This window comes from Mesorhizobium sp. WSM4844 (genome assembly GCF_055811775.1).
The window spans coordinates 1-57,207 of the sequence record NZ_JBVVQB010000028.1 but is presented as its reverse complement, the minus strand read 5'-3'; the positions used below and the strand labels follow the sequence as shown (position 1 = coordinate 57,207).

General features: G+C 63.1%; 48 protein-coding genes, 1 pseudogene and 1 riboswitch (1 of these 50 only partly in view). Of the genes and pseudogenes, 24 read left to right on the top strand and 25 right to left on the bottom strand.

Annotation, left to right across the window (positions count from 1 at the left end):
• The 3 genes in view from AC0L2A_RS21340 to AC0L2A_RS21330 are tightly spaced (each overlapping or abutting the next) and all read left to right on the top strand, a layout consistent with a single transcriptional unit that may run on beyond the window.
• A protein-coding gene (locus tag AC0L2A_RS21340; RefSeq protein WP_473610503.1) for a hypothetical protein crosses the window boundary here: on the top strand, positions 1–310 show its end. It extends 335 nt beyond the left edge of the window; 310 of the gene's 645 nt are visible here — the last part of the coding sequence; the start codon falls outside the window, past its left edge; its stop codon occupies positions 308–310.
• Positions 307–702: a phage holin family protein gene (locus AC0L2A_RS21335; RefSeq protein ID WP_095493499.1), complete on the top strand. Its 396-nt coding sequence runs from the start codon at positions 307–309 to the stop codon at positions 700–702. Before AC0L2A_RS21340 ends, AC0L2A_RS21335 begins: the two co-directional genes overlap by 4 nt.
• On the top strand, positions 699–1,574 hold the full coding sequence (locus AC0L2A_RS21330) for a hypothetical protein (RefSeq protein WP_473610502.1): 876 nt from the start codon (positions 699–701) through the stop codon (positions 1,572–1,574). Before AC0L2A_RS21335 ends, AC0L2A_RS21330 begins: the two co-directional genes overlap by 4 nt.
• Here the strand turns inward: AC0L2A_RS21330 and AC0L2A_RS21325 are convergent.
• A complete protein-coding gene (locus AC0L2A_RS21325) occupies positions 1,561–2,688 on the bottom strand; it encodes a L,D-transpeptidase family protein (RefSeq protein WP_473610500.1) in 1,128 nt (375 codons plus the stop codon). The two genes, AC0L2A_RS21330 and AC0L2A_RS21325, sit on opposite strands and share 14 nt — an antisense overlap.
• Before the next feature lie 154 nt (positions 2,689–2,842).
• The gene (locus AC0L2A_RS21320) at positions 2,843–3,832 is read right to left on the bottom strand and encodes a LysR family transcriptional regulator (protein ID WP_091600229.1); all 990 of its coding nucleotides are present in this window, start codon (positions 3,830–3,832) and stop codon (positions 2,843–2,845) included.
• Between the two features lie 336 nt (positions 3,833–4,168).
• On the opposite strand from AC0L2A_RS21320, the gene chvE reads away from it, so the two are divergent.
• From chvE to araD1, 4 genes are all read left to right on the top strand, one after another.
• The gene (gene chvE / locus AC0L2A_RS21315) at positions 4,169–5,233 is read left to right on the top strand and encodes a multiple monosaccharide ABC transporter substrate-binding protein (RefSeq protein WP_091600228.1); all 1,065 of its coding nucleotides are present in this window, start codon (positions 4,169–4,171) and stop codon (positions 5,231–5,233) included.
• Positions 5,234–5,332: 99 nt separating this feature from the next.
• On the top strand, positions 5,333–6,865 hold the full coding sequence (mmsA, locus tag AC0L2A_RS21310; protein ID WP_091600227.1) for a multiple monosaccharide ABC transporter ATP-binding protein: 1,533 nt from the start codon (positions 5,333–5,335) through the stop codon (positions 6,863–6,865).
• Positions 6,862–8,154, top strand: coding sequence for a multiple monosaccharide ABC transporter permease (gene mmsB, locus AC0L2A_RS21305; protein WP_473517452.1), 1,293 nt, complete (start codon positions 6,862–6,864; stop codon positions 8,152–8,154). Before mmsA ends, mmsB begins: the two co-directional genes overlap by 4 nt.
• Positions 8,155–8,443: 289 nt before the next feature.
• A complete protein-coding gene (araD1, locus tag AC0L2A_RS21300; RefSeq protein WP_023802192.1) occupies positions 8,444–9,436 on the top strand; it encodes an AraD1 family protein in 993 nt (330 codons plus the stop codon).
• 61 nt (positions 9,437–9,497) lie between these two features.
• On the opposite strand, the gene AC0L2A_RS21295 is transcribed toward araD1, so the two are convergent.
• Positions 9,498–10,271, bottom strand: coding sequence for an ABC transporter substrate-binding protein (locus AC0L2A_RS21295; protein ID WP_091600343.1), 774 nt, complete (start codon positions 10,269–10,271; stop codon positions 9,498–9,500).
• A 93-nt stretch (positions 10,272–10,364) separates the two neighbouring features.
• Complete coding sequence (locus AC0L2A_RS21290; protein WP_023802190.1) at positions 10,365–11,459, bottom strand: 2'-deoxycytidine 5'-triphosphate deaminase; 1,095 nt, start codon at positions 11,457–11,459, stop codon at positions 10,365–10,367.
• Between the two features lie 125 nt (positions 11,460–11,584).
• Positions 11,585–11,662, top strand: a riboswitch (SAM riboswitch).
• Between the two features lie 73 nt (positions 11,663–11,735).
• On the opposite strand from AC0L2A_RS21290, the gene AC0L2A_RS21285 reads away from it, so the two are divergent.
• Entirely contained in the window at positions 11,736–12,926 is a 1,191-nt protein-coding gene (locus AC0L2A_RS21285; protein WP_473610499.1) for an O-succinylhomoserine sulfhydrylase, read from the top strand.
• Positions 12,927–12,972: 46 nt separating this feature from the next.
• Here AC0L2A_RS21285 and AC0L2A_RS21280 read toward each other — a convergent pair whose 3' ends face one another.
• Complete coding sequence (locus AC0L2A_RS21280; protein ID WP_473610497.1) at positions 12,973–14,127, bottom strand: glycosyltransferase; 1,155 nt, start codon at positions 14,125–14,127, stop codon at positions 12,973–12,975.
• Positions 14,128–14,385: 258 nt separating this feature from the next.
• Between AC0L2A_RS21280 and apaG the strand changes: the two genes are divergently transcribed.
• Positions 14,386–14,778, top strand: a complete 393-nt coding sequence (gene apaG, locus AC0L2A_RS21275; RefSeq protein WP_023802187.1) for a Co2+/Mg2+ efflux protein ApaG — start codon at positions 14,386–14,388, stop codon at positions 14,776–14,778.
• Between the two features lie 80 nt (positions 14,779–14,858).
• Here apaG and AC0L2A_RS21270 read toward each other — a convergent pair whose 3' ends face one another.
• The 3 genes from AC0L2A_RS21270 to AC0L2A_RS21260 all read right to left on the bottom strand — a co-directional run bounded on the left by AC0L2A_RS21270 (position 14,859) and on the right by AC0L2A_RS21260 (position 18,144).
• Positions 14,859–15,869: an Hsp33 family molecular chaperone gene (locus tag AC0L2A_RS21270; RefSeq protein ID WP_023802186.1), complete on the bottom strand. Its 1,011-nt coding sequence runs from the start codon at positions 15,867–15,869 to the stop codon at positions 14,859–14,861.
• Positions 15,870–16,016: 147 nt separating this feature from the next.
• A complete protein-coding gene (gene argF, locus AC0L2A_RS21265; RefSeq protein ID WP_473610496.1) occupies positions 16,017–16,928 on the bottom strand; it encodes an ornithine carbamoyltransferase in 912 nt (303 codons plus the stop codon).
• A 16-nt stretch (positions 16,929–16,944) separates the two neighbouring features.
• On the bottom strand, positions 16,945–18,144 hold the full coding sequence (locus tag AC0L2A_RS21260) for an aspartate aminotransferase family protein (protein WP_023802184.1): 1,200 nt from the start codon (positions 18,142–18,144) through the stop codon (positions 16,945–16,947).
• Positions 18,145–18,499: 355 nt separating this feature from the next.
• Between AC0L2A_RS21260 and AC0L2A_RS21255 the strand changes: the two genes are divergently transcribed.
• The gene (locus tag AC0L2A_RS21255; protein WP_027155176.1) at positions 18,500–19,018 is read left to right on the top strand and encodes a GcrA family cell cycle regulator; all 519 of its coding nucleotides are present in this window, start codon (positions 18,500–18,502) and stop codon (positions 19,016–19,018) included.
• Positions 19,019–19,137: 119 nt separating this feature from the next.
• Here the strand turns inward: AC0L2A_RS21255 and AC0L2A_RS21250 are convergent, their stop codons facing one another.
• The 3 genes from AC0L2A_RS21250 to AC0L2A_RS21240 all read right to left on the bottom strand — a co-directional run bounded on the left by AC0L2A_RS21250 (position 19,138) and on the right by AC0L2A_RS21240 (position 22,435).
• A complete protein-coding gene (locus AC0L2A_RS21250; protein ID WP_023802182.1) occupies positions 19,138–20,145 on the bottom strand; it encodes a magnesium and cobalt transport protein CorA in 1,008 nt (335 codons plus the stop codon).
• Positions 20,146–20,236: 91 nt separating this feature from the next.
• On the bottom strand, positions 20,237–20,962 hold the full coding sequence (gene phoU / locus AC0L2A_RS21245) for a phosphate signaling complex protein PhoU (RefSeq protein WP_027155174.1): 726 nt from the start codon (positions 20,960–20,962) through the stop codon (positions 20,237–20,239).
• 201 nt (positions 20,963–21,163) lie between these two features.
• Complete coding sequence (locus AC0L2A_RS21240; RefSeq protein WP_473610495.1) at positions 21,164–22,435, bottom strand: sensor histidine kinase; 1,272 nt, start codon at positions 22,433–22,435, stop codon at positions 21,164–21,166.
• 193 nt (positions 22,436–22,628) lie between these two features.
• On the opposite strand from AC0L2A_RS21240, the gene ppk2 reads away from it, so the two are divergent.
• On the top strand, positions 22,629–23,537 hold the full coding sequence (gene ppk2, locus AC0L2A_RS21235; protein WP_473610493.1) for a polyphosphate kinase 2: 909 nt from the start codon (positions 22,629–22,631) through the stop codon (positions 23,535–23,537).
• A 71-nt stretch (positions 23,538–23,608) separates the two neighbouring features.
• On the opposite strand, the gene AC0L2A_RS21230 is transcribed toward ppk2, so the two are convergent.
• The 3 genes from AC0L2A_RS21230 to AC0L2A_RS21220 all read right to left on the bottom strand — a co-directional run bounded on the left by AC0L2A_RS21230 (position 23,609) and on the right by AC0L2A_RS21220 (position 25,841).
• A complete protein-coding gene (locus AC0L2A_RS21230) occupies positions 23,609–24,355 on the bottom strand; it encodes an enoyl-CoA hydratase-related protein (protein WP_084646899.1) in 747 nt (248 codons plus the stop codon).
• A 15-nt stretch (positions 24,356–24,370) separates the two neighbouring features.
• Entirely contained in the window at positions 24,371–25,009 is a 639-nt protein-coding gene (locus AC0L2A_RS21225; RefSeq protein ID WP_027155170.1) for an acyl-homoserine-lactone synthase, read from the bottom strand.
• A 97-nt stretch (positions 25,010–25,106) separates the two neighbouring features.
• Positions 25,107–25,841, bottom strand: a complete 735-nt coding sequence (locus AC0L2A_RS21220) for a helix-turn-helix transcriptional regulator (RefSeq protein WP_091600335.1) — start codon at positions 25,839–25,841, stop codon at positions 25,107–25,109.
• Between the two features lie 287 nt (positions 25,842–26,128).
• Between AC0L2A_RS21220 and AC0L2A_RS21215 the strand changes: the two genes are divergently transcribed.
• From AC0L2A_RS21215 to AC0L2A_RS21195, 5 genes and pseudogenes are all read left to right on the top strand, one after another.
• Positions 26,129–26,947: a transporter substrate-binding domain-containing protein gene (locus AC0L2A_RS21215; protein ID WP_236379274.1), complete on the top strand. Its 819-nt coding sequence runs from the start codon at positions 26,129–26,131 to the stop codon at positions 26,945–26,947.
• Positions 26,948–27,198: 251 nt separating this feature from the next.
• Positions 27,199–27,519, top strand: a complete 321-nt coding sequence (locus AC0L2A_RS21210; protein WP_473610492.1) for a hypothetical protein — start codon at positions 27,199–27,201, stop codon at positions 27,517–27,519.
• A 251-nt stretch (positions 27,520–27,770) separates the two neighbouring features.
• On the top strand, positions 27,771–28,022 hold the full coding sequence (locus tag AC0L2A_RS21205) for a type II toxin-antitoxin system Phd/YefM family antitoxin (RefSeq protein ID WP_254019631.1): 252 nt from the start codon (positions 27,771–27,773) through the stop codon (positions 28,020–28,022).
• Positions 28,015–28,410, top strand: a complete 396-nt coding sequence (locus tag AC0L2A_RS21200; RefSeq protein WP_473610491.1) for a hypothetical protein — start codon at positions 28,015–28,017, stop codon at positions 28,408–28,410. Before AC0L2A_RS21205 ends, AC0L2A_RS21200 begins: the two co-directional genes overlap by 8 nt.
• A 205-nt stretch (positions 28,411–28,615) precedes the next feature.
• A pseudogene (locus AC0L2A_RS21195) lies at positions 28,616–28,816 on the top strand (hypothetical protein); the annotation flags it as partial.
• Between the two features lie 254 nt (positions 28,817–29,070).
• Here the strand turns inward: AC0L2A_RS21195 and AC0L2A_RS21190 are convergent.
• Positions 29,071–29,481, bottom strand: coding sequence for a tellurite resistance TerB family protein (locus AC0L2A_RS21190; protein WP_473610489.1), 411 nt, complete (start codon positions 29,479–29,481; stop codon positions 29,071–29,073).
• Between the two features lie 168 nt (positions 29,482–29,649).
• Between AC0L2A_RS21190 and AC0L2A_RS21185 the strand changes: the two genes are divergently transcribed.
• On the top strand, positions 29,650–31,299 hold the full coding sequence (locus AC0L2A_RS21185; RefSeq protein WP_473610488.1) for a lysine--tRNA ligase: 1,650 nt from the start codon (positions 29,650–29,652) through the stop codon (positions 31,297–31,299).
• Here the strand turns inward: AC0L2A_RS21185 and AC0L2A_RS21180 are convergent.
• From AC0L2A_RS21180 to AC0L2A_RS21150, 7 genes are all read right to left on the bottom strand, one after another.
• The gene (locus AC0L2A_RS21180) at positions 31,262–32,122 is read right to left on the bottom strand and encodes a thermonuclease family protein (RefSeq protein WP_473610486.1); all 861 of its coding nucleotides are present in this window, start codon (positions 32,120–32,122) and stop codon (positions 31,262–31,264) included. The two genes, AC0L2A_RS21185 and AC0L2A_RS21180, sit on opposite strands and share 38 nt — an antisense overlap.
• 9 nt (positions 32,123–32,131) lie before the next feature.
• On the bottom strand, positions 32,132–32,782 hold the full coding sequence (locus AC0L2A_RS21175; RefSeq protein WP_473610485.1) for a S24 family peptidase: 651 nt from the start codon (positions 32,780–32,782) through the stop codon (positions 32,132–32,134).
• Positions 32,783–32,864: 82 nt separating this feature from the next.
• Positions 32,865–35,084, bottom strand: a complete 2,220-nt coding sequence (locus AC0L2A_RS21170) for a 3-hydroxyacyl-CoA dehydrogenase NAD-binding domain-containing protein (RefSeq protein ID WP_473610484.1) — start codon at positions 35,082–35,084, stop codon at positions 32,865–32,867.
• Between the two features lie 14 nt (positions 35,085–35,098).
• The gene (locus AC0L2A_RS21165) at positions 35,099–36,307 is read right to left on the bottom strand and encodes an acetyl-CoA C-acetyltransferase (RefSeq protein ID WP_473490486.1); all 1,209 of its coding nucleotides are present in this window, start codon (positions 36,305–36,307) and stop codon (positions 35,099–35,101) included.
• Between the two features lie 30 nt (positions 36,308–36,337).
• Entirely contained in the window at positions 36,338–37,507 is a 1,170-nt protein-coding gene (locus tag AC0L2A_RS21160) for an acyl-CoA dehydrogenase family protein (RefSeq protein WP_473610482.1), read from the bottom strand.
• A 231-nt stretch (positions 37,508–37,738) separates the two neighbouring features.
• Positions 37,739–39,535, bottom strand: coding sequence for an acyl-CoA dehydrogenase (locus tag AC0L2A_RS21155; RefSeq protein WP_473610480.1), 1,797 nt, complete (start codon positions 39,533–39,535; stop codon positions 37,739–37,741).
• Positions 39,536–39,823: 288 nt separating this feature from the next.
• Entirely contained in the window at positions 39,824–40,285 is a 462-nt protein-coding gene (locus tag AC0L2A_RS21150; protein ID WP_473610534.1) for a MerR family transcriptional regulator, read from the bottom strand.
• Positions 40,286–40,731: 446 nt separating this feature from the next.
• Here AC0L2A_RS21150 and AC0L2A_RS21145 point away from each other — a divergent pair, with 446 nt between their 5' ends.
• The 4 genes from AC0L2A_RS21145 (at position 40,732) to AC0L2A_RS21130 (ending at position 47,961) form a co-directional block, all read left to right on the top strand.
• Positions 40,732–44,691, top strand: coding sequence for a peptidoglycan-binding protein (locus AC0L2A_RS21145; RefSeq protein ID WP_473610479.1), 3,960 nt, complete (start codon positions 40,732–40,734; stop codon positions 44,689–44,691).
• Between the two features lie 189 nt (positions 44,692–44,880).
• Positions 44,881–45,804: a sulfite exporter TauE/SafE family protein gene (locus tag AC0L2A_RS21140; RefSeq protein ID WP_473610477.1), complete on the top strand. Its 924-nt coding sequence runs from the start codon at positions 44,881–44,883 to the stop codon at positions 45,802–45,804.
• On the top strand, positions 45,804–46,595 hold the full coding sequence (locus AC0L2A_RS21135) for a TIGR02186 family protein (RefSeq protein ID WP_473490491.1): 792 nt from the start codon (positions 45,804–45,806) through the stop codon (positions 46,593–46,595). Before AC0L2A_RS21140 ends, AC0L2A_RS21135 begins: the two co-directional genes overlap by 1 nt.
• Positions 46,596–46,704: 109 nt before the next feature.
• Positions 46,705–47,961, top strand: a complete 1,257-nt coding sequence (locus AC0L2A_RS21130) for an Hsp70 family protein (RefSeq protein WP_473610476.1) — start codon at positions 46,705–46,707, stop codon at positions 47,959–47,961.
• Positions 47,962–47,967: 6 nt separating this feature from the next.
• On the opposite strand, the gene AC0L2A_RS21125 is transcribed toward AC0L2A_RS21130, so the two are convergent.
• Positions 47,968–48,870: a LysR substrate-binding domain-containing protein gene (locus tag AC0L2A_RS21125; RefSeq protein ID WP_473610475.1), complete on the bottom strand. Its 903-nt coding sequence runs from the start codon at positions 48,868–48,870 to the stop codon at positions 47,968–47,970.
• A 279-nt stretch (positions 48,871–49,149) separates the two neighbouring features.
• On the opposite strand from AC0L2A_RS21125, the gene AC0L2A_RS21120 reads away from it, so the two are divergent.
• Genes AC0L2A_RS21120 through AC0L2A_RS21110 form a run of 3 tightly spaced genes read left to right on the top strand, consistent with a single transcriptional unit; the run spans position 49,150 to position 53,759 of the window.
• A complete protein-coding gene (locus AC0L2A_RS21120) occupies positions 49,150–52,083 on the top strand; it encodes a molybdopterin oxidoreductase family protein (protein ID WP_473610473.1) in 2,934 nt (977 codons plus the stop codon).
• Positions 52,080–52,814 (top strand): 4Fe-4S dicluster domain-containing protein, encoded by a 735-nt coding sequence (locus AC0L2A_RS21115; protein ID WP_027155154.1) that lies wholly within the window; start codon positions 52,080–52,082, stop codon positions 52,812–52,814. The genes AC0L2A_RS21120 and AC0L2A_RS21115 overlap by 4 nt, the downstream gene beginning before the upstream one ends.
• Positions 52,815–52,823: 9 nt before the next feature.
• Entirely contained in the window at positions 52,824–53,759 is a 936-nt protein-coding gene (locus AC0L2A_RS21110) for a dimethyl sulfoxide reductase anchor subunit family protein (protein WP_287248520.1), read from the top strand.
• A 6-nt stretch (positions 53,760–53,765) separates the two neighbouring features.
• Here AC0L2A_RS21110 and pdeM read toward each other — a convergent pair whose 3' ends face one another.
• Both pdeM and AC0L2A_RS21100 read right to left on the bottom strand, forming a co-directional pair.
• On the bottom strand, positions 53,766–54,482 hold the full coding sequence (gene pdeM / locus AC0L2A_RS21105) for a ligase-associated DNA damage response endonuclease PdeM (protein WP_027155152.1): 717 nt from the start codon (positions 54,480–54,482) through the stop codon (positions 53,766–53,768).
• Positions 54,479–57,001: a ligase-associated DNA damage response DEXH box helicase gene (locus tag AC0L2A_RS21100; RefSeq protein ID WP_473610471.1), complete on the bottom strand. Its 2,523-nt coding sequence runs from the start codon at positions 56,999–57,001 to the stop codon at positions 54,479–54,481. The genes pdeM and AC0L2A_RS21100 overlap by 4 nt, the downstream gene beginning before the upstream one ends.
• Positions 57,002–57,207: the final 206 nt, after the last annotated feature.

Sequence of the window (57,207 nt, the reverse complement as noted above, 5' to 3'; positions counted from 1 at the left end):
GTTGAAGGACAAACCATTCGAAGATGTTCTTGGCGAGATGCGGTCTTTCGGCCGCGAAAACTCAGGGGCGCTGATAGCCGGCTCAGTATTGGCAGGCTTGGCGCTGGGGCGGTTTATCAAGAGCACGCCGCCATCTGCCCGGACCGAGACACCGAGTCGATCGCAAACAGACGGGGGTTCAGAAACGGTTTCGAACTCGGATCAGTCCGCTACGCGATCGGCAGAGGCACCTGACACTACGCCGCCCCCCTTCAATCAGCCTAGAGACGACAGGGATTTGGCAGGCGCAAGCCTGGGGCAGAACCCATGACCAACAATCAGGAAAGTCGCGGCCTCGCAACCCTCGTCAGCGATCTGGCACAGCAGGTCACAACCCTGCTTCAAACCGAAAGTAGGCTGTTGCGGGCCGAAATGTCGGAGAAAATCAGCAAGGCCGGCGCAGGCGCCGCCGAGGTTCTGGCCGGCGCCATATGCCTTCTCGCGGCCTTGATGGTGCTTTTGCAAGCACTCGTAATCGCCCTAGCGAGTGCCGGCCTGGGAGCGGGATGGTCCTCGCTGCTGGTTGGAATCGTCGTCGCGATACTGGGGATCATTCTCTTGCGCTCCGGCACGAAAAGCATGGCTCCTTCCGAGCTGACGCCTGATCGCACACAAGACCAACTCAAGCGCGACGCGCGCGTGATCAAGGATCAAATAAGATGAGCGAAAAATCCGCAGCCGAGCTCGAGCGCGATGCCGACATCGCCCGTGCTAAAGTAGCAGACACCGCCGATTCGATCCGCAGCAAGATGACACCGGGTCAATTGATCGACGAATTTACCGGGATGTTCGCCGGTGGCGAGGGATCCGCCATGCTTGGCAATCTCAAGTTGCAAGTCAGGGACAACCCGTTGCCATTGACGTTGATTGGAGCCGGCCTGGCCTGGCTGATGCTGGGCGACGGCACGTGGGCAACCAACTCAGCTGCCGCCGCCTATCGGACAGGCACAGCTCCTGACGCTTTCTCTAACTTGCGCGGCGATGATTTCAGCCAGGGCAGCGAAGGGTCCGGAATCGGGGCGATGCTCTCCGATACCGCCGGTTCGGTTACATCAGCAGCAAGCGACGCGGCCGAAGCTGCAGCAAACGCTGCAACGGGCGCCAAGGAGAGGATGACAAAAACCGCCGGACAGCTCGGCTCAAGCGCCAGCGAGATAGCGGCTCGGACGCGCCAATCGGCACAAGACCTCTTCGAGCGCGAACCGCTGGCTATCGCCGCTGTCGGCCTTGCGCTGGGCACTGCCATCGGGGTGATGCTGCCCCACACAGCCACAGAGGACGAGCAACTTGGCGCCTACCGCGACAAAATTCGCGACAGTGCGGAGGAGGTTTTCGAAACGGGCCTGGAGCAAGCAAAGCAAGTTGCCGCCGAGGCCTACGAAACGGTCAAGGAAGAGGCCGACCGGCAAGGCTCGGGTGCAGGCACCCTAGCAGGCAAGGTCGGCAAAGTTGTGGAATCGACCGCAAACAGAACTGAGGAAGCCATTCGCGATCGTTTGCCGGGGTCGTCGGACGAGTCTTCTACCACCACATAGCGTCGCCACCAGCCTGAATGACGCGCTTGGTCCATAGGACGTCATCCGGCATCGTCTCCGGCGCGCGCCCGGGCCTTGCGAGAGCAGGTGGCGGGCCAGTCCGCTTTGCTACGGAGCAAGCTCGTCGACGAAGGGGGGCGATCTCGTCCTTGAACTCGACTTTCGTGCCCGGCTGCACCATGGAGCCGAGATCTTCGACATCCCAATTGGTCAATCGGATGCAGCCATGCGAGAAGGTTGTGCCGATCTTGCCAGGTTCGGGCGAGCCGTGGATGCCGTAGCTTTCGATGGAGAGATCGATCCACACCGATCCCACGGGATTGTTCGGCCCGGCAGCGATGGTGAAGGGACGCTTGGTCTTGACTCCCTTGAAGGCAAAATCCGGATCGTAGTGATAGGTCGGATTGCGCACCACGCGCTTGACCTGCGCCGTGCCGCTTGGCGCCGGCTTTTCATCGCTGCCGATCGAGGCGGGGTAGGCTGCGAGCCATTTGCCGGCAGCATCGAGCACGCGCACCAGGCGAGCGCCCTTGTCGACCTCGATGCCGGCTACGCCGGCGGGAGGATCGCCGCGGCCAACATCAGGCACGATCAAGGTCTTGCCGGGCTTCCTGAAGCCGGCGCCCGGATTGAGCATCCTGAGCAATTTTTCGCTGACATGGAAGCGCTCCGCCAGCTTCTCCAACGCGTTGCGATAGGCGAGCCGCCGCAGACGGGCCATCCTCTCCATGCGAGCCGGAATACGCCTGGTGAAAGGTCCGCGCAAATCCTTGCGCGTCACCTCATGGGTGACCAGCACCGGGTCGGCGGAGGTCGCCGTGAGCTTGCGCCAGGTCTCGGCAGTGAGCTTGCCATCGGATCGGAGTCCGTTCGCCTGCTGAAAGGCGGCGAGTGCCTTGGCGAAGTTCTCTGAGAGGCGACCGTCGATCAGCCCCGGCGAGAAGCGGGCGCGATCCAAAAGAATCTGCGCCTTGAGCAGCGTCGGATCGACCTCCTTCGGTTCGCCAGCGCTGAATTGGGCCTGATTGACGGTCGCCAGGTCCAGCGTGGCCGAACGCGCCCCGCCGCACGCGACGGCAAGCATCGCGGCGAAGACGAGGAGAAGCCTGATCATCGATAGCTCCCTGGGCCCTGCAACAGGAGCCCGCTTCTATGACGCAGCACGGCCCGGTGTGGTTCCTTCGCTCGAGCGATATTCTGATTGAAGCGACCCGGGATTGAAGCGACATGGCCGAAGAGTGGATTGGCAATGGATCGATTCAACGCCGTCAGCCCACCTCGCGCAAAATGAAGTCGTGCAGCATCTTGGCCGCCGGCGAAAGCACGCGATTTTTTACGGTGATCAGACTGTATGGCCTGACCTCGATGTCGAATTCGGTCTGGACGACGTCGATGGCGCCGGCCAGCCCCTCGGGGTTCTGGATGAACTTCGCCACCTGGATCGACACCGGCGCGATGGCGTCCGACTGCGCGACCATGACCAGGGTGAGCAGCAGCGAGCTGGTGTTGAGAATGCGGTCCGGCAGCGCGATGTTGCGGTTCAGGAAATTGCTCTCCATCGCCTGGCGCAGCGGCGAGCCGCCCGACTGGAAAACCCAGTCATAGGCGGCGGTCTCCTCCAGCCGCACCGCCTTGCCCTTGGCCAGCGGGTGGCCGCGGCGCACGATGAGGCAGGCTTTCTCGACGCCGATGACGCGGGCCTCGAACAGCCGCGGATTGAGGTCCTCGGGGATGCGCGCGATGATGAAATCGTGACGTGTGGCGATCAGTTCGCGCGCCAGCACATTGGAGGTCTCGACCTGCATGGTGATCTCGATACGCGGATAGATGCGCCGGATCTCGCGGATCGCCGGCACGGCGAGCTCGATTGCAGGGGCCGTCACCGCGCCCAGGAACACCGAGCCGCCCTTGCCCGCCTTGAGCTCGGATATCTCGCGGTCGACCTCGCGCATCTCAAGCAGGATCGAACGTGCGCGCCTCGCCAACGCCTTGCCATAGGGCGTCAGCGTGATCCCGCGCGGCAGCCTCTCGCACAGCTTGACGTCGAGCACCGCCTCCATCTCGGCGATCATGCGCGAGGCGGCGGGCTGGGAGATGTTCATGACCTGGGCTGCCGCGCTGACCCGGCCATGGTCGTCGAGGGCTGCGATCATGCGCATGTGGCGCAGACTGAGGCCGCTGCGCAGCAAGGTCTCACTCTTGCCGGGACGTTCCCCATAACCCTCTGAAAGTCCGTGAAAATCCCGGAGCGCCGCCATGATGTCCGTTTGCTCCTCGCTGGTGGCCGGCCGGCAATCCCGGCCCGATCTTTTTGGCTACTTTCAAGTCTTTTGGCCACTTTCAGTATACCAGTTTGGGTATAGCAACTACCAAAGATCGCATTTGACAGTTATGGCAAAGCGCCACACCTTTGCGCGTCCTGAAACCTGACCGTCGCCAGCGAGAAAAATCGCATCGACCGGAACCAGAGTCTCAGGGCCGATTGGGAGGATACCGGAGATCGATATGGCGGCAGCGGCGCGTTTTGGCGCTCCTGCACGATCGCGCGGCCCACGAAACCCAGGGTGCGCGTCCATCAACCAGGGAGAGTTAATGTGAAGATCATCAAGACACTGGCCGCCGTCGCGGCCCTTAGCATCGCGGCCATGACGGTCCCGGCGCAGGCAGGCGAAGGCCTCATCGGCGTGCTGATGCCGACCAAGACCTCGCAGCGCTGGATCAACGACGGCGACGCCGTCAAGTCCCAGCTCGAGGCTCTGGGCTACACTGTCGACCTGCAATATGCGCAGGACGATATCCCCAATCAGCTCAGCCAGCTCGAAAACGAAATCACCAAGGGCCCAAAGGCACTGATCATCGCCTCGATCGACGGCACCACCTTGTCGGACGCGCTGCAGAAGGCGGCTGACGCCGGCGTCGTCGTCGTCGCCTATGACCGGCTGATCAAGAAAACCCCGAATGTCGACTACTACACCACGTTCGACAATTTCGGCGTCGGCGTCATCCAGGCGAAATCGCTGCTCAAGGGCCTCGGCTATCCCGAGAACAAGGGTCCGTTCAACGTCGAACTGTTCGGCGGCTCGCCTGACGACAACAACGCCTTCTTCTTCTACGACGGCGCCATGTCCGTTCTGCAGCCGCTGATCGACGACAAGACCCTCGTCGTGAAGTCCGGCCAGATGGGCATGGACAAGGTCGGCACGCTCCGCTGGCTGGCAGCCACCGCCCAGGCCCGCATGGACAATCTGCTCTCCGCCCACTACTCGGATGGCAGCCGCGTCGATGGCGTGCTCTCGCCATATGACGGCCTGTCGCGCGGCATCATCGCCTCGCTGCGCGCCGTTGGTTACGGCACGGCCGATCAGCCATGGCCAATCGTCACCGGCCAGGATGCCGAAACCGCTTCGGTCAAGGCGATCATCGCCGGCGAGCAGTACTCGACCGTGTTCAAGGACACCCGCGAACTCGCCAAGGCGACGGTCGAGCTCGTCGACAAGGTGCTCTCGGGCGGCAAGCCGGAGGGCCTCGACACAAAGACCTACAACAACGACGTCAAGGTCGTCCCCTCGATCCTGCTGACGCCGCATGAGGTCGACAAGTCGAACTACCAGGCCCTGGTGGTCGATTCCGGCTACATCAAGGCCGAAGAACTGAAGTAACCGCAGACGTAAAACCGGGGGTCCTGCGCAACGCAGGGCCCCTTTTCGTCAGTGAACGACCCCGGTATGTTTCGGGATCTCGCAGGAGTGGTATTGCCGATGGCCTCGACGATTTTGGAGATGCGTGACATCACCAAGACGTTTCCCGGCGTCAAGGCGCTTTCGAATGTCAACCTCAGCGTCGAGGAAGGCGAGATCCACGCCGTTGTCGGCGAGAACGGCGCCGGCAAGTCGACACTGATGAAGGTGCTGTCGGGTGTATATCCCGCCGGCACCTATGACGGCGAAATCGTCTATCGCGGCGATGAGTGCCAATTCAAGGGCATCCACGACAGCGAGCGCCGCGGCATCGTCATCATTCACCAGGAACTCGCACTGGTGCCGATGCTGTCGATCGCCGAAAACATCTTCCTCGGCAACGAACACGCCAGCTACGGCATCATCGACTGGAACGCCAACGAGACGCGCACCAGCGCCCTGCTCAAGAAGGTGGGCCTTAAGGAAGACCCCAAGACGCTGATTACCAATATCGGCGTCGGCAAGCAGCAACTGGTCGAGATCGCCAAGGCGCTCAGCAAGGAAGTGCAGTTGCTGATCCTCGACGAGCCGACGGCGAGCCTGTCCGAAAAGGACAGCCAGGCGCTGCTCGACCTGCTGCTCGAATTCAAGCGGCAGGGCATCACCTCGATCCTGATCTCGCACAAGCTCAACGAGATCAACCGGGTCGCCGACAAGGTCACGATCATCCGCGACGGGCGGACGATCGAGACGCTGGCGAAGAAGGACATCTCGGAAGACCGCATCATCACCTCGATGGTCGGCCGCTCGCTGGACGACCGTTATCCGTCGCGCGAGCCTGATATCGGTGAGGTCGTGCTGCAGGTGAAGAACTGGTCGGTCTATCATCCGATCCATGCCGAGCGGCAAGTGATCAAGGGTATCGATATCGACGTCCGCAAGGGCGAGGTGGTGGGTATCGCCGGGCTGATGGGCGCCGGACGCACCGAATTCGCGATGAGCCTGTTCGGCCGCTCCTATGGCCGCCACATCACCGGCGAGGTGCTGCTCAAGGGCAAGCCCATCGATGTCTCCTCTGTCAGCAAGGCAGTCGAACACGGCATTGCTTACGTCACCGAAGACCGCAAGACCTACGGTCTCAACCTGATTGATCATATCAAGCACAACATCACGCTGGCCAATCTTCCCGGCGTGTCGCGCCATAGCGTGATCGACGACATGCGGGAACTCGCCGTCGCCAACGACTACAAGGCCAAGACCAACATCCGCTCGTCCAGCGTTTATCAGATGACCGGCAATCTGTCGGGCGGCAATCAACAGAAGGTGGTGCTGTCGAAGTGGCTGTTCGCCAATCCGGAGGTGCTGATCCTCGACGAGCCGACGCGCGGCATCGACGTTGGCGCCAAGTATGAAATCTACACGATCATCGCGCGTCTTGCCTCGGAGGGTAAGGCGATCATCGTCATCTCGTCCGAGATGCCCGAACTGCTCGGCATCACCGACCGTATCTATGTCATGAACGAAGGACGTATCGTCGGCGAAATGGCGGCGAGTGATGCCAGCCAGGAAAAGATCATGCGCGCCATCGTTCGCGGAGAAGGAAAAGCATCATGAGCACCGAAAGCGGTCCCGTCCCGAAAAGCGGCGTCGCCGAAGATGTGCAGCAAGGGCCGCGCATTGCCGTCTCGGCGCTGGTCACCAACCTGCGCGAATACGGTCTGATCCTGGCGCTTATCGCCATCATGGTGTTCTTCCAGTACACGACGTCCGGAACGTTGTTCAAGCCGGTGAACTTGAGCAACCTGGTGCAGCAGAACAGCTTTATCATCGTGATGGCGCTGGGCATGCTGCTGGTGATCGTCTCCGGCCATATCGATCTCAGCGTCGGCTCCGTCGCCGGTTTCATCGGCGCGCTGGCGGCGATGATGATGGTCATCTGGCCCCTCGGCCCGTTCAGCAATCCGCTGGTGGTGTCGATCATCTGCCTGATCGTCGGTGGTGCCATCGGCGCGGCACAAGGCTACTGGATTGCCTATCACCGAATACCGAGCTTCATCGTCACGCTGGCGGGGATGCTGATCTTTCGAGGCATCTGCCAGGCGCTGCTGGGTGGCGGATCTTCCGTGGGGCCGCTTCCAGTCGGCTTCAAGGCGCTCAGTTCCGGCTTCATTCCCGACGTGATCGGCTCATTGACGCTGATACCGCCGGTGGTGAACGCCGCCGGCAAGACAATCGTCGGCAGCGGCCTGACGCTGCACATGACGACGATCGTGCTCGGCCTCATTGCCGTGGTCGCCTATGCTTATTTCGGGCTCAGGGCACGGCGCAGCCGCGAGCGGCACGGCTACGAAGCCGAGCCGTTCTCGCTGTTCGTCGTCAAGACCCTGGTGACCAGCGCCCTGGCGCTGTTTCTGGTCTACCAATTCGCCACCTACAGGGGTCTGCCAATCGTTCTCGTGGTGATGGGCGTGCTGATCGCGCTGTTCGTCTTCGTCACCAAACGCATGACGGTCGGCCGCCGTATCTACGCAATGGGCGGCAATGCCAAGGCGGCGCAGCTATCGGGTATCAAGACCGAGCGGCTGACCCTGATGGTGTTCATCAATATGGGCGTGCTCTCGGCGCTCGGCGGGCTGATTATTGCGGCGCGCCTTGGCCAGGCGGTGCCGGCGGCCGGCCTCGGCAGCGAGCTCGACGTCATCGCCGCTGTGTTCATCGGCGGCGCTTCGGCGATGGGCGGCGTCGGTCAGGTTGTTGGCGCGGTGGTCGGCGGTTTCATCATGGGCGTCATGAACAACGGCATGTCGATCATGGGCGTCAATGTCGATTGGCAACAGGTGGTCAAAGGCCTTGTGCTGCTCGGCGCCGTGGTCTTCGACGTCTACAACAAGAACAAGGCTTGAGGGCGAGGGAACTCATGCATGTCGCCAAAAATGTGCAGCGTGTTGGGACAACGGCACGCATGAAAGCAAGGATTAAAGCGGGCCCGTTTTCAAACGCGGCGCGCTTTTAGGAGGCACGGGTCACATCGCGGCGCTGCCGGGCGACGCAAGGAAGTCCCCCCAGGGGACCGGGCCCGCGAGCGCAATCCGGACGAAGAATTTCACCCGTGGCGCGGACACCGTCCGAGCTGCGCCAGGAAAAGCTTGCCAGACCGGCAGGCCGGCCAAGGCAATTGAGAGAGGGTACGTCATGCTGATTTCCCAGATCCTCGACGAGGCGGAGACCATCCGCGTCGTCGCCCGCAACGGCGGCAAGACCAGAATCATCAACGGCGCCCGCAGCGTCTATTCGCTGGCGATGGAGGCCGCGCGCACCGGCACCGGGCTTGTCGCCCTCATCGAGCGCAAGGGTTTTGGTGAAGCGGTCGACCTCGATGCCGCCTACAAGAAGGGGCGGCTGTTGTCGCCGATCAACCATCCCGACCCGGCGCATCTCCACCTCACCGGTACCGGGCTGACACATCTCGGCTCCGCCGCGACCCGCGATTCCATGCACAAGAAGCTCAGCAGCGACGGCGAGGAGCAACTCACCGATTCGATGAAGATGTTCCGCATGGGGCTGGAGGGCGGCAAGCCGGCCAAGGGCCAGACCGGCGTGCAGCCGGAATGGTTCTACAAGGGCAACGGCACCATGGCAGTGGCGCCCGGTGCGGCACTTCTGTCGCCCGCCTTCGCCGAGGATGCCGGCGAGGAGCCGGAAGTCGCCGGCATCTATGTCATCGGCGACGACGGCGTCCCGTTCCGCGTCGGCTTCACGCTGTCAAACGAGTTTTCCGATCACGTCACCGAGCGCGTGAACTATCTTTTCCTCGCGCATTCCAAGCTGCGCAACGCTTCGTTCGGGCCGGAGATCCTGATCGGCGAGCTGCCGTCCGACGTCAGGGGTTCCTCGCGCATCCTCCGCGACGGCCAGTTGCTGTGGGAAAAACCGTTCCTGTCGGGCGAGGCCAACATGTCGCACACCATCGCCAATCTCGAACATCACCACTTCAAATATTCGGCCTTCCGCCAGCCGGGCGACGTGCATGTGCACATGTTCGGCACCGCGACACTGTCCTTCGCCGACGGCGTCAGGACCGAGGCCGGCGATGTCTTCGAAATCGAGGCCAAGGATTTCGGCCTGCCGCTGCGCAACCCGCTGGAAATCGAGCAGCCGGTGAAGGTGGCGGTGAAGGCGCTTTAGGCGCCAACCTTCTCCTTCTCCCCTTGTTGTGGGAGAAGGAAGAACGCGCAGCTTCAACGCCTCAATAAATATCGAAGTCGAAATATTTGGCCTGGATCTTCTTGTAGGTGCCGTCTGCGACGATCGCGTCGATCGCGGCGTTGAGCTTTTCGCGCAGCGCAGTGTCTTCCTGGCGCACGGCGATACCGGCTTCGGTCTCCGTGCCCTTGACGTCGCCGACCATCTTGCAGCAGTCGTCGCTCGACTTTTTCATCCAGTCCATCAGCACGAATTTGTCTGAAAGGACGGCATCGAGACGGCCGTTCATCAGGTCGGCGACCGCCTCCTCCTGGGTTGGATAGAGCTTCGCCTCGGCGCCGGCCTTGCCATAGACATCCTGGGCATAGTCGGCCTGGGTGGTCGAAGCCTGGGCGCCGACTGTCTTGCCGGCGAGTGCCGCCGGTTCGGTCGAGGCAATATCGCTGTCCTTCAAGGCCACCAGCGAAAGCGGCGTCGTATAGTATTTGTTGGTGAAGGAGACCTGCTTCTTGCGCTCCTCGGTAATGCTCATGGACGCGATGATGGCGTCGAATTTTTTGGCCTGGAGCGCCGGGATCATGCCGTCCCAGTCCTGCGTGACAAGTTCGCATTCGACCTTCATCTGAGCGCAAAGCGCATTGGTGATGTCGATGTCGAAGCCGACGAGCTTGCCATCCGCGGTGATGGTGTTGAACGGCGGATAGGCGCCTTCAGTGGCGATCTTCAACTTTTCCTGTGCTTGCGCCGACAGCGACCCGACTGACATCGCCAGCATGACGGCTGTTGCTGCCGATGCGATCCATCTTGAAATCTGCATTTTTTGTTCCCCTTGTTCCAACCGTATTGACGGCTAAGACAGCCAAGCACGACCCGTAAGGTCAGGCAAGCATGGTCTGATCATAGTGGGCGATCAGCGCGCGGCGCGAAAATGCTTGGACAGTTTCAGGCCCTGCGCCTGATAGTTCGAGCCGAGATCTGTGCCGTAGAGCGCCTGCGGCCGCTTCAGCATGTGCTCGTAGACCAGCCGTCCGACGATCTGGCCGTGATCGAGGATGAACGGCACTTCGTGGCTGCGCACTTCGAGCACGGCCCGGCTGCCGGTGCCGCCCGAGGCCGAATGGCCGAAACCCGGATCGAAGAAACCGGCATAGTGGACGCGGAATTCGCCGACCAGCGGATCGAAGGGCGTCATCTCGGCGGCATAGAGCGGCGGCACATGCACCGCTTCCTGGCTGACGAGGATATAAAATTCGTCCGGATCGAGCACCAGTTCGCCGGCGCCGCTCTTGTAGAGCGGGTCCCAGAAATCGACGACATCCTGCGCGGCGCGCTTGTCGACATCGACCAGGCCGGTGTGGTGCTTGCCGCGGTAGCCGACCAGCCCGTCCTTGTCGCCATCGAGGTCGATCGACAGTGCGATGCCGCCGCCGGAAATGTTCGGCGGCTCGGTGGCGACGAGCGTCTCGGCACGGTGCAATTCGTGCAGCTCGCTTTCCGACAAAAGCGCATTGCCGGTGCGGAACCGGATCTGCGACAGCCGCGAGCCGGCGCGGACGACGATCGGAAAGGTGCGCGGGCTGACTTCGAGATAGAGCGGGCCGTTGTAGCCGGCAGCGATTTTGTCGAACTCGTGGCCGCGATCGGTCATCACCCGGGTGAAGATGTCGAGCCGCCCGGTCGAGCTTTTTGGGTTGGCCGAGGCGGAAATGTTTGCCGGAAGCGCCAGGCTCTCGAGCAGCGGCACGATATAGACGCAGCCCGTCTCCAGCACCGCACCATCGGTGAGATTGATTTCGTGCAGCTTCAGGCGGTCGAGTTTTTCAGCAACCCTGTGGTTGGGGCCGGGCAGGAAGGAGGCGCGCACCCGCCAGGCCTTGTCGCCAAGCCTGAGGTCGAGGCTGGCCGGCTGGACCTGGTCGGCGTCGAGCGCGCGCGGCGACTTCAGCGCGCCCGACTGGTACAGGGCGGAAATATCCTGATCCGGAAGAATGCCTGTTTGCCGCAAAGTCTGGCTCCGCTCGAAGGCCGGGCGTGGTCTCGTCTTGTCGCAGGTTCTTGCCGTGGAACCCGCTGGTACAAACCTCTTAATCATGCCGGCAATTGACGCAAGCGCGGTGCAGGTCTAAAGGATCGTTATCCCGTGGTGATTTGGCCGGTCGGCTTGCAGCCACGTTAAACAAGTCGCTAAAGGACCGTCGGGCCGAAAGGCCGTACGACCGGTTGCGACTTTCGCGGCCGGTTTTTTTGTGTTTGGACCATTTTTTGTGTTTGGAACAAGGTGATGACGAGCAAAACGCGCAACTGGAAGCCTCAGACCGCCCTCGTGCATGCAGGAACGCTGCGTTCCGGCTTCGGCGAAACCTCCGAGGCGATGTATCTCACGCAAGGCTATGTCTACGACACGGCGCAGGCGGCGGAAGCCCGCTTCAAGGGCGAGGAACCGGGCTTCATCTATTCGCGCTATGCCAATCCGACGGTCGACATGTTCGAGAAGCGCATGTGTGCGCTGGAAGGTGCCGAAGATGCCCGCGCCACCGCATCCGGCATGGCGGCGGTGACGGCGGCGTTGCTGTGCAGTGCCCGGGCCGGCGACCACATCGTGGCGGCGCGCGCGCTGTTCGGCTCCTGTCGCTGGGTGGTCGAGACGCTGGCGCCGAAATACGGCATCGAGGCGACGCTGGTCGACGGCACCGACATCGCCAATTGGGAAAAGGCGGTCAGGCCCAACACCAAGTTGTTCTTCCTTGAAAGCCCGACCAATCCAACGCTGGAGGTCGTCGACATCGCAGCCGTAGCCTCGCTTGCCGATTCGATCGGCGCGCGGCTGATCGTCGACAACGTCTTTGCCACGCCCTTGCAGCAGAAGCCGTTGCAACTCGGCGCCCATATCGTCGTCTATTCGGCGACCAAGCACATCGACGGCCAGGGGCGCTGCCTCGGCGGCATCATCCTGTCGGACAAGAAGTGGATCGACGAGAATTTGCACGACTACTTCCGCCACACCGGTCCCAGCCTCTCGCCCTTCAATGCCTGGACGCTGCTGAAGGGCCTGGAGACGCTGCCGCTGCGCGTGCGCCAGCAGACGGAAAGTGCCGGCCGGATCGCGGACTTCCTCGCCGAGCGATCGGAAATTGTCCGCGTCATCTATCCCGGCCGCGCCGATCACCCGCAGGCGGCGATCGTCAAGAAGCAGATGTCGGGCGGCTCGACGCTGATCTGCCTCGACGTCAAGGGAGGCAAGCAGGCGGCCTTCGCCTTCCAGAACGCGCTCGATGTCGTGCTGATCTCCAACAATCTCGGTGACGCCAAGAGCCTGATCACCCATCCGGCGACGACGACACACAAGAATCTGAGCGACGAGGCGCGGGCCGAACTTGGCATCGGGCCAGGCACGCTCAGGCTGTCCGTCGGACTGGAGGACATTGACGACCTGCTCGAAGACATCGAGCAGGCCTTGAAAGCCGCGAGCTAGGGATACGCGCCGAACTGCTGCGCTCTGATCTGCAAAGCAGGCGGGGTCAGGCGCGCGACGGCGTCTCTTCCAATTCCGCAACGGCGCTGGTTTGGATGGTCATCGTGTTGCCGCGCCAGTCGACGGCACCGCTGAGCCAGCCGCGCACCCAGATGGCGGGAAGCATCACGTCGCGCGCAACCATCGCCGGGATCATGCGCAGCGACAGGTGCCAGCCCTTGGCCGAGGCGAGAGCGCATTCCGGCAGATAGGCGACTATCAGCACGGCGATGGCGGTAGCCGGCAGGCTGAAACCGGCGCCTGCTGCCGCAACCAGCGCAAGCACCAGCGGCGGTGCCGCTCCGATCAGGATCTCGGGCGCGAAAAACAGTGGGAAAGTGACGCGACGCAGGCGTGCCCAGCGGGCCTGGCGCGACCAGATTTCGCCAAATGTGCGCAAGCCGAGCGGCTGTTCGAAGGGCGCGGCAACGAGATTGACGCGCAGTCCGAGCCCGTTGACCAGCTTGGTCGCGGCGGCATCCTCGGCAATCTCGGCGGCAAGCGCACGGATGCCGCCATTGGCGTCGAGCAATGGCTTGTTCCACAGCATGCTCTTGCCCTGGGCGAAACCGAGGCCGAGCGCCTCGCCGGTATATTGCCAGCGCGCCTGCAGCGTGTTGAGGAAAGCGCATTCGACCTCCGCCCAGAACCCGTCCGGCCGCGAGCCGATCGGCGTCGAGCAGACGAGGCCGGTGTCCTGCCGCCATGCCGTCATCAGATGCTGGACATAGTCCCTCGGCATCAGGACGTTGGAATCGGCAAGGATGACCCAGTGGTGGCGCGCGGCCTCCCAGGCCTTCACGCAATTGTTGAGTTTCGGATTGCCGCTGATGCGGTCGTCGCCGACCAGCAGCCGGGCCGGCACGGCCGGAAAGCGGTCGATCGCATCGGTGATCGGCCCGACCACCGGGTCGTCGGCATGGGCGACGCAGAAAATGAGCTCATAGTGCGGCCAGTCGATCGAGAAGGCGCGCTCGAGCGTCTCCTCGGTAAACGGCTCGACGCCGCGCGACGGCACGACGATCGACACCGGCGGCGCCTCGACGGCTGGCGGCGTGATCCTGCCAGGCCGCTTCAGCTTCAACGAAGCGAGCAGGATGCTGGCGAGATTGACAACAAGCAGAGCTATGGAAAGCAAGGCGGCTGTGACTGTCAATTCCATCAATATCTGGTCGCTCCAGAAAAAACCGGCCGCATGAAAGCCGTTTTCAACAGTTCGACAGAATGCTGAGTCGCCCGGCCCTGCACACCATCCCCGGCCCTGCACACCATCATTGTCACGTGTCACTTAAATGACATTGTTGTTCGGCACCTGCGCTTAACAAATTCGGGCAACGATGGCAGACACCGAGGGGACGCACCCCGTTGACCGAACTGCGGAGAGGGTCGAATGTTCCGTCTGCATAGTGTGGAGTGATTTATGTACAGCGCCGTCACGCGCGACATCGAAGTGCAGGTCAGGCCGTTCTATCTGGAAGATCGCTCCGACCCGTCGGAGAACCGCTATGTCTGGGGCTACCAGGTGACCATCGACAACCAGTCGGATGAATTCGTGCAGCTTCTGTCGCGCTACTGGCAGATCACCGACGGCACCGGCCGGGTCGAAGAGGTGCGCGGCGCCGGCGTTGTCGGCGACCAGCCTGAACTCAATCCCGGCGATAGTTATCAGTATACGTCTGGCTGCCCACTCTCGACGCCATCCGGCATCATGGTCGGCCACTACACGATGCGCAATAAGCGGGGTGAGACGTTCGACGTCGCCATCCCCGCCTTTTCGCTCGACCTGCCGGGCACGCGGCGGACGGTGAACTGAGGCTCACTTGGGCTTCTCGCCCCAGGGCGAGGGGCGAGAAACCAAGCTCTGCGAAGGCACCGAGGCAGCACTGACGCCGGCTATTGAGCCGCAGCAAATTCCGCCGGGTCGAAGTCATATTGCTTCGAGCAGAATTCGCAGGCGACGTGAATGCCGCCATCCTCGGTGCTGTCCCTGATCTCGTCGGCGGAGAAGCCTCCGAGAATGCCGCGGATCTTCTCCCTGGAGCATGAGCACTGGTCGGCTACCGGCACGCCGCCGAAGACGCGCACGCCGTGCTCGTGGAACAGCCGGTAAAGCAACCGCTCGGCGCCGATCGTCGGGTCGATCAGTTCCGTCGGCTCGATGGTGCCAAGCAACGCGAGCAGTTCCTGCCAGGAATTGTCGGCCGGATCATGGATCTCCTCGCGCGGATCGCCGTCGCCACCCGGAAGGTCGGGCACGCGCATGCGTTCGGGCGATTGCGGCAGGAACTGCGCCAGGATGCCACCGGCGCGCCATTGCTCGCGGGCACCGCCGATGCCGGGCGTCAACAGCTTGGCCACCGAAAGCCTGAGATCGGTCGGGATCTGCTCCGACTGCCGGAAATAGGTGCGCGCGGCCTCCTCGAGCGTCTCGCCGTCGAGCTGGACGATGCCCTGATAGCGCTGCGTGTGGGCGCCCTGGTCGATGGTCAGCGCCAGGACACCGCTGCCAAGCAGCGTCCGCTGCGAGGTCTCGCCGGCAGACGTCAGTGCCTCCAGCCGGTCGGCGTCGAAGCGGGCATAGGCGCGCAGCGCATGCGGCGTGGAAAAATCCGCCACCAGCATGTCGACCGGCCCGTCGGTGCGGGTCTGCAGGATGAACTTGCCTTCGAATTTGAGCGAAGTGCCGAGCAGCACCGTCAGCACGCAAGCTTCCGCCAGCAGGCGGGCGACCGGCTCGGGATAGTCATGCCGGCCGAGGATCGCGTCGAGCATCGGCCCGAGCTGGACGGTACGGCCGCGCACGTCGAGCGGGCCGACCTCGAAGGGCACGACATGATCGTCGCCGGCGTAGCCGAATTCGCCGAGTTTGGGTTGATGTTCAGCCAATTGACGGGTTTCCAACATGACAAAGCTCCGGGGCGCGGCGATGCCGCCCTCCGGGGCGCATGCGTCGAAACGCGCTCGATTTGCGTGATGCGCCTGAGATAGGCATCACGCACTCCCGGATCAAGGCGGCCCGGATCACGGTGACCAGGATCACAGCGGCTCGGATCAAGCGCCGAGGCACCAGGCCAAAACCGCCTTCTGGGCGTGGAGCCGGTTCTCGGCCTCGTCGAACACCACCGAATGCGGGCCGTCGATGACTTCGTCGGTGACCTCCTCGCCGCGATGCGCCGGCAGGCAGTGCATGAACAACGCCTCGGGCTTTGCCTTCGCCATCAGTGCCGCATTGACCTGATAGGGCGAGAAGACATTGTGGCCGCGAGCACGGTGCTCCTGGCCCATCGACACCCAGCAATCGGTAACGACACAGTCGGCCTCGTGGACGGCCTCCTCGGGCGAGCGGGTGAAGTTCAACTTGCCGCCATGCGCCCTCGACCAGTCGACATGCTTCTGCGCCGGCTCGCTGCCTTCCGGCACGGCGACGTTGAGGTTGAAGCGGAACCGCGCCGAGGCCTCCAGCAGCGAATGCAGCACGTTGTTGCCGTCGCCGGTCCAGGCGATGGTCTTGCCGGCGACCGGGCCGCGATGCTCCTCGAAGGTCATGATGTCGGCCATCAGCTGGCAGGGATGGGTGTCGTCGGTCAACCCGTTGATGACGGGGACGGTGGCGTTCTCGGTCAGCTCCAGCAGCCGGTCATGCGACGTGGTGCGGATCATGATCGCATCGACATAGCGCGACAGCACCTTGGCCGTGTCGGCGATGGTTTCGGAGCGGCCGAGCTGCATCTCGGCGCCGGTCAGCATGATGGTCTCGCCGCCGAGCTGGCGCATGCCGACGTCGAAGGACACGCGCGTGCGCGTCGACGGCTTGTCGAAGATCATCGCCAGCACCTTGCCTTCAAGCGGTTTTGTCCGCTCGCCAGCCTTGAGCCTTGCCTTTCGCACGACGGCATCGTCCAGTATAAGGCGCAGATCGCCCTCGGAAACGGCGGAAAGATCGGTGAAATGGCGAAGGCTCATGTGGGTCTTCCGACTGTTATTTCGCCGCAGCCGCGGCGATGGCGTCCGACAGGCCCCGGGCGCCGGCGCGGATGCGGTCGAGCGCCTCATGGATCTCGGCGTCGGTGACGGTGAGCGGCGGCAGCAGGCGAAGAACGTTGTCGCCGGCCGGAACCGCCAGCAGATGCTGGTCGCGCAACGCCATGTTCACCTTGGTGTTGGGCGCGGCGCATTTCAGGCCGAGCATCAGGCCGCTGCCTCTGATGTCTTCGATGACATCGGGAAATTCGTCGGCGACACCCGCCAGCCCCTGCTTCAGCAGCAACGCCTTGCGCTGCACATCCTCCAGAAAACCGTCTTCCAGCACGACGTCGAGCACGGCGTTGCCGACCGCCATCGCCAGCGGATTGCCGCCGAAAGTGGTGCCGTGCACGCCGGCGGTCATGCCGACAGCGGCCTCGTCGGTGGCGAGGCAGGCGCCCACCGGGAAGCCGCCGCCGATGCCCTTGGCGACCGCCATGATGTCGGGCGTGACGCCAGCCCATTCATGCGCGAACAGTTTTCCGGTGCGGCCGATGCCGCACTGGACCTCGTCGAAGATCAGCAGCAGATCATGCTGTTCGCAGAGCTGCCTCAGCCGCTTCAGCGACTGCGTCGGCACCGGGCGAATACCGCCCTCGCCCTGCACCGGCTCGATCAGGATCGCGGCGGTCTCTGATGTGATCGCCTTTTCGACGGCCTCGATGTCGTCGAAGCCGACCTGGTCGAAACCTTCGACCTTGGGGCCGAAACCTTCCAGGTATTTGTACTGGCCGCCGGCGGCGATGGTCGCCAGCGTGCGGCCATGAAAAGCGCCTTCGAAGGTGACGATGCGAAAGCGCTCGGGATGGCCCTTGACGAAATGGTAGCGCCGCGCCGTCTTGATGGCGCATTCCAGCGCCTCGGCGCCGGAATTGGTGAAGAACACCTTGTCGGCGAAGGTTGCGTCGGCCAGCCGCTCGCCCAGACGGCTCTGCCCCGGAATCTCGTAGAGGTTGGAGACATGCCAGAGCTTGGCCGCCTGCTCGGTGAGTGCCGAGACCAGATGCGGATGGCTGTGGCCCAGCGAATTCACGGCAACGCCGCCGCCAAAATCGAGATATCGCTCGCCCTTGTCGGTGACCAGCCAGGTGCCTTCCCCATGGTCGAAGGCCAGGGGCGCGCGGGTAAAGGTCTCGAAAAGCGCCGAACCGCTCATTATATGCGTCTCCGGAACCGGAAAATCAAAAAGCCGCCAAAGCGGCGGCCTTTGCGGCTTATCGTGTTTTTCGGCCATGAAGTCAACGAAAACGTCGCGCAAGGAAGCGCGGCAAGCTTTCCAGTGAGACGCCGGCTCATCAGCGACCGGGCAAGTTGGGGAAAACCGAAAAAACCGATTCGTGTTGGCCCTCGGACTCTTGTCACCGAGTCAGCGCATAAGGTAATTGTAGGTCGAGAAATAACTAGATTTCGTGCGGCGGACCTAATCACCCGATATATGTGGTGTCTGCCCGGCGGAAGCCGGATCGTGGAAGGATTCCGATCGCCGCACATTTCAGCAGGAGCGCGGTCTCATGAACTGGACTGACGAGCGGGTAGAACTTCTTAGAAAATTGTGGTCGGAGGGGCTGAGCGCCAGCCAGATCGCCGCACAGCTTGGGGGTGTCAGCCGCAATGCCGTCATCGGCAAGGTGCATCGGCTGAAACTGTCGGGCCGCGGACGCGCGACTGCCACGCCGGCACGCCAGAAGAAGAGCGTGCAGGGATCGACCGTGCAGAAATCGGTGTCGCGGGCGGCGAGCACTGCGCGGCATATCACCACGTCGATCGGCGCGACCGCGCTGCAGGCGCAATTCGACGCCGTACCAGTGACGCGTCATTATGTCCGTCCGGTCGAGAACGTCGTCGTGCCAATCTCGCGGCATCTGCAGCTCGTCGAATTGACCGAGCGGACATGCAAATGGCCGAATGGCGATCCGCTTTCGGAGGAGTTCCATTTCTGCGGCAACGACGCGGCCGAAACCGGACCCTATTGCAAGTATCACGCCCGCGTTGCGTTTCAGCCCGCTTCGGAGCGGCGGCGGAGCAGATAAGGGAATAAGGGAGTAGGGCAGTATGGGAGTAGGTAAAGATCAGGCTTAGTGAGTGCGACCTTGGCAAGGCAACGCACCACATACTCCCTTACTGCCCTACTCCCTTACTCCCTTCTCTTTCACAGCCAGCCGCTCTTGCGGAAGCGCCAGTAGAGAACCGAGCAGACCAAAATAATCGCTCCCAGAACGACCGGGTAGCCATATTCCATCCTAAGTTCCGGCATGTCGTTGAAGTTCATGCCGTAGATGCCTGCGAGCGCCGTCGGCACCGCCAGGATTGCAGCCCATGAGGCGAGCTTCTTGGTGATCGCCGTTTCCTGGCTCTGGCCAACCAGGAGGCTCGCCTCGAAGGCAAATGCGAGCACCTCCCGCAAGCTGTCGATCTTCTCCTGGACGGTGCGGATGTGGTCGGTGACGTCGCGGAACAGCGGGTGCATGGCCGCATGGATCTGCGGCAGGTCGGCGCTGGTCAACCGGCGGCAGACTTCCACCAGCGGCAGCGCGGCGTTGCGCAGGCGCAAGAGATCGCGGCGCAGCATGTAGAGCCGCTCTATGTCGGAGCCGGTCATCGGCTTCAGCAGAACCCTGTCCTCGATCGCCTCGACCTCGTCCTCGATCTGCTCGAGCACCGGCATGTAGTTGTCGACGATGAAATCGAGAATGGCATAGAGGACGAAATCCTCGCCTTTGGCTAGCGAATGCGGGCAGCTTTCCCAATGCTGGCGAACGGCGGCATAAGAAGTCGACGGACCGTGCCTGACGCTGACGATGTAGCCGGCGCCGACGAACAGATGCGTCTCGCCGAAGGTGACGCGCCTATCGATTAGTTGAGCCGTGCGGGCAACGATGAACAACGCATCGCCATATTGCTCGATCTTCGGCCGCTGATGCGGATGCTCGGCGTCCTCGATCGCCAGATCGTGCAGGTGGAATTGCGCCTGGACACGAAGCAACAGGTCGCGGTCCGGCTCCAGCAGGCCGATCCAGACGACATGACCTGGCTTCTTGGCCCATTCGCCGGCTTCCTCGATCGGAATGTCGGCGACACGCCGGCCGGCGGTATAGACGCTGGAAGCGACGATGGCCGATGTCGGCGGGGCCGGCGTCAGGTTCCGAACGGTTTCCATCGCTACCTCCTGGAGGCATGGCCTCGGGTCAGGATCAGGAACGTTCGGTAAAGCTTAGCCTAAATCAGCAATGGGTTCGAGAGGCAGCCGTTCACTTCGCCGGTAGCGTTGCGGGAAGCACAATCTTGTCTGTCTTGTCGCCCTTCGGCCGCTCGGCCGGCATCTGGTCGCCGGTGACGATGTAGTAGATCGTCTCGGCGATATTAGTGGCGTGGTCGCCGATCCGCTCGATGTTCTTGGCGCAGAACAGCAGGTGCGTGCAGGGCGTGATGTTGCGCGGATCTTCCATCATGTAGGTCAGCAACTCGCGAAACAGCGAGGTGTACACGGCGTCGATCTGATCGTCGCGGTCACGCACGAAGCCGATCTTTTCCACCGAGCGCGACGCGTAGACGTCGAGCACTTCCTTGAGCTGCGTCAACGCCAGGTCGGCTAAGGCCGCGATGCCGCGGAACAGGCTGGTCGGCTGGCGCCCTTCTATGACGGCAACCACGCGCTTGGCGACATTCTTGCCGAGGTCGCCGACCCGCTCGAGATCCGCCGAGATGCGGATCGCGCCGACGATCTCGCGCAAATCCGTCGCCATCGGCTGGCGCTTGGCGATGATGATGATCGCCTTGTCGTCGATCTCGCGCTGCCCCTGGTCCAGAACGGCATCGTCGCGGATGACCTTCTGGGCAAGGCCAGGGTCGGCGTTGACCAGGGCCGCAATCGCCTGTTCGACCATGCGTTCGGCATGCCCGCCCATCGCGGCAATGCGCTTCGACAGATATTTCAGCTCCTCGTCATAGGCGCTGACGATGTGCACGGACTGCATGGAATGCCTTCCCGGGTCTTCTGGTCCGAGTCGTTCCTCGAATCCCCGCTGATACGCTAGCCGGATGACAGAAAAAAGAAAGCGTTAGGGCGACGTGCATCCACTAGGCCACAGAGGAGGCTCTAAAGTCCTGTATCCACGCATCCGGTGGTCCTAAAGTCTTCCGGTACTCGGGCCGTCCCGTGCTTAGATAGTGAGGTGTCAGTGCGCCGGCAAATGCACCGTGAAAGCTGCGCCGTTGCCGACCTCCGACTTGATCGACAGCCTGGCGTTGTGGCGCGTCAGGATATGCTTGACGATGGACAGGCCAAGGCCGGTGCCCTTCTGGGTCCGGCTGTTTTCGACATCGACGCGGTAGAATCGTTCGGTGATGCGCGGGATGTGCTCCTCGGGAATGCCGGGGCCGAAGTCCCGGATGGTGACGTCGATGCCCGGTTCGGGACCGTCATCGCTGTGGGCAATCGTCACCACGACACGTCCACCCGACTGTCCGTATTTGCAGGCGTTTTCCAGCAGATTTTCGAAAACCTGGAAAAGTTCATCGCGATCCCCCGGCACATTGAGTGGTCCTTTCGCGAAATCCCGCTCGATGGCAACGCCGTTTTCCCGGGCAAGCGGACCCAGCGAATCGATGACGCTGTCGAGGGTCTGGCGGAGATCGACCTTGGTTCCCGGCTTCAGATAGGGTTTCATCTCCAGCCGCGAAAGCGACAGCAGGTCGTCGATCAGGCGCGCCATGCGGCCGGTCTGGTTGTGCATGATCTGCAGGAACTGCTCGCGCGCCGCCGGGTCGTTGCGGGCCGGGCCGCGCAGCGTCTCGATGAAACCGGAGATCGAGGCGAGCGGAGTTCGCAGCTCATGGCTGGCATTGGCGATGAAGTCGGCCCGCATCCGGTCGATGCGGCGCGCCTCGCTCTGGTCCTTGAAGACCAGCACATAGAGGTCGGTGCCGTGGCCGACCGAAGATGCACTCACGCGATAGGCCCGTTCGACCGGCAGCTTTTCGGTATATTCGACGACGTCCGCAGCGGCGGCGCCCGACAGGATACTGTCCAGCAAGGCCTGCATCTCGGGCGCGCGGAATTTCAGCGACAGCGACATGCCCGGTGCAATGCCGCCGAAGGCGGCGAAGGCGGCGGCGTTGGCATGGACAATCGTCGCGGCGCGATCGAAGATGATCAGCGGATCGGCAACGGCAGCCGCCAGATATTCTCCCGACAGCTGTTGCAGCCCGCCTGCCTCGATCGCCGCGGCATCCTCCGCGGACTGGCGCGCTACGCCTGCCGGCAGCATCGCGGCGGCGAGCAGCAGCACAGCACATGCCAGCAGCACCACATAGAAGGACATGTTTGCGAAACCATAGACCGTCAAGATCGCGACGATGCCGGTCGCTAGCAGCCAGCGGCTGTTCCACAACCGGGTGGCGACGACTTGCGCCGTGGTTCGCTGTTCTGCGCCGCCCATATCAGCCATTGTCAGCTACTGTCAGCCATTCGCGCGCACTGTGCCTCCGTCCCCACCCCGACCGGCCGGTTGGAAACTTCCCGCTGACCGGCGCTATCACTAATCTGCTGCATCGTTCCTTTCGAAAATCGATTCCGATTTTCGGGCCGATGCAGTAAGGCTCCCAATAGCATGAGTCCGGAAGCTGGAAAGGTTCGTCTCGATGAAAAACCCCAAGGAAGATGCCGCCGCGCCTGTTCCAGGTCCGCAACAGATCCGGATCGGCGGCAAGGAGTTCGAGTTCGACATCGAGGATGCCAAGCTTCCTGACTGGATCGAGGACAACAAGCTGACCGCCGGCGGCTACCCCTACGACAAGAAAATGAAAAGCGACGAGTATGACGAGACGCTCGAGCGGCTGCAGATCGAGCTGGTCAAGGCGCAGGCATGGCTGCAATCGACAGGCAAGCGGGTGATGTCGCTGTTCGAAGGACGCGATGCCGCCGGCAAAGGCGGCACGATCTTCGCGCTGCGCCAGTACATGAACCCCAGGACAGCGCGCAACGTGGCGCTGACCAAGCCTAGCCCAACCGAACTCGGGCAATGGTATTTCCAGCGTTATGTCGCGCACTTTCCGACATCCGGCGAGTTCGTCACCTTCGACCGCTCCTGGTACAATCGCGCCGGCGTCGAGCCGGTCATGGGCTTCTGCACGCCGGAGCAGCATCAGAAATTCCTGGACGAGACGCCGTATTTTGAACGGATGATCTGCAACGAGGGCATCCATTTCTTCAAATTCTGGCTGAACATCGGTCGGGAAACACAGCTCGAGCGGTTTCACGATCGCCGCTGGAGTCCTTTGAAGAACTGGAAATTCTCGCCGATCGATATTGCCGGCATCGCCAAATGGGACGATTACACCAAGGCGCGCGATCTCATGTTCGAACGCACCCATAAGGAATTCGCGCCCTGGATCATCATACAGGCCAACGACAAGCGGCGAGCGCGACTTGCCATCATCCGGCGCATCCTGTTGTCGCTTCCCTATGACGGCCGCGATCTCGACGCCATCGGCAAGGAAGACAAGAAGATCATCGGGGAAGGGCCTTCGTTCCTGGGAAGACAGGCCTGAAGCGCTGCCGCGCGCCCCCAAGGGCACGCGGCACGATTCCGGGTGTTCCCGTCATTCTGCCGAATGACGTCTCATGCCGCCAGCCGGGCAATCCGCTGCAGCCGCCGCAGTGTGGTATCGTCCTGCAAAGCCTGCTGAAATAGCGAAATCTCCTGGTCGATGCGATCGCAGAGCGCGCCTGTGTCGCCCTTGAGCAGGTCGCGCGTCTGCAGCAGTGCGGCAACCGGCTTTTTGGCGAGTTGCCTGGCTCTGCCAAGTGCGGCTTCCTCGACGTCGCCGACCACGATCTCCGTGACCAGGCCCAGCATCCTGGCGTCCGCGGCACTGAGCGTGTCGCCCAGGCAGAAGAAGCGGAAAGCGCCGGCATAACCGAGTTTCTGTGGCGCCAGGATGCTGGTCGCCGCGTCCGGCACGAGGCCGAAATCGACGAACGGCACCCGGAACGTGCTTTCGTCAGATGCGATCACCATGTCGCAATGAAACAGGATGGTGCAGCCGACACCGACGGCGTCGCCATCGACACAGGCAAGGACCGGTTTGGGGAACGTCGCCAACGTGCGGAACATGTCGGTGACGGCAGCGATCAACCGTTGATGCTTGGTGGCGTCGAGGAACTCGGAGAAATCGCCGCCGAGGCAGAAGCAGCCGGCGAGGCCGCGCAGCACCACGACGCGCACATCATCGTCGATTGCAGCTTCGTGGAAGATCCTGGCCAGGCTTTCATAGGCTCGCCCGTCCAGCACCGGCCGGCCGTCATCCGACGACACCGTGACGATCAACGAATGGTTGCGGAACTCTGTTTGCGGATGGATGTTCATGGCTGTCTCCAATTCTCACGAGGCCTGCCTCATTCCGAGCCTGTCGGGATATCCCCTGGCCAGGACCGGCGCGAAATGACTGCGACGCGACCGCACCACCTCAAGCGTGTGCTCGTTGAAGGTGAGCAGCGTGGCGACGACTTGCTGGTTGCCATAGGTGCGCTGGTAGCCAAGCGGTTTCGCCAGGAAGTGCAACTGCAGCGCCCGCAGGACCCACATCGGTTCGAATTCGATGATCACCTGGTTGACGTTCCGCTTCAGCCCCCACTCGACGAAGCCGGCAATGAGCTCGGTGCCGACCGTCGAGACGCCGCGCTTGCCGTCACGAAAGCCCGGCGCCACCGCATAGCGGGTCAGTTCCCACACGTTCGGCCCGGATGGCGGCGTGCCTTCAAAGAGGTCCGCCAGCACCTCGGTCAGAAGATGCGCACGCGTTGTCGGCAACATCCGCTGATAACCGGCGAGCTCGCCATTGCGGATGACGAGCTGATGCACCGCCTCGTCATGGTCGAACTGATCGATCTCAAGGCCGTCGGGGCGCTGCAGATCGGTCCACCCCATCTCCTCGACGAAAATCTTGTAGCGTAAGCGATGAACGGCCTCCCAAAGGTCGGGACGTTCCATAAGTTCCTGTGTTGTAAGGGAAAAAAGCATCTGCCGTCTCCTAGGTTCAATAGGAAGATACGGCCGGGCTGTCCCGAGGAAATTACGCGATCACGTAGGCAAGAATTTCTAGGCCGGCACGGCCGAGCTAGCTAATATAGCCGCGCCTTATCGCTTCCGCGACCGCCTGCACCCGGTTGACGGCACCGAGTTTGCTTTTGGCGTTAAGAAGGTGTTTCTCTGATGTGTGTTCCGAAATGCCGAGAATCTGTGAAATCTCCCATTCGGACTTGCCGACGGCGGCCCATTGCATGCATTCGCGCTCACGCGGCGTCAGTTCGACGTGGTGGTCGACGGTCTTGGCCGCCATCGTGTGGATCTGCATGGCGCGGCCAATCGCATAGGTCGCCACCAGCGACACCAGCCCAAAATCGGCGCCCGACAATTCGACGGCCTCGCCGCCCAGCGACACCATGACGATCTGGCCATCGAGCGTGATCAGCGGAAAGGCCAATCCGTCGCGCAGCTTGAATTCGCCGGCGTCGCCCATCACTTCGCCGCTGCTCTTGTCGATGCGGATGCTCTGGGACGCTTCCCGCCACTGGAACGGCGCCTGCAGCTGCTTCATGTGGCTGACAACGGGGTCATGGTCGACATAGTTGCGCGCCACATAGCGCTCCAGCCATTCTCCCGGCCACTCGCAAAGCAGCACATGGTCCTTTTGCTGGCCTCTTGGCGTGCCCGGCTGCGGAACCGTTCCGGCCATCAGCGCCGTCAAGCCGAACTCCGAGGTTATGCCAAGCAGTTTTTCGCAGACCGCGGCCGCCGTATCGGCGTGCTGCAGCTGATCTATGAATTCTAGTGTGCGATCGAAGTGGCCCATTGCAACATCTACCCCATGTTGCCTTCCCGCGTTGAGATCAACGGCCCAGTGACCCGCACTTTGCCCTCGACCCCGGATTACAAACCTGCTCCCCTCAGTTTGCAGCGGCTTGCGGCTACCCTCCAGCCGACCGCCACGCATGTTTGCAAGCTCGCTGAAGCATAGCCCTAAATCGGCGTGATGAAATCAAAAACCGTTGTGCCTGTGGCATTTTCGTACCAAAAGCCACATTGGACAGGACAGGGCGGAGCTCGATCGTGACGATTCGGTGGATGACCATCGTCTTGATGCTGGCAATGACGGGGGCAGCGTGGCTCACGGGAGCGCGTGCCGCGGAGCCGCAAGTGCCGGTGTTGTGGGATGCCAAGGAGCGGCTGCCGAAGCCTGACCTGTCCGCGCTGCCGCGTCTGAGATTCCTGACCACCACCGATTTCCCGCCGTTCAACTTCCTCGACGGAGCGGGCCGCTTGTCCGGCTTCCATGTCGATCTGGCGCGCGCGATCTGCGCCGAGCTCGGCATCGCCGAAAAATGCCAGATCCAGGCGCTGCCTTGGGCCGAGCTCGAAGGGGCACTGCAGAAGGGCGAAGGGGAAGCGATCATTGCCGGCATTGCCGCCACGCCGGAGTCGCGGTCGAAATATGCCTTCTCGCGTTCCTACCTGCAGTTTCCGGCGCGCTTCATCATGCCGAAGGCAAAGGCGCTCACGGAGCCTATCTTCGACAGACTGCGTGGCAAGCGCGTCGGCGTGGTCGCAGGCTCCGCGCATGAGCGGATGCTGCGCGATTATTTCGGCACAGTCCAGGTCGTTCCTTTCGCGCAGCTGGAAGCGCTCTACGATGGTCTCAAGGCCGGCAAGGTCGACGCCGGCTTCGGCGATGGCATGCGCTTCGCCTTCTGGCTGGGCAGTTCGAATGCCGCAGCCTGCTGCCGCTTTGCCGGCGGTCCCTATCTGGCGCCCGAATATCTGGGGTCGGGCATGGCCATCGCCACCAGGGCCAACGATCCAGCGCTGGCCGCAGCGTTCGACTACGCACTGCAGGAGATTTCGGTGAAGGGCATCTTCGCCGAATTCTATCTGCGCTATTTCCCGGTCAGCTTCTTCTGATCCGGCCCGGTCAGCTTCTTCTGATCCGGCCCGGTCAGCTTCTTCTGATCCGGCCCGGTCAGCTTTTTCTGATCCGGCCCGGTCAGCTTTTTCTAATCCGCGCGAACGGCGAACTTGACGAGTTGTCCCCGCGCAGATGACGAGCCGATCCGCTTGGGCGATCCATCAGCGTTGCAACGGATCATGGCGAAGATCGAGGACTTGGCCTTGTCGATCGGCAAAATGGAGGCCGCGAACTCCATTTCCCGCGCATGGAGAAAGACGGCGCCGACGCAGCCATGATTGCGGTGATCGTCGCCCGGACCCGCCTTTCGGCAGTAGTGGCGGCAGGCGGAGTCGTGCCGGCCGACTGGCAATGGAAACGCAGATTCGACACGGCGGGCAACCATACAGAAATCCGTCGCCTGCAAGGGCGTCTGAAATCTCTGTCTCGGATGCATAAGCGTGGAACGCAAAGCCAAGAGGTCGAGACACAGGCCGGAGCCGTCGATATCAAGGAAAATGCGAACATAGCGCGCATTCAGATGATCTTTCCCGGCAACGCCGACGAGGCGACTTGGCGGGCGCTCTAGGCCAATGGCTCCCGCTGGTCGCCGTCGCAAGGCGCTTGGCAGCGGCAGTTGAGCGAGGCGGCGAGATGGGCGCCGAACGGGTGATGAAGGCGATCAGCGCCGAAGGTACCGCATGAGTGCGGCCCCTTTCGGGCGTCCTGCCCGCCGCCATGTCACCGTATACGACACGCCGTGGTGGCGCTCGCGCGCCACCATTCTTGCTATTCTTACGTGAATTACCTACTATAGGTGCTTCAAAAGGAAGTACGACGATGAAGCAATTCACATTCTCGGACATGAATCGCGTGTCAGGCGAAATCCTCGAAACGGCTTTGATCGAGCCGGTGGCCCTGACCAAGCGCGGAAAGGAAAAGCTCGTCATCCTGTCCGCTGCTCAGTACCACCAGCTCGTCGGCCAGCCGCATTCGGTCGCCTATACACTCGAGGACGCACCGGATGAAGTCCACAATGAACTCATGACTGGACTGGATGCAATAATTTCCGGCGACACGCCCGATGCTTAAAGCCGGCGATCTGCTCCGATATTATTACCTTTGGGCGCGGGAAGCAGACGCTGGCGAGGAATCTGGACGCAAGGCGAGGCCGGTTTGCATCGTTGTTCGGACGCCAGCAACGCCAGCAGCCTTGTTTCTCTTTCCGCTGACTTCGCAAAAACCCGACCGGTCGCGCCCGCATCTCGCCATCAGCGAAATCGAATGCCGCCGCGGCGGCCTCGACTATCCGTCATGGCTGATCCTGGACGAATATAACCGGGTGCAGGTCGATAAAGCCTATGATCTGGTGACGACGACGCCGATCGGCGCGTTCAGTCCGGCATTTGTCCGCAAGATTGCTGGCGTGATTAAAGAGACGGCGGCGCAGCGTCGATTGCGCGGCATCGTTCGCAAATAGCCGGACTGTCCGGCCGCGGCGCATCAGTCGCGTATCGACGAGATTCAACGTCTGCTCGCTGCCTACCGCGCCTGACAACTCTGCGAACAGTCCATGAGAAGCTTGCCCCGCTTGCCTCCCTGCCGGAGGACCCAGTCGGGATAGTAGAGGAAGTCGCAACGCTACAGAAAGATGAAATCGAGCTGGCGACGCGTTCGAAAAGCGCCTGGCGCCCGAATATCTGGGATCGGGTATGGCCATCGCCACCAGGGCCAACGATCCAGCGCTGACCGCAGCGTTGGACTTCGCACTGCAGGAGATTTCGGTGAAGGGCATCTTCGCCGAATTTTATCTGCGCTATTTCCCGTCAGTTTTTTCTGATCACTTCAAACGAGGAATGTTCAGCGAGTTTCGATCACTTTTGTGAGTAAGAGTTCTACCGCTCCGTATCCATACAGGGCATCACGCTCCAGCACCTGATCGGATCGAAAAGGCTCCTCCTTCTCGACCACACTGGGGTCAAAATCAGAGTACGTGACTAGCCAACTGCGCTTCGAAAGCTCGTCCCGTCTGACAAACTGGGGCACGAGGCCTACGGCATAGCCACCGCTTCTCAGGGGAACAAGGGCAGGAACCACGTTCCTTCCTGATAGTTGAGGCGTTTCATTTGAGAACAGCGCTCTAGGTCAGCGTGCGCAGGCGAGCCTTGGCAGCACGGGCGATGGCGGCGACGGTGAGCGTGTCGAGATCGAGCTGGCGACGGATAAGCTGCAGCACCCTCACCTCCTCCAGGCGCATTTCGAGGTCGACGGCCGCGACCTCGAAGGCTGCGGCATAGGCGGTGTCAAGCAGGCGCTCGGGCAGTGCTTCAGCGACGTGCGCCAAAACGCCTTCCAACCCGTCCTTTTCGTGCAGCAACTTCTGGCAGTCCTGGGCGACGCCGACCAGCCGGTTGTGGTCGAAGTCCTCGAACACCGGCCATGAGCGGACGACGTCGCCGATCCGCGCCAATTCGACATCGGTCATGTCGCGATCGGACGCGGAGGTTATTACCATCAGATGGATCAGGGCTTCGTGCGGCGGCAATGGCATTTAACAACTCCTCAAACGGGCTCCGAAGTTAGGAACGCGGCACCGAGGTCGCAAGGAAAAAGCGCCGCGATCGTTGACGCCCACGGCAGGCACGCCTAGAGACCGGTTGAAAAAATCATCCGGCCCCTTCTTGCGACGATGCCGGCGAATAATTTGGAAAACAGTGACATGGCGGGATCAAACATCATCGATCTCAATCCCGAGGTGCTTGCGGCAGCGGCCGAAAGCAAGGCGTGGCCGTTCGAGGAAGCCAGGAAGATCGTCGAGCGCTACAAAGGGGCTGACTTTCCCGAGACTGTCCTGTTTGAGACCGGCTACGGTCCGTCGGGGCTGCCGCACATCGGTACTTTCGGCGAGGTCGCACGCACCTCGATGGTGCGCCACGCCTTCCGCGTCCTCACCCGGGACACCGTCAAGACCAAGATCTTGTGCTTTTCCGACGACATGGACGGCATGCGCAAGATTCCGGACAGCGTCCCCGATCGCGCCGCACTCGAGCCGCACCTGCACAAGCCGCTCTCGTCCGTTCCCAATCCTTTTGGCGGCGACTATGCGAGCTTCGCAGACCACAACAACGCAATGCTTTGCCGTTTCCTGGACACGTTCGGCTTCGACTACGAGTTCGCCAGCGCGACGGAATACTACAAGGCTGGCCGTTTCGACGACGTTCTGCTGCGCGCTGCCGAACGTTTCGACAAAATCATGGACGTGATGCTGCCGACGCTCGGAGAGGAGCGTCAGGCGACCTACAGTCCGTTCTTGCCGATTTCCCCCAAAAGCGGCCGCGTGCTTTACGTCCCCATGAAGCATGTCGACGCCAAGGCCGGGACTATCACCTTCGACGATGACGGCACCGAAACCACGCTGCCCATAACCGGCGGCAGGGTGAAGCTGCAGTGGAAGCCGGATTTCGGCATGCGCTGGGCCGCGCTCGGCGTCGATTTCGAAATGTTCGGCAAAGACCACCAGACGAATGCGGTGATCTACGACCGTATCTGCAATATCCTGGGCGGGCGCGCTCCCGAGCATTTCGTCTATGAGCTGTTCCTGGACGAGAACGGCCAGAAGATTTCGAAGTCGAAGGGCAACGGACTGACCATCGACGAGTGGCTGACCTACGCGCCGACCGAAAGCCTCGAGCTCTATATGTACCAGCGGCCGCGGCAGGCCAAGAAGCTCTATTTCGACGTCATTCCGAAGGCGGTAGACGAGTATTACGCCTTTCTGTCCGCCTATCGCCGGCAGGAGTGGAAGGAGCGGCTGGGAAATCCCGTCTGGCACATGCATGACGGCAACCCGCCTGTCGTCGACCTGCCGGTGTCGTTCGCGCTGCTGCTCAATCTGGTCAGCGCCTCGAACGCCCAGAACAAGGACGTGCTGTGGGGGTTCATTTTGCGCCACACGTCAGGCGTGACGCCGAAGACCCATCCCGAGCTCGACCGGCTGGCAGAATATGCGATCCGCTATTTCGACGATTTCGTGAAGCCGGCCAAGGTGTACCGGGCCGCCGATGCGGTCGAGCGCGAGGCGCTGACGAAACTGTCCGAAGCGCTCGCCGCATTGCCGTCGGGTGCCGATGGCGAGGCGATCCAGAATACCGCGCTCAACGTCGCGCGCAAGATCGAACGCTATCAGGACCACTCGAAGCAGAGCCCGGAAGGCGGGCCGGGCGTCTCCGTCGCCTTCTTCCAGATGATCTACCAGGTTTTGATCGGACAGGAGCGCGGCCCGCGCTTCGGTTCCTTCGCCGCGCTCTACGGCATCGCAGAAACCCGCGCGCTCATTCAGAAGGCGCTGGCCGGTCAGTTGGCGGCGTAGCCGACGAATCGGTTGGCGGCGTAGCCGTCGCCGACGGATCGAGAATCGGCTGCGTCGGCTGGGCTGTGGCCGCAAAAGGGGCTGGCGCCGGAGGCAGGCCGGAGAGACTGGGCGCCGGCCCGAAAATGCCCTTCCTCGCAGTGCGGGCCTTCTCGCCGGCCTCGACATAAGGGCTACCCTTGGCGGCGCGCGCCCAGCCGTTTTCGATCAGCCACTGGCCGACATCCTGGTTGCCGACGCGGCATTCGGCGGTGATCAGGTCGCGGCCGCCCTCGGGTGGCACCGTGCAGACCACCGCCCGACCGCGCAGGAAGGCACGGAACGCCGTTCGCGCGCGGGTGCCACACGTCCACGACTTGCCGCCGTCGGTGCAAGTTTCGTCCTGCCTGACGATGTCGACGCCGGAAATCGCGACGGAGTAGCCCTTGGCCTCGATCACACCGGCGGCCGATGCAACCGGCTGGAACAGTTTTGTCCCGTTCCAGTCGTCGGGCATTTTCGTTTTGGGCGGCTTGGGCGGTCCGGCCAGCGCCAGCTCACTCAGCGGCGCGCGCGGCTCGACCCGTTCAAGCTCTTGCGGCTGAAGCTGCGGCGGGGCGACGACTTCGGGATCGATGGCCCTGGAATGCGCCTCTGGGCTCGCCGCCTTGGGTCGCGGATTTGCTGATGTAGCAGGCGCTCGGGATTGCGCCGCGATGCCGGCCTGCGCCCGGGCCGCGACGCGCCCATTTTCGTCCTGCAGCACGGCGCGGCCACCGGCGGCAATCGCAGCCCCCATTGCCAGGATCGTCAACACCGCGGCGGCGGCATGAAGCGGACGCACCGGCGGCCCCTACTGGCTTGCCCAGACAATCCGCGCCACCCATTCGACATCGCGCATCGGGATGTCGCGATCCGGGTGATCGGGATTGAGCGAGACCAGCATGATCGACTTCGCCGTCTGACGGTCCAGCACCTTGGCCATTACCTCGCCGGCATTGGTCTTGACGACGACGCGATCGCCCTTGCGGGTGGCGGCGCCCGGCTCGACGATCAGCACGTCACCGTTGCGGTAGAGCGGCAGCATGGAATCGCCCTGGACCTGCAGCGCATAGGAGGTTTCGGTCGCCCGTGCCGGAAGCTCGATCAGGTCCCAGCCCTGGCCCACGGGAAAGCCGGCATCGTCGAAAAAGCCGCCGGCGCCGGCCTGGGCGAAGCCGAGCAGCGGCACCGAAGCCGTCTGTGCCGGCAGAGATCCGGGAACGGCCTTGCCCCGGCCTTCGACCAGTCCGGTGAATTCGTCGAGCGAAGCGCCGGTCGCCTCGATGATCTTGGCCAGCGACTCGGTCGACGGCCAGCGCGGCCGCCCGTCCGAGGACAGCCGCTTCGATTTGTTGAAGGCCGTCGAATCGAGGCCCGCGCGTTTCGCCAGCCCCGACGCCGAGAGCGAATAGCGCTCGGCGAGAGCATCGATGGCGGCCCACACGCGGTCATGCGAGAGCACTTTTGCTCCCCTTCCGAACAGGAAAAAATACCTTCTCCGTTCTAACCGGTGGCCGTGATTTTGTCCACCACCGAAGGCGGCGTCACGCCGCCTTCTTGGCCTCGCTCCTGGCATAGGGATCGAAGCGTTCGTAGAAAGTCTCGCCCTTCTCTGCCATGTCGAGCAGGAGCTTCGGCGCTTTGAACTCGCCGCCGTACTTCTTCTGAAGACCCTTGGCGATCTTGACGAATTTTTTTGCGCCGATGCCGTCGATGTAGGACAGCACGCCGCCGGTAAAGGGCGCGAAGCCGAAGGCGAGAATCGAGCCGACATCGGCCTCGCGCGGATCGGTGACGATGCCCTCCTCCATCACCCGGGCCGCCTCCAACGCGATGGTGACCAGGAGCCGCTGCTTCAGTTCCTCATAGTCGACCTCTTCAGGCGGCAACTGCCGATAGAGATCCTTCAGGCCCGGCCACAGCTTCTTCTTGGCAGGCTTTTGCGGATAGTCGTAAAAACCCTTGCCGTTCTTGCGGCCGAAGCGGCCATGCGTGTCGACCAGCGTGTTGATCAGCGTCATCTGCTTCGGGTCGACAGCCTTGTCGCCGAGATCGCGCATGGTCTGCTTCATGATCTTCTGCGCGAGGTCGATCGCCGTTTCGTCCGTCAGCGCCAAGGGGCCAACCGGCATGCCGGCGGCCTTCGCGGCATTCTCGATCATCGGCGCCGGAACGCCCTCGATGAGCATCTTGTAGGCTTCCGACATATAGCGCAGCACGCAGCGGTTGACGTAGAAGCCGCGCGTGTCGTTGACGACGATCGGCGTCTTCTTGATAGCGCGAACGAAGTCGATCGCGGTGGCCAGCGCCTTGTCGCCTGTCTTCTTGCCCAAAATGATTTCGACCAGCATCATCTTGTCGACCGGCGAGAAGAAATGGATGCCGATGAAATTCTTCGGCCGCGCCGAATTCTTCGCCAGCGACGTGATCGGGATGGTGGACGTGTTCGACGCAAAGACCGCCGCCGGCTTCAGCACGGCCTCCGCCTTTTCGGTGGCGTCCTTCTTGACGCCCGAATCCTCGAACACCGCCTCGACCACTAGGTCGCAGCCTGCGAGGTCGGCATAGTCCGCCGTCGGCGTGATCAGCGACAGCAGCCTGTCCTTGTCCTCCGGCTTGGCGCGGCCCTTCCTGACCTGATCCGAGATCAGGCTGTCCGAATGCGCCTTGCCCTTGGCGGCAGCGTCCATGTCGCGGTCGAGCAGCACCACCGGAATGCCGACCTTGGCCGTGACATAGGCGATGCCGGCGCCCATGAAACCGGCGCCGAGCACACCGATCTTCTTGAACTTGGTTTCCGGCACGCCGGCCGGACGACGCGCGCCCTTGTTCAGTTCCTGCAGCGACACGAACAGCGAGCGGATCATCGCCGCCGCTTCCCTGGTCTGCATGATCTCGGTGAAATAACGCTGCTCGATGCGCAAGCCGGTGTCGAACGGCACCAGCAGGCCTTCATAGACGCATTTCAGGATGGCCGCGGCAGCGGGATAGTTGCCATAGGTCTCGCGACGCAGGATGGCGATTGCCGGTGGCCACAGATTGGCGCCGGCCACCGAATAGACCGGGCCGCCGGGCAGCTTGAAGCCCTTCTCGTCCCACGGCGCCACTGGCTTCAAGCCATTTTTGATCATGGCTTTGGCGGTTTCGACCAGTTTCGTCGGTTCGGCAATCTCATGGATCAGGCCCATCGACTTGGCCTTCTGCGGCGACAGCGTCTGGCCGGAAGTCAGCATCTGCAGCGCCTGCTGCTGGTCGGTCAGCCGCGGCACGCGCTGGGTGCCGCCGGCACCCGGGAAGATGCCGATCTTCACTTCGGGGAGCGCCATCTTGACCTTGTCGGAATCGGCCGCGACACGGCCATGGCAAGCGAGCGACAGCTCGAACGCACCGCCCATGCAGGTGCCGTTGATCGCCGATACCCACGGCTTGCCTGAGGTCTCCAGCTTGCGGAACAGGCCGGTCATGTAGCCGGCATTGTCGAACAATGCCTTGGTCGCCTTGTCCAGGTCCTTGGCTTTATCGGCTGCGAACTTCGACAGCATCTTCTGCAGCATGGTGATGTCGGCACCGCCGGAGAACGTGTCCTTGCCGGAGGTGATCACCGCCCCCTTTATCGCCGCGTCGCTCGCCACCTTGTCGACGATGGCGTTCAGTTCCAGCATCGCCTCTTCGGTGAAGACGTTCATCGAGCGGTCGGGCATGTCCCAGGTGACCAGCGCGATGCCATCGGCGTCGATGTCGAGGGTGAAATTGGTGTAGCTCATCGGTCTCTCTCCCGTCAGACACGTTCGATGATCGTTGCGGTGCCCATGCCGGCGCCGATGCAGAGCGTCACCAGCGCGGTGTTCAGGTCGCGGCGCTCCAGTTCGTCCAGCACCGTTCCGAAGATCATCGCACCGGTTGCGCCGAGCGGATGGCCCATTGCGATGGCGCCGCCATTGACGTTGATCCTGTCGTGCGAAATGTCGAAAGCCTGCATGTAGCGCAGCACCACCGAGGCGAACGCCTCGTTGAGCTCGAACAGATCGATGTCCGACAGCTTCATCCTGGCGCGCTTCAGCAGCTTCTCGGTCACGTCGACCGGACCGGTCAGCATCAGCACCGGCTCCGAACCGATATTGGCGAATGCACGGATGCGAGCGCGCGGCTTCAGATCGAGCGACTTTCCAGCCTTCTTCGAGCCGAGCAGAACGGCCGCCGCGCCGTCGACGATGCCGGACGAATTGCCGGCGTGATGGACGTGATTGACCTCCTCCACCTCGGGGTGCTTCTGCACCGCGACGGCATCGAAGCCGCCCATTTCGCCGGGCATGACGAAAGACGGGTTGAGGGCCGCCAGCGACTGCATATCGGTCGAAGGCCGCATATGCTCATCGTGGTCGAGGATGGTCAGGCCGTTCTGGTCCTTGATCGAGATCACCGAATTCTTGAAGCGGCCTTCGCCCCAGGCTTTGGCGGCGCGCTTCTGGCTTTCGACCGCATAGGCGTCGACGTCGTCGCGCGAAAAGCCGTATTTCGTGGCGATCAGATCGGCCGAGATGCCTTGCGGCACAAACCAGCCCGGCAGGCCGACCGAGGGGTCCATGAACCAGGCGCCGCCGGACGCGCCCATGCCGACGCGCGACATCGATTCGACGCCGCCGGCGATGACGATCTCGTCGGCGCCCTGCGCGATCTTGGCGGCGCCGAAATTGATGGCGTCCAGGCCAGAGGCGCAGAAACGCGAGATCTGCATGCCGGGCGCTTTCGTGTCGTAACCGGCCTCGAAGGCGGCGGCGCGCGGAATGACAGAACCCGCCTCGCCGACCGGATCGACGCAGCCGAAGATGATGTCGTCGACGGCGCCGGTGTCCAGCCCATTGCGGTCACGGATCGCCGCAAGCACCTTGGCGCCGAGCCGTACCGCCGGCACCTCGTGCAGCGAGCCATCCTTCTTGCCCCTGCCGCGCGGCGTGCGCACGGCGTCATAGACATAAGCTTCGGCCATTTTCCTGCTCCTTGGTTTGCTGAAAGTCTCTCAGAGAGAGCGCCCGATCAGCAATTTCATGATCTCGTTGGTGCCGCCGTAGATGCGCTGGACGCGGGCGTCGCGGAACATGCGGGCGATCGGATACTCATTCATGTAGCCATAGCCGCCATGCAATTGAAGGCATTCATCGACGACTTTTCCCTGCAGGTCTGACAGCCAGTATTTGGCCATCGAGGCCGTCACCGGGTCGAGGCCTCCATTGATATGGCGGGCGACGCAGTCATTGTAGAAGACCCGGCCGATGGTCGCCTCGGTCTTCAATTCGGCCAGCTTGAACTGGGTGTTCTGGAAATCGATAATCGCCTTGCCGAAGGCCTTGCGCTCCTTGACGTAGTCGATGGTCAACGCCAGCGCCCGTTCGACCATGGCGATGGCGCCGGTGCCGATCTGCAGCCGCTCCTGCGGCAATTGCTGCATCAACTGGACGAAGCCCTGGCCTTCCTCGTGGCCGAGTAGATTGGAGGTCGGCACGCGCATATCGTTGAAGAACAGTTCCGACGTGTCGTTGGCCTTGAGCCCGATCTTGTCGAGGTTGCGGCCGCGCTCGAACCCTTCCACCTCGTCGGTCTCGACGACGATCAGCGAAGTGCCCTTGGCGCCCTTCTCCGGGTCGGTCTTGGTGACGATTATGATGAAATTGGCGAGCTGGCCGTTGGTGATGAAGGTTTTTGAGCCGTTGACCTTGTACTGGTTGCCGTCCTTCTCGGCGCGCGTTTTGACGCCTTGCAGGTCGGAGCCGGCGCCGGGCTCGGTCATGGCGATGGCGCCGATCAGCTCGCCGGTCGCCAGTTTCGGCAGCCACTTCTTCTTCTGCTCCTCCGAGCCGTAGTGGAGGATGTAAGGAGCGACGATCGAATTGTGCAGGCCGATGCCGAAACCGTCGACGCCGACATGGCCGATCGCCTCGATGATGGCGCTCTCATGCGCGAACGTCCCGCCCGAACCGCCATATTCCTCCGGCATAGAGGCACAGAGCAGACCGGCCGCGCCCGCCTTCAGCCAGCTCTCGCGGTCGACCATCTCGTTCTTCTCGAACTCGTCATAGCGCGGCGCGATCTCTTCCGACATGAAGCGGTGCGCCATGTCGTAGAGCATGCCGACCTCGTCCGCCGCCCAGGCAGGTTTGGGCAAAGCAAGCACTTCGGCAGGATTTGTCATGCTACTCCTCCCGCGCCAACGCTCCCCTCCCCCTCGAGGGGAGGGTGGCCGCGAAGCGGCCGGGTGGGGTCGCCGATGAAGTGCTCGGCCTTATCTTTTACAACCTGCGCCATATGCCACGGCATTGCGATCATTCTCCTCCCAAGGCGCCAACCAGGTCGGCGCACTGCACGTAGGACCCCTCCCGGCCCTTCGGGCCACCCTCCCCTCGAGGGGGAGGGAACGTCGAGCTTAGAACGCTTCCGCCGGCAGTGCCATCAATGTATCGGCGCCGCTGGAGATGCGGGCGAGGTGCGCCGACGTTTCCGGCATGATCCGCTCCATGAAGAAGCGCGCCGTCACCAGCTTGCTGTCGTAGAAGGCCGAAGAACCATTGGCGCCATTCGCCAATTTTGCCCCGGCTGCCTTGGCCATCTGCGCCCACATATAGCCCAGCGCCACCAGGCCGAAGAGATGCATGTAGTCGGTCGAGGCGGCGCCGGCGTTATCGGGCTTGGCCATGCCGTTCTGCATCAGCCACATCGTCGCCGCCTGCAGATCGTTGAGGCCCTTCTTCAGCGCCTTGGTAAAGGGCGCCATCTTCTCGTCAATGCGGTTCTCCTCGCAGAACTCGCCGACCTCCTTGAAGAAGGCCTGCACGGCACGGCCGCCATTCAAGGCCAGCTTGCGGCCGACGAGGTCGAGCGCCTGGATGCCGTTGGCGCCCTCGTAGATCATGGCGATGCGGGCATCGCGCACGAACTGGCTCATGCCGTGCTCTTCGATATAGCCGTGCCCGCCGAACACTTGCTGCGCCATCACCGCGTGGTCGAAACCCTTGTCGGTGAGCACGCCCTTGACCACCGGCGTCATCAGCCCGGTGTAGTCGTCGGCAGCCTGGCGGTCCTTGTCGTCACTGGCACGGTGGGCGATATCGGACTTGATGGCCGTCCACAGTGCCAGTGCGCGACCGGCCTCGTTGAAGGCCTTCATGGTCATCAGGCTGCGGCGGATATCGGGGTGGACGATGATCGGGTCGGCCTTCTTGTCCGGCGCCTTCGGCCCAGACAGCGAGCGTCCCTGCAGGCGATCCTTGGCATAGGACACAGCGTTCTGGTAGGCGACCTCCGACACAGAAAGCCCCTGCAGGCCGACGCCGAGCCTCGCTTCATTCATCATCGTGAACATCGCTTTCAGCCCGCCATTCGTCTCGCCAAGCAGCGTGCCTTGTGCCTCGTCATAATTCATGACGCAGGTCGAATTGCCATGGATGCCCATCTTCTCCTCGGTCGAGCCGCAGGAGACGGCATTCTTCTCGCCAGGATTGCCAGATGCATCGAGCTTGAGCTTCGGCACGATGAACAGCGAAATGCCCTTCACGCCTTCCGGCGCGCCCTCGATGCGGGCCAGCACCAGGTGGACGATGTTGTCCGCCATGTCGTGCTCGCCGGCCGATATGAAGATCTTCTGGCCTGAGATCCTGTAGGTGCCGTCGCCGTTGGGAACCGCCCTGGTGCGCAGCAGGCCGAGATCGGTGCCGCAATGCGGCTCGGTCAGGTTCATGGTGCCGGTCCAGACGCCTTCGACCAGCTTCGGCAACCAGAGCGCCTTCTGCTCGTCGGTGCCATGGGTAATGATCGCGGCGATGGCGCCCTGCGTCAGGCCGGGGTACATCATCAGCGACATGTTGGCCGAAATCATATATTCGGAAACAGCGGTATGCACCGCGTAAGGCAGACCCTGGCCGCCAAATTCGACGGGTGCGGCCAGCCCCAACCAGCCGCCCTCGCGGTATTGGTCGAAGGCCTCCTTGAAGCCCTTCGGCGTCGTCACCGAACCGTCGCCATGGCGCTCGCAGCCTTCCATGTCGCCGACGCGGTTCAGCGGCTGCATGACATTTTCAGCGAGCTTGGCGCCCTCGGCGAGGATGGCCTCGACCACGTCCGGCGTCGCGTCGGAAAATCCGGGAAGATTGGAATAGCGCTGGTAGCCCAGCACTTCTTTCAGCACAAACAGCGTGTCCTGGACCGGCGCCCTGTAGATCGGCATGCATTTCCTCCACCATGCGGCCTTGGCCCCGAATCCCCAATGTGAAGCCAGACGGGCATGCGGACCAATGTTCAGGTCGGAATAGCAAAAGTTGACGTTTGCGTAAACGTCAATTTTTTGATGCGACAAATTAATCCCCGCCGCTCGCTCATAGCGTAACGGCGCTGGCCGTAGCCAGTCCGAACAGAGTGAAAATCCCGGCGCAGCCGCAAGACAAGGGAAAAGCCGCGCAGCCAAGGCCCACGCGGCTCTCTCCCAGAAGGCCGTTCACCGGAAGCGGGCGAAGAATTACCCGGCGACGCTGGCCTGCGGCGCCGAGCGTTCGCTCAGCATCTGACGCACCGCCGCCATCGAGTTGCTCAACTCCTTGATGGCATCGTCGATCAGAGCCCGCTGCTTCTGCAGGCGGGCAAGCTGCTTCTCCGACTTGTCGAGCGTCAGTCGCAACTGCTTGGTGTTGGAACCGCTGGGGTCGTAGAGGTCCATCATCTGCTTGACGTCGCGCAGCGAGAACCCGACCTTGCGGCCTAGCAGGATCAGCTTCAGCCGCGCCTTGTCGCGGCGCGTGTAGAGACGGGTCGAGCCGTCGCGCTGCGGATTGAGAAGGCCCTTGTCCTCGTAGAAACGCAGCGTACGCAGCGTTACTCCGTATTTCTTGGCCATCTCGCCGATGCGGACAAGATCCTCGCCGGCTTTATCGGACATGTCATTGGTATTGGCCGCGGCTTCGCCGGGCGAAACAAGTTTCATGGTCACTGGCTTTCCCCATCTGGTGGCGCCGCGGTCCTGGACCGTGCGTCGCCTGAGTCGAAGCGGGGGCGTGCTTCCACTCGTGGTTTCAACAAACAAAATCGCAAACGGCACAATCTGCACCCTTACGTTTACGTCAATTCTATACCGATAGCCGCCTCACGAAGCAAGGGCGTCGTGCGGGAGGACCTTTTTGCCGCATCCGCCAGCGCACGGCCCAGCGGCGCTTCAGGCGCTCGTCAACATCGTTGCAACTTCTTAAGCTTGGTTAACGCGTTGTTTACCACGTTGGGCGAATTGTGCGCATGTCGGTCACCCGTGGTTATCCTGTAGCGAATTTTTCACGGTTTCGGAGTCCACCGCAGCAAAGCCGCGGCCGTCTTCGTTTCCGGCAGGACTTTGGGAACTGGTCATAAAGCCAGCAGTGAAACTGAACGGGCGCATCGATGAACAGCAAGCGGTCCTATCTCGATACACTCAACACCGGCCGGCAGCGCAGGCCGTACACCACGCTTGAACAGCTCAACCGCTCTCTGGAAACGCTGGAGCAGCGGCTGGAGCGGACGCGCGAGGACTTGAGCGAACGTCCCGATCCGCGCCGGCTGAGCGCGGAGCCGCGCTATGCCAGCGCCCGGCCCTATGAGGATCCGCGCCCCGCGCAGCCGCCGAAAAGCCCGGCGCCGGCTGCCTTCGATCAGAATTACCAGGCGATCGCCCGCGACATCGACCGCGTGCGCGGCCAGGAAGACGGCGTCGCCGTGGTCGGCAAGATCGCCGGCGAATTGCGCGGCCTGCGCGAGGAACTGCGCCACCAGATGACCGCCGGCCTGCAGCGCGAATTCGAAGCGCTGCGCAACGACATCGAGCGGGCTTTCCAGGCAAGCACCGAGCCGGGTGGCCAATCGACGGGAGGCAAAGGCAGCGCCGAACTCAGCGTCGAGTTCGAGCGGCTTTCCGGCGCCATCCAGTCCCTGGCCGAAAAGAGCGATGACAGAAGCGTCAACATGCTCCGGCTCGATCTGGAGCAGGTCAAGGCCGCGCTCGACACGTTGGCGCGCGAGGAGAGCGTGCAGGCGGTCGGCCGCCGCTGGGACGAGTTCGACCGCCGCTGGACCGCGTTCGAGGATCGTGTCGATGCCGATCAGCGACAGCGGTCGGACGCACCCGGTCTTTCGATGCTGACCGAACGGCTCGAACAGATCAGCAATGCCGTCAACAATCTGCCGGAATCGCTTTCGCTGCGCTCGCTCGAAGAAAAGGTCCGCACGCTTGCCGGCGCCGTCGAGCATTTCGCCCGCCAGCAGGACAGTCTCGGCAGCAGCACATTGGCGATGATCGACGAGCGGCTGGACGAGATTTCCCGCGCCATCGTCGCCTCGACCGTCGCTGCGCAGGCCAATTCATTCGACCCCGAAGCATTCGAGCGTATCGAGAAGCGGATTGCGTCACTTGCCGAACAGATCGAGGAAGTGACGCAAGTCCACCCCAGCGGCGAGGTCATCGACCGCCTCAACATGCTGTCGAGCCGGGTCGACGATCTTGCCAGCCGGGCCAATTTGCCTGAGCAGGCGATGGAGCGTCTCGACAAGCAGATCGCGCTTATTGCCGACAAGATCGACCGGGCGCCTGCCATGCCGGACGCCGACTATATCTTCCAGGGGCTGGAACAGCGTTTCGACGTGCTGTCCGGCATGATGGAGCGCCGCCAGGGCGACGCGATCGAACAGGGCAACATGCTGTTTCGCGATCTCGAGCGCCGGCTGGACGAAGTTGCCGACAGGCTGGACCAGCGCATGCCGCAGATCGACGGGGCCGGCATCATGGACGCCCTCGACGCCCGCTTCAGCGCGCTGGCCCAGCGCTTGGAGACGCGCGTTCCCGATCACGCAGGTGAAGCGGCGATCCGTGGCCTGGAAAGCCGGCTCGAAGACATTTCAGTCCGGCTGGATTCATCCGCGGCACAAGTCGCCGGCATCGACCCGGCCCTGATCCGCAGCCTGGAAGCGCAGGTCGCGGGCCTTTCGGCGCACCTTTCGAAACCCGGCGCGCCACTGCCGGAATTGGAGGATATCAGCCCCCGTCTCAACGAAATCGAGAAGTCGCTGGCTGGTACCCGCGATTCCATCCTCAGCGCGGCGCGCGAGGCAGCCGAGAGCGCCGTCCGTTCGTTGGCGGGTTCCAGTGCCAACACGGCGGCCGTCTCTGGCCTCGCCCAGGATCTGAAGACGCTCGAAGCACTGACGCGCCGTTCCGACGAGCGCAATTCGAGGACCTTCGAAGCCATCCACGACACGCTGCTCAAGATCGTCGACCGGCTGGGCTCGCTGGAAACCGGCGAGCCGACCGACGCTGTGAGCGAACTTCTGAATACGCAACCGGCCGAGCCGGACAGCTGGCGCGGCGTGCGATCGTCAAAGATGGCCGTACGTGACGCGCCGTCCATGGACATCGACCAGCCACTGCCGCTGACGGAAGACATGGCCGACCTCGACAGCCATGTCTCTGCCATGATCAGCGATGAACCAGGTTCCCATAGCGACCCGGGCACGCGTACGCCGGCCGAAGCCGCCGCGGCCGCGGCCATGGCGGCGCTTGGCTCGGACACGGCGGAAAAAAGCCAGCCGACCGGCGGCCGGAAGTCGATGCTCGGCGGTCTGGCGCGCGCCTTCAAGGCCAAGAAGGAGACGATTGTTCCACCGCTTGCCGGCTCCGCGCCTGATGTTGAGATACCGATTGCCGATCTCGACGAGCCGCTGGACCCGAAGGTTGCCAACCGGCCGCTGGAGCCCGGCTCCGGCCCACCTGACCTCAACGCCATCATGAAGCGCGTGCGCGACGAACGCGGCCCGCCCGGCAGGGCCGGCACTGCCGACGCATCGAAATCCGACTTCATCGCCGCAGCCAGGCGCGCGGCGCAAGCGGCCGCTGCCGAGGCCGACGCTCTCAAGCGGCAATCGACGATGAGGGGGCCGGTAAAGGCGCTCAGGATCGGCGACTTGCTCAAGGCGCGACGCAAGCCGATTCTGATGGCAGCCGCCGCGGTCATGCTGGCGCTCGCCGGCCTGCAATTAGGCAAGGCCTTCGTCTCCGACCCGGTCGATATTGCCAGCAACGACACTGCGCCGATGGCGGCCACGCAGCCAGCGGAAACCGCATCGGTCGGTACCGTCAACGAGCCGAAGACGGACACAGAAACTGCAGGGGATAGCGCACCAGACCACGCTGTCCGGCAGGCAGAGCCATCCGAATCGGTAGCCGAGGACGACATGCCGGCGCAGGCCGCCATCGTCACGCCGTCATATGGCGAAAGATCGGCGGATGCCGAAACGCCGATCGACTCAGGGTCCGCGGCCGAGCCTGTTCCTGCGCCAATGGCTTCAACGACGTCGCCCGATCCGGCGGCGGCGAACGTGACAGCGTCGGCACCTGCGGGCCCGACGGCTGCGGACGCCGAACCAATGGCCACCGCTCCGGACGCCACGCCCGCGACCCAGGACATGACCGGCACGGTCACGTCAGCGGTTGCTTCGACGGCGGCGGCCACTGCCAAGATCGACATTCCAGCCGATGCCGGCCCGGCTGCCTTGCGTGACGCAGCGGCCGGCGGCGAAGCCAAGGCACTGTTCGAGATCGGCTCGCGCTACGCGGAATCGCGCGGCGTCAAGCAAGACATGGCAGCGGCCGCCAAATGGTACGAGAAATCAGCCGAGCTCGGCTTCGCACCGGCGGAATACCGCATCGGCAACTTCTACGAGAAGGGCACCGGCGTCGCGCGCGACGTCAAGAAGGCGAAGACCTGGTACCAGCTCGCCGCCGCGCAGGGCAACGCCAGCGCCATGCACAACCTCGCCGTGCTCTTCGCCATGGCGGCGGACGGCGTGACCGACAATGAATCGGCCGCGCACTGGTTCCAGGCCGCCGCCGATCTCGGCGTCAAGGACAGCCAGTTCAATCTCGGCATCCTGGCGGCGAAGGGCGTCGGCATGAAGCAGAATCTCGAAGAGTCCTACAAATGGTTCGCGCTCGTCGCCAAGACCGGCGACAAGGATGCGGCGGCAAAGCGCGACGAGATCGCCAAGGCGCTCAGGCCCGAGCAGCTCGAACGCGCACGCGCCGCGACGGAGCTGTGGAAGGCAAAGCCGCTCGATCCTGCGGCCAATTCGGCCGATATTCCCGAATCGTGGCAGGACGGCACGCCGCAGACGACCGCCAGCGTCGACATGAAGAAGGTCGTTCAGAACATCCAGCGCATTCTCAACAAGAACGGCTACGAGGCCGGCAATGACGACGGCGTGATGGGCCAGAAAACCAAGGATGCCATCATGGCTTTCCAGACCGACAACGATCTGAAGCCTACCGGCACGGTCGACGAAAAGCTGGTCAAGGCGCTGCTTGCGCGCAAATAACGTCAGATGCGTCGTTTCCGCGACGCCTTTGCCACACATTTGCCTGTTAACTGATTGAGTTGTTTTTTGTTTCGGCGACGCGGCGAGGTTTGACTTCGCCGCCCGGCCGGCGCAAGAACGGACAGGCTTTTGGCGCGAATGCCCGCCACGGTTGCATTCGCCGACGGGCAAACTGATCGAGACTGACGGGTGGGCATCTATCTCCCGATCGCGGAAATTTCCGTCAACATCTTCGTGCTGCTGGCCATGGGCGCGGCGGTGGGTTTCCTCTCGGGCATGTTCGGAGTGGGCGGCGGCTTCCTGATCACGCCGCTGCTGATCTTCTACAACATACCGCCGGCGATCGCGGTCGCCACCGGCGCCAACCAGGTCATCGCCTCCTCCTTCTCCGGCGCATTGTCGCACGTGAAGCGCGGCACGCTCGACTTCAAGCTCGGCGGTGTGCTTTTGGCCGGCGGCATCGTCGGCTCGACCGGCGGCATCTTCGTCTTTGGCTTCTTGCGCCGGCTCGGCCAGCTCGACCTGTTCATCTCGCTGCTCTACGTCGTGCTGCTCGGCACCGTCGGCGGGCTGATGCTGGTCGAGAGCGTCAATGCGCTGCGCGCCGCGCGCAGCGGCGCGGCACCGGTGCTGAAGAAATCCGGCCAGCACAACTGGATCCACCGCTTGCCGCTGAAGATGCGGTTCAGGGCCTCGAAGCTGTTCGTCAGCGTCATCCCGGTGCTCGGCCTCGGCGTCGGCATCGGTTTCCTGTCGTCGATCATGGGCGTCGGCGGCGGCTTCATCATGGTGCCGGCGCTGATCTATCTCTTGAAAGTGCCGACCAACGTCGTCGTCGGTACCTCGCTGTTCCAGATCATCTTCACCTCGGCCTACACCACGCTGGTCCATGCCACCACCAACCAGACGGTCGACGTCATGCTCGCCTTCTTGTTGATGGCGGGCGGCGTCGCCGGCGCGCAATACGGCGCCAAGGCCGGCCAAAGGCTGCGCGGCGAGCAGCTCAGGGCGCTGCTCGCACTGCTGGTGCTGGCGGTTGCCATCCGGCTCGCCATCGATCTGTTCGTGACGCCGCCCAGCCTCTATGCGCTGTCCGGCGCGGATCCGACCTGATGGCGGGTTTTAGGACGTTCCTGGCCGTTGCCTCGCTGTCGCTGTTCGCCGCCTCGTCACCGGCAAGAGCGCAGACGCCGGTTACCGAAAACATCCAGATCGGCCTGTCCACCGACCATGTCTCAATCACCGCCGGCTTTTCCGGCGCCGACCTCACCATCTTCGGCTCATTGGAAAATGCCGACCCGCGTGTCGCGCGCCAGGGGCGCTATGACATCGTGGTTGTGCTTGAGGGTCCGGCCCGGAAGGTCGTCGTGCGCCGCAAGGACCGGGTGCTCGGCATCTGGATCAATCTGGAGTCCGAGACCTTCAAGAATGTGCCGGTGTCCTATTCGGTGGCGACGACGCGGCCGCTGCAGGACGTCACCGACCCCAACAGCTACAAGCAACTGTCGCTCGGCGCCGCCAACATCTACATGCAGCCGGCCGACGCTGGCGAAAGTCCGGCGACCATCCAGGAATTCACCGCCGCGCTGCGCGAGCGCAAGACGGCGACCGGCCTCTACAGCGTGAATGTCGGCGGCGTGCAGTTCCTGTCGCAGAACCTGTTCCGCGCCACCGTCAGGCTCGCCCCCAATGTTCCGGTCGGCACCCACAAGGCACGCGCGTTCCTGTTCAAGAGCGGCCTGTTCATCAAGGAAAGTTCCGCCCAGCTCGAAATCCGCAAATCCGGTTTCGAACAGTCGATCTTCCGCGTCGCCCACGATTATTCTTTCCTGTATGGCGTCTTCGCGGTGTCGTTGGCCATGCTGACCGGCTGGCTCGGAAGGCTCGTCTTCCGGAAGGACTAAACTCTCTTAAAAAGGCGGTTCCCCTTTTTACGCTCGTGGGTTAGACCGCGACCCCGGCCCGGCCGAACACCAGCTGTCGCTCCCCAAATCAAAAATACAGGACTTTGCGATGCGACCAGCATTCGGCGGTATCGACTTCGGCACTTCGAATTCCACCGTCGGCGTGATCAGGGACGGGCAGCCGCAACTGGTGGCGCTGGAAGACGGCGAGGTGACCCTGCCCAGCGCGGTGTTCTTCAATTTCGAGGACAACCGCACCTACTTTGGGCGCCGCGCCATCGCCAACTATACCGACAGCATCGAGGGTCGCTTGATGCGCTCGCTGAAGAGCGTACTCGGCGGTACGCTGGTCCATGAAAAGACGCGCATCAAAACCCGATCGATCGCCTTCACCGAGATCATCGGCCTGTTCGTCGGCCATCTCAGGAAAAGGCTGGAAGAGGATGCGGACGATACGGTTGAAAGCGTGGTGCTCGGTCGTCCCGTGCAGTTCGTCGACGACGATGCCGAGGCCGATGCCAAGGCCGAAGGTGAACTCGAAAACGCGGCCCGTACCCAGGGCTTCAAGCATATCGCCTTCCAGTTCGAGCCGATCGCGGCAGCGCTCGACTACGAGCAGAAGGTGACGGGCGAAGAACTGGCGCTGATCGTCGACATGGGCGGCGGCACGTCCGACTTCTCGATCGTGCGGGTCTCGCCGCAGCGCGCCCGCGCCCTCGATCGCAAGGACGACATCCTGGCCAGCCGCGGCATCCACATCGGCGGCACCGACTTCGACCGGCTGTTGAGCATCGCCCATGTGATGCCGCAGCTCGGCTACCTCTCGCCGACCAAGGACGGCAAGCGCAACTTGCCGGCCAGCTACTTCATCGACCTGGCGACATGGCAGCGCATCAATCTGGTCTACACCGCCCGCGCGATGACGCATCTGCGCCAGATCCGCTACGAGGCGGAACGCGCCGACCTGGTCGACCGCTTCATCGACATCGTCGAGCATCGTTACGGGCACGCGCTGGCCGCTTTGGTCGAGAGGGCCAAGATCGCGCTGACGGAGCAACTGTCCGCCGAGGTGATGGTCGCGCTGACGGGAGCGAAGTTCGCGACCGAAATTACGCGCGCCGGGCTCGAGACCACGATCGCCAGGGAAATCGAACGGGTGGCCGCAACGGTTGGTGAGACGATCCGCGACGCGCAGGTGAAACCGTCCGACATCACCGCGGTGTTCCTGACCGGCGGATCGACCGCCATCCCGCTGGCAAGGCAGCAGATACTGGTCCTGGTGCCGCAGGCGTCGGTCATCGAAGGTGATATGTTCGGCTCGGTCGGGCTTGGGCTGGCGCTCGATGCGCAGCGGAAATTCGGCTGACCCGGCTTACCCCCGGACGGTCTCGCCGGCCCTCACGCCCAGATGCGCCTTGAGCGCCATCTGGGCCAGACTTGCCTGCCGGTCACGATGCGTGATCATGGCGAAATCGCGCTTTGGCAGATCGATCGACACGGACCGCAAGCTGCCTTCGGCAACCGCGCGTTCGACAACGAGCTCCGAAATGATGGTGGCGCCGGCGCCAGCCTCGACCGCCTGACGGACTGCCTCGTTGCTCGGCAGCACCAGGAATATCCGCAGCTCTGCGAACGATATCCCTTCGCGGCGGGCAAGATCTTCCAGCACCTCGCGCGTGCCCGATCCGCCTTCCCTGATGATCCAGCGGAGTTCCCTGATATCGGGATGCCCGCGCGAGACTTCGGCGATCTCGGGATGCGAATGCGCCACGACCAGCATCAGGCGATCCACATCGACCTTGGCGCGCCGCAATATGTCCGATTCAGTGCGCCCCTCGACCAGGCCAAAATCAGCCGTACCGTCGAGTACGGTGGTCTCAACCTGCCTGGTGTTGCCGATGGTCACGCTCAGCCTGACGGCGGGATAGGCCTCGTGGAAGGAGGCCAGCCGGCGCGGCAGCCAGTAGCTGGCGATGGTCTGGCTGGCGGCGATGGAAAGGCTGCCGGTGATCGTCTGCGAGACGTGCTCCAGCACGTCGTGGGCGGCAGCCGCCCGTTCGAGCACGGCCTTGGCCTCGGGCAGAAACCTGCGCCCGGTCTGCGCCAGTTCGATGTTGCGACCGACCCGGTTGAACAGCTGGACGCCATGCTGCTGTTCGAGCGAGCGGATGGCGGCCGAGGCGGCCGATTGGGAAATGCCCAGCAGTTCGGCCGCCTTGGTCATGTGTCCTCGTTCGGCGACGGCAACGAATATCCGCAATTGGTCCAGGGTCATGCGGAGAATTAAGAAACAAGTTCGATTGGAATTACAAGAGCAATTTGTTAGACAGATCGATTGCTTTGTTCTAATTTTCCCGGCGGAGTTGGAAAAAAATCGCGGCCAACCTGCAACGGGTAGAAAAGTGATCGGGCGGTTCAAATCCTTGTTTGCCCATTGGACCCGCGGTCTGCGGCGTCGGCTTGCCGGCGACCGCTATCATCCGGAAGAACACTACATGCGCGGCCCCGGGCCGAAGACGAGAGCCAAAATCGCAGACCGCAAAAGTGCCGGATCATGAACCACGGACCGCTGCGCGGCGCCAATTCCGCACCGTCCCAACGGTCGCTTACCAACACAAGCGCGCCCGACGAGGGCGACGGCGTCGATACCTCACCTGACGTCTCCGACAGCATCGCCAAGACCACCTGCTACATGTGCGCCTGCCGCTGCGGCATCGACGTCCACATCAAGGACGGCAAGGTCCGCTACATCAACGGCAACAAGGACCATCCGGTCAATCGCGGCGTGCTGTGCGGCAAAGGCAGCGCCGGCATCATGCAGCACTACAGCCCGGCCCGGTTGAAGAAACCGTTGCTGCGCAGCGGTCCGCGCGGCTCGGGAGAGTTTCGCGAGATCGAGTGGGAGGAGGCCTTCTCGATCGCGACGGAACGGCTTTCGAAAATCCGCCGCACCGATCCGAAGAAACTCGCCTTCTTCACCGGGCGCGACCAGTCGCAATCGTTGACCGGCTGGTGGGCGAGCCAGTTCGGCACGCCGAATTTCGCCGCCCATGGCGGCTTCTGCTCGGTCAACATGGCGGCCGGCGGGCTCTATACGATCGGCGGCTCGTTCTGGGAGTTCGGCGAACCCGACTGGGACAACACCAAATACTTCATGCTGTTCGGCGTCGCCGAGGACCATGATTCCAATCCGATCAAGATCGGTCTCGGCAAGCTCAAGGCGCGCGGCGCCAAGGTGGTCTCGATCAATCCATGCCGCACCGGCTACAACGCCATTGCCGATGACTGGATCGGCATCCGGCCCGGCACCGACGGCCTGTTCGTGTTTGCTCTCATCCATGAACTGCTGAAGGCCGGCCGCGTCGATCTCGATTATTTGCTGCGCTACACCAACGCCCATGTCCTCGTCATCCAGGAGCCGGGTGCAGCCGATGACGGGCTGTTCGCACGCGACAGCGGCGGCAATCCGCTGGCCTGGGACAGGCTGGCCAAAGTCTCCGTCAGCGCCACCGATACCGACGCAAAGCCGGCGCTGACCGGCAACTTCCAGGTCGATGGCCGCCGCTGCGTACCGGTCTTCCAGCTTATCGCAGACCGCTACCTGCACGAGAGTTATTCTCCCGATGCGGTCGCCGAACGCTGCGGCGTTACCGCCGACACCATCCGCCGCATCGCCGCCGAACTGGCGCATGTCGCCTTCGAGCAGGCGATCGAACTGCCGGTGGCGTGGACCGACTGGGCCGGCCGCCGACACGAGACGATCAAGGGCCGGCCGGTGTCGATGCACGCGATGCGCGGCATCTCGGCCCATTCGAACGGTTTTCACACCTGCCGCGCCATCCACCTGCTCCAAGTACTCCTGGGTACGGTGGACGTGCCCGGCGGGTTTCGCTTCAAGCCGCCTTATCCGCGGTCGGCGCCGCCGGGGCCGAAGCCGGCGGGCAAGGACGTCAGGCCGATGACGCCGCTCGAAGGCATGCCGCTCGGTTTCGTCTGCGGCCCGGACGATCTGCTGGTCGACGACACCGACACGCCGATCCGTATCGACAAGGCCTATTCCTGGGATGCGCCGCTGGCAGCACACGGGCTCATGCACACGGTCATCCGTAACGCCTGGGCCGGCGACCCCTACAGGATCGATACGCTGTTCATGTACATGTCCAACATGGCCTGGAACTCGTCGATGAATACCGTCGAGACGATGGCGATGCTGACCGACATGGATGCGTCAGGCGAGTACAGGATCCCGTTCATCATCTATTCCGACGCCTATCATTCCGAGACCGTGCCGTTCGCCGATCTCGTGCTTCCCGACACGACCTATCTCGAGCGTCATGACTGCATCAGTCTGCTCGACCGGCCGATCAGCCACGCCGATGGACCGGGTGACGCCATCCGCCATCCGGTTGTCGAGCCGGACCGCGACGTGCGGGCGTTCCAGACAGTGCTGATCGAGCTCGGCGCGCGGCTCGGCCTGCCCGGCTTCGTCGCCGACGACGGCTCGGCCAAATACCGCGACTATGCCGATTACATCGTCAATCATGAGCGCAGGCCAGGCATCGGCCCGCTCGCCGGCTGGCGCGGCAAGGACGGAATTTTGATCGGCAAGGGCGATGCCAATCCCGACCAGCTTCAGCGCTACATCGACAATGGCGGCTTCTGGCACCACGATTTTGCCGACGACCAGCGCTACTACAAGATGGCCAACCGATCCTACCTCGAGTTTGCCGAGACCATGGGTTTCATCCCGAAGGCCGAGCCGATCGTGTTCCAGCTCTATTCCGAGCCGATGCAGCGGTTTCGCCTCGCCGCGCGCGGCCATGGCAGGGTGCTGCCGCCAGAGGCGGAGCGCAGCCGCATCGAAACCTATATGGACCCGTTGCCGTTCTGGTACACGCCCTTCGAGGAGGCGGTTGTCGACGTTGAGAAATACCCTCTGCATGCGCTGACGCAGCGGCCGATGCACATGTATCATTCCTGGGGCTCGCAGAACGCCTGGCTCAGACAGATCACCAGCCAAAACCGGCTGTTCGTGCACAGCCGAACCGCCGCCGGCCTCGGGCTTGCCGATGACGACTGGGTTTGGATCGAGAGCATCAACGGCAGGGTTAAGGGACAGATCAAGCTGGTCGACGGCGTCAACGTGGACACGGTGTGGACCTGGAACGCGATCGGCAAGCGGCGCGGCAGCTGGGGCTTGAAGGACGACGCGGCCGAATCCAACCGCGGCTTCCTGCTCAACCATATCATCGGCGACCAGACTTCTGCCGATGCGAACGGCAAGCGCTACTCGAATTCCGATCCGGTCACCGGCCAGGCGGCATGGTTCGACCTGCGCGTCCGCATCGTCAAATGCGCGGCTGAAGAAGCCGGCTTCACCGAGCCGCAGTTCGAGCGCTTCCGGCAGCCACCGCATTTCAAACCCTCGCCCGACAAGCTCAGTTTTGGCGCCGAGTTTCGCCGGGCAAGAGAGGCTTCCAGATCATGACCTGCCTTCCCGCCCATACCGACAAGAAGCTCGGCCTGGTCATCGACCTCGACACCTGCGTCGGTTGCCAAGCCTGCGTTACCGCCTGCAAGGAATGGAACACCGGCGGTCACATGGCGCCGCTGACCGACATCGATCCCTATGGCGGCGATGCCGACGGGGTCTGGTTCAACCGCGTGCACAGCTATGAGCACATGACGGAGATGGGTGGGCGCACGGTCAATTTCCCACGCTCCTGCCTGCATTGCGAGACACCGGCCTGCGTCACCGTCTGCCCGACCGGCGCCTCCTACAAACGGGCCTCGGACGGCATCGTGCTGGTCGACGAAGACAAGTGCATCGGCTGCAAATTGTGCAGCTGGGCCTGCCCCTATGGCGCGCGTGAGTTCGATACCGATGTCGGCGTGATGAAGAAGTGCACGCTGTGCGTCGACCGCATCTACAACGACAATCTGGCGGAAGAAGACCGCGTGCCGGCCTGCGTCGCCGCCTGTCCGACCAGCGCGCGGCACTTTGGCGATCTCGGCGACCCGGCATCGGCGATCTCGCAACTGGTGGCCGAACGCGGTGGCGTCGACCTGATGCCCGAACTCGGCTATCACCCGACCAACAAATATCTGCCGCCGCGCGCCCACACGCCGCGCGCTGCATCGGTGCCGGCGCCGAGGCTCGAACCGGTGCGGGCCGAAGGCGGTTTCCTCGGCTGGGTCGACCGCATGCTTTCGCATTGATCAGCATCCATGCATCCAGCCTTCTCCGTCGTCTTCTTCACCACTGCCACCGGCGCCGGTTACGGCCTGCTCGCGCTGCTCGGCGTGCTGGCCGGACAAGGATTTGTCCCGCCTGATTTCTGGCTCGGCCTCGTCGGCATGGGGCTGGCGCTCGGCCTGATCTCGGCCGGCCTGCTGTCGTCGGCCGGCCATCTCGGCCGACCAGAACGCGCCTGGAGAGCATTCTCGCAATGGCGCAGCTCATGGCTGTCGCGCGAAGGCGTTGCCTCGGTCGCGACCTTCGTGCCGGCGGGATTGTTCGCCTTCGGCTGGCTGTTCCTCGGCCGCACAAACGGCTGGGTGGCCGTCGCCGGGCTGCTGGCTGCGGTCGGCGCGGTCGCCACCGTCTGCACCACCGGCATGATCTATGCCTCGCTGAAGCCGATCGCCCAGTGGCACAGCCGCTTCACTTTGCCCGGCTACCTGATCTTTTCGGCGATGAGCGGCAGTGTGCTTCTCAACGCGCTGCTGCAGGGCTTCGCCCTCGGCTCGACTATCGTTCTGACAGGTTGCGTACTGCTGACCTTGCTCGGCTGGGGCTGGAAGCTGGCAAATTGGCGCTACAATGACAGGCTGGAAATCCCGACCAACGCCAACACCGCTACCGGACTTGCCGGCGGTACGGTGCGGTCGCTGGAATGGCCGCACACCGAAGAAAACTACCTGCTCAAGGAGATGGGCTTTCGCATCGCCCGCAAGCACAAGGCGCGGCTGCGCCAGATCACGCAAGTGCTGGCCTTCGCTCTGCCCGTCTTGCTGCTGATTGCCGCATTCGCCTTGCCATGGCCCTATGCGGCGGTGCTGTCGGCACTCGCCACATCAGCCCAATTCGCCGGCATGCTGGTCGAACGCTGGCTGTTCTTCGCCGAAGCGAAACACACCGTCACCCTCTACTACGGCCGGTAGAGCAGCTCAGCCCGGCCGCAGCATCGCGTGGGAAATCGCAAAAATGCGCTCGGTGCCGAGCATATAGGCCATCAGCGTCTCGCGGCGGAACAGCCCGGCATAGGCGCGGTCGAGCACATTGAGCGAGCCGGTATAGGCGCCGAAGGCCGGCATGATCATGCGGCCGCCGTCGCCGGCAAAGCAGCGCCGTCGCACCGAGCGGCCCTGCTGCACGATGCGGGCGCAAGGGTGCAGATGACCTGATACCTCGCCTTCCACTCTCACCGCCGAAGGCTCGTGCCGGAATACGAGAGAGCCTATGGCCAGCTCGCGCACCGTCTCGCCGGGCAGGTCGGCCGGCGCATCCGGGTCATGATTGCCGGCAACCCAGAACCAGTCGCGACCGGCCATCAGCGCTTCCAGCCGTTCGCGAAAGCTCGCATGCATGCGCGCGGCGCCGCCGCCGTCATGAAAGCTGTCGCCGAGGCTGATGACGATCGCCGGCTGATAATCGGCAATCACCGCCTGCAATCGCAGCAACGTCGCACCGGTATCATAAGGCGGGATCAACGTACCGCGCCGTGCCAGCGAGGAACCCTTTTCCAGATGCAGGTCGGACACAGTCAGAAGCCGAAGCTCGGGAAAATAAAGCACGCCGCGGCGATCGCAGATCGCACGCTCGCCGGCGATGCCGATAGGATCGGCATCCGCCAGGAGCGCCGTCATGGCGAGTGCGAATGTCATTTCGTCCCCATGGCCTCCTCGACCAGCGTTGCCGCATCCATCAGCAGCGTATCATCGGCCTCGCCATGCACCGGCATCTTGCCGATCTCGAGCATGATAGGCACGGCGAGCGGCGAAATCTGCTCGAGGTCTTTATGCACGATTCGTCCCTGGATACGCGAGAGCATCTCGGCAAGTCTGCTGACATCCAGCAGACCCGTGGCCGCGTCGGCACGCGTCGCCTGCAGCAGGATGTGGTCGGGCTCATGGCTGCGCAGGACGTCGTAGATGAGGTCGGTCGAGACGGTGACCTGGCGGCCGCTCTTCTCCTGGCCCGGATGACGCTTTTCGATCAGTCCGGAGATGAGCGCGCAATTGCGAAAGGTGCGCTTCAAGAGCCAGCTGCCGGCCAGCCAGGCTTCGAGATCGTCGCCCAGCATGTCCTGGTCGAAAAGCGCGGCCAGCGACGGTTTCTTCGCCCGCAACATCCTGCCCATGTCGGCCAGCGACCAGATGGCAAGCGCATAGTCGGTGGCGACGAAGCCGAGCGGCCTGGCTCCCGCCCGGTCGAGGCGGCGGGTGAGCAGCATGCCAAGCGTCTGGTGCGCCAGCCTGCCCTCGAACGGGTAGGCCACCAGATAGTAGCGGTTGCCGCGCGGAAAGGTCTCGATCAGCAGGTCGTCGCGCTTCGGCAGCACCGATTTGTCGGCCTGGAAGCGCAGCCAGTCGGCGACCTGTTCCGGCAGCTTCTTCCAGCGCTGCGGGTCATCCAGCATGATGCGGACCTGTTCGGCGAGGTAAGTCGAAAGCGGGAATTTGCCGCCGCCATAATAGGGCACCTTGGCGTCACTGCCGGGCGCATTCGACACGAAGCACTCATTGTCGCGGATGCCCTCGAAGCGCAGCACCTTGCCGGCGAACATGAAGGTATCGCCATGCGTCAGCGTTTCGAGGAACGCCTCCTCGATCTTGCCGAGAACCCGACCGCCGCGCGAGGCAGAGCCTTTGCTGCCGGCCTTGACATAACGCACGTTGAGCGCCGGCACCTCGATGATGGTGCCGACATTCAGCCGGTACTGCTGGGCGATGCGAGGATTGGAGACGCGCCACAGCCCGTCCTTGTTCAGGCGGATGCGGGCGTAGCGCTCGTAGTTCTTCAGCGCATATCCGCCGGTGGCGACGAAGTCGACGACACGATCGAACGTCGGCCGGTCGAGTTCGGCATAGGGCGCGGCGGTTCGCACCTCCTCGAACAGCGCATCGGCATGAAAAGGCGCGCCGCAGGCGCAACCCAGGACATGCTGCGCCAGCACATCGAGCCCACCATTGACCAGCGGCGGCGTGTCCTGGGCGCCGAGGTAATTGGCGTCGAGCGCCGCCCGGCATTCCAGCACTTCGAAGCGGTTGGCCGGAATCAGGATCGCCTTCGACGGCTCATCCATGCGGTGGTTGGCGCGGCCGATGCGCTGCGCCAGCCGGCTCGCACCCTTCGGTGCGCCGACATGCACGACCAGGTCGACATCGCCCCAGTCGATGCCGAGGTCGAGCGTCGACGTGGCGACGATGGCACGCAAGGCATTCTCGCCCATGGCTTTTTCGACGCGCCGGCGCTGGGCGACATCGAGCGAGCCGTGATGCAGCGCGATCGGCAAAGTGTCCTCGTTGACCCGCCACAATTCCTGGAACAGCAGTTCGGCCTGGCTGCGCGTGTTGACGAACAGCAGGGTCGTCTTGTGTCGCTTGATCTCGCTATAGATCTCCGGTGTCGCGTAGCGGGCCGAATGTCCGGCCCACGGCACGTGCTGTTCCGAGTCGAGGATGGAGATGTCGGGCTTGGCGCCGCCGGTGACGACGATCAATTCGGCCATGCCGCCGGGTGGATTCTGGCTGACCAGCCAGCGCCGCAATTCGTCCGGCTCGGCGACCGTCGCCGACAGGCCGATCGTCTGCAAGCCGGGAACAAAGGATCGCAGCCGAGCCAGCCCGAGCGACAGGAGATGCCCGCGCTTCGACGTCACCAAGGAATGCAGTTCGTCGAGCACGACATAGCGCAGATCCTCGAAGAAGCGCCTGGCGTCGGGCGCAGCGATCAGCAGCGCCAGTTGCTCGGGCGTGGTCAGAAGGATGTCGGGCGGGGCCAGCTTCTGCCGCTGGCGCTTGTGCGCGGGCGTGTCGCCGGTGCGCGTCTCGATGGTGACGGACAGACCGATCTCTTCCACCGGCTTGCCGAGATTGCGCTCGATGTCGACGGCCAGCGCTTTCAGCGGCGAGATGTACAGCGTGTGGATGCCGCGACGCGCCTGCCCCGGCTTTCTCCCTGGCCGCCCGGCCAACTCGGTCAGTGAAGGCAGAAACCCGGCCAGCGTCTTGCCGGCGCCGGTCGGCGCGATCAGCAGAACCGATTGCCCGGCCTGGGCAGTCGCCAGCAATTCTATCTGGTGGGCGCGCGGCGACCAGCCTCTTTGCGCGAACCATTTGAGGAATGGCTCGGGCAAGCGCACGGCGGCATTCTGTTCGGCGAGGCGCGGCTGCTCTGTCACCCGCCAGAGGTAGCGCGGCGCCGTGCAATCGCCAAGCAGAATCGGAACAAAAGGTGATCGTGCGCTTTTCCTTCCCCCCTTGTGGGGCATCGGTCAATGCTCGGTCGCTATTGAGGTTGGCGCTCTACGGCGCCCCCCTCTGTCCTGCCGGACATCTCCCCCACAAGGGGGGAGATTGGCCGTCATCTTTGATTTCGCCAATCGCC

Excerpts from the sequence above, each read along its gene's own strand:
- AC0L2A_RS21335 (WP_095493499.1), top strand. The coding sequence starts at position 307 with ATGACCAACAATCAGGAAAGTCGCGGCCTCGCAACCCTCGTCAGCGAT.
- AC0L2A_RS21330 (WP_473610502.1), top strand. The coding sequence starts at position 699 with ATGAGCGAAAAATCCGCAGCCGAGCTCGAGCGCGATGCCGACATCGCC.
- AC0L2A_RS21325 (WP_473610500.1), bottom strand. The coding sequence starts at position 2,688 with ATGATCAGGCTTCTCCTCGTCTTCGCCGCGATGCTTGCCGTCGCGTGC.
- AC0L2A_RS21320 (WP_091600229.1), bottom strand. The coding sequence starts at position 3,832 with ATGGCGGCGCTCCGGGATTTTCACGGACTTTCAGAGGGTTATGGGGAA.
- mmsA (WP_091600227.1), top strand. The coding sequence starts at position 5,333 with ATGGCCTCGACGATTTTGGAGATGCGTGACATCACCAAGACGTTTCCC.
- mmsB (WP_473517452.1), top strand. The coding sequence starts at position 6,862 with ATGAGCACCGAAAGCGGTCCCGTCCCGAAAAGCGGCGTCGCCGAAGAT.
- araD1 (WP_023802192.1), top strand. The coding sequence starts at position 8,444 with ATGCTGATTTCCCAGATCCTCGACGAGGCGGAGACCATCCGCGTCGTC.
- AC0L2A_RS21295 (WP_091600343.1), bottom strand. The coding sequence starts at position 10,271 with ATGCAGATTTCAAGATGGATCGCATCGGCAGCAACAGCCGTCATGCTG.
- AC0L2A_RS21285 (WP_473610499.1), top strand. The coding sequence starts at position 11,736 with ATGACGAGCAAAACGCGCAACTGGAAGCCTCAGACCGCCCTCGTGCAT.
- AC0L2A_RS21280 (WP_473610497.1), bottom strand. The coding sequence starts at position 14,127 with ATGGAATTGACAGTCACAGCCGCCTTGCTTTCCATAGCTCTGCTTGTT.
- apaG (WP_023802187.1), top strand. The coding sequence starts at position 14,386 with ATGTACAGCGCCGTCACGCGCGACATCGAAGTGCAGGTCAGGCCGTTC.
- AC0L2A_RS21270 (WP_023802186.1), bottom strand. The coding sequence starts at position 15,869 with ATGTTGGAAACCCGTCAATTGGCTGAACATCAACCCAAACTCGGCGAA.
- argF (WP_473610496.1), bottom strand. The coding sequence starts at position 16,928 with ATGAGCCTTCGCCATTTCACCGATCTTTCCGCCGTTTCCGAGGGCGAT.
- AC0L2A_RS21260 (WP_023802184.1), bottom strand. The coding sequence starts at position 18,144 with ATGAGCGGTTCGGCGCTTTTCGAGACCTTTACCCGCGCGCCCCTGGCC.
- AC0L2A_RS21255 (WP_027155176.1), top strand. The coding sequence starts at position 18,500 with ATGAACTGGACTGACGAGCGGGTAGAACTTCTTAGAAAATTGTGGTCG.
- AC0L2A_RS21250 (WP_023802182.1), bottom strand. The coding sequence starts at position 20,145 with ATGGAAACCGTTCGGAACCTGACGCCGGCCCCGCCGACATCGGCCATC.
- phoU (WP_027155174.1), bottom strand. The coding sequence starts at position 20,962 with ATGCAGTCCGTGCACATCGTCAGCGCCTATGACGAGGAGCTGAAATAT.
- AC0L2A_RS21240 (WP_473610495.1), bottom strand. The coding sequence starts at position 22,435 with ATGGCTGATATGGGCGGCGCAGAACAGCGAACCACGGCGCAAGTCGTC.
- ppk2 (WP_473610493.1), top strand. The coding sequence starts at position 22,629 with ATGAAAAACCCCAAGGAAGATGCCGCCGCGCCTGTTCCAGGTCCGCAA.
- AC0L2A_RS21230 (WP_084646899.1), bottom strand. The coding sequence starts at position 24,355 with ATGAACATCCATCCGCAAACAGAGTTCCGCAACCATTCGTTGATCGTC.
- AC0L2A_RS21225 (WP_027155170.1), bottom strand. The coding sequence starts at position 25,009 with ATGCTTTTTTCCCTTACAACACAGGAACTTATGGAACGTCCCGACCTT.
- AC0L2A_RS21220 (WP_091600335.1), bottom strand. The coding sequence starts at position 25,841 with ATGGGCCACTTCGATCGCACACTAGAATTCATAGATCAGCTGCAGCAC.
- AC0L2A_RS21215 (WP_236379274.1), top strand. The coding sequence starts at position 26,129 with ATGCTGGCAATGACGGGGGCAGCGTGGCTCACGGGAGCGCGTGCCGCG.
- AC0L2A_RS21210 (WP_473610492.1), top strand. The coding sequence starts at position 27,199 with ATGGAGAAAGACGGCGCCGACGCAGCCATGATTGCGGTGATCGTCGCC.
- AC0L2A_RS21205 (WP_254019631.1), top strand. The coding sequence starts at position 27,771 with ATGAAGCAATTCACATTCTCGGACATGAATCGCGTGTCAGGCGAAATC.
- AC0L2A_RS21200 (WP_473610491.1), top strand. The coding sequence starts at position 28,015 with ATGCTTAAAGCCGGCGATCTGCTCCGATATTATTACCTTTGGGCGCGG.
- AC0L2A_RS21190 (WP_473610489.1), bottom strand. The coding sequence starts at position 29,481 with ATGCCATTGCCGCCGCACGAAGCCCTGATCCATCTGATGGTAATAACC.
- AC0L2A_RS21185 (WP_473610488.1), top strand. The coding sequence starts at position 29,650 with ATGGCGGGATCAAACATCATCGATCTCAATCCCGAGGTGCTTGCGGCA.
- AC0L2A_RS21170 (WP_473610484.1), bottom strand. The coding sequence starts at position 35,084 with ATGAGCTACACCAATTTCACCCTCGACATCGACGCCGATGGCATCGCG.
- AC0L2A_RS21165 (WP_473490486.1), bottom strand. The coding sequence starts at position 36,307 with ATGGCCGAAGCTTATGTCTATGACGCCGTGCGCACGCCGCGCGGCAGG.
- AC0L2A_RS21160 (WP_473610482.1), bottom strand. The coding sequence starts at position 37,507 with ATGACAAATCCTGCCGAAGTGCTTGCTTTGCCCAAACCTGCCTGGGCG.
- AC0L2A_RS21155 (WP_473610480.1), bottom strand. The coding sequence starts at position 39,535 with ATGCCGATCTACAGGGCGCCGGTCCAGGACACGCTGTTTGTGCTGAAA.
- AC0L2A_RS21150 (WP_473610534.1), bottom strand. The coding sequence starts at position 40,285 with ATGAAACTTGTTTCGCCCGGCGAAGCCGCGGCCAATACCAATGACATG.
- AC0L2A_RS21145 (WP_473610479.1), top strand. The coding sequence starts at position 40,732 with ATGAACAGCAAGCGGTCCTATCTCGATACACTCAACACCGGCCGGCAG.
- AC0L2A_RS21135 (WP_473490491.1), top strand. The coding sequence starts at position 45,804 with ATGGCGGGTTTTAGGACGTTCCTGGCCGTTGCCTCGCTGTCGCTGTTC.
- AC0L2A_RS21130 (WP_473610476.1), top strand. The coding sequence starts at position 46,705 with ATGCGACCAGCATTCGGCGGTATCGACTTCGGCACTTCGAATTCCACC.
- AC0L2A_RS21125 (WP_473610475.1), bottom strand. The coding sequence starts at position 48,870 with ATGACCCTGGACCAATTGCGGATATTCGTTGCCGTCGCCGAACGAGGA.
- AC0L2A_RS21120 (WP_473610473.1), top strand. The coding sequence starts at position 49,150 with ATGAACCACGGACCGCTGCGCGGCGCCAATTCCGCACCGTCCCAACGG.
- AC0L2A_RS21115 (WP_027155154.1), top strand. The coding sequence starts at position 52,080 with ATGACCTGCCTTCCCGCCCATACCGACAAGAAGCTCGGCCTGGTCATC.
- AC0L2A_RS21110 (WP_287248520.1), top strand. The coding sequence starts at position 52,824 with ATGCATCCAGCCTTCTCCGTCGTCTTCTTCACCACTGCCACCGGCGCC.
- pdeM (WP_027155152.1), bottom strand. The coding sequence starts at position 54,482 with ATGACATTCGCACTCGCCATGACGGCGCTCCTGGCGGATGCCGATCCT.